Annotated in this window: 62 protein-coding genes, 1 tRNA gene and 1 pseudogene; 34 read left to right on the top strand and 30 right to left on the bottom strand. The window is 53.0% G+C overall.

The genetic code is table 11. From position 1 onward, the window contains the following. Positions 1-163 precede the first annotated feature (163 nt). The 9 genes from NQF89_RS05960 (at position 164) to NQF89_RS05920 (ending at position 9,336) form a co-directional block, all read left to right on the top strand. Entirely contained in the window at positions 164-997 is an 834-nt protein-coding gene (locus NQF89_RS05960; protein ID WP_155579585.1) for a DUF1217 domain-containing protein, read from the top strand. A gap of 104 nt (positions 998-1,101) precedes the next feature. Then, positions 1,102-2,493 carry a flagellar protein export ATPase FliI gene (fliI, locus tag NQF89_RS05955; protein ID WP_266137819.1) on the top strand — a complete coding sequence of 464 codons (1,392 nt, stop codon included), beginning with the start codon at positions 1,102-1,104 and terminating at the stop codon, positions 2,491-2,493. 38 nt (positions 2,494-2,531) lie between these two features. Beyond that, complete coding sequence (locus tag NQF89_RS05950; RefSeq protein WP_155573706.1) at positions 2,532-2,945, top strand: flagellar FliJ family protein; 414 nt, start codon at positions 2,532-2,534, stop codon at positions 2,943-2,945. A 194-nt stretch (positions 2,946-3,139) separates the two neighbouring features. Next, entirely contained in the window at positions 3,140-3,907 is a 768-nt protein-coding gene (locus NQF89_RS05945; RefSeq protein WP_155573705.1) for a hypothetical protein, read from the top strand. A 69-nt stretch (positions 3,908-3,976) separates the two neighbouring features. Next, positions 3,977-5,185, top strand: a complete 1,209-nt coding sequence (locus NQF89_RS05940) for a flagellar motor protein MotB (protein ID WP_266137765.1) — start codon at positions 3,977-3,979, stop codon at positions 5,183-5,185. Between the two features lie 69 nt (positions 5,186-5,254). Continuing rightward, a complete protein-coding gene (gene motA, locus NQF89_RS05935) occupies positions 5,255-6,115 on the top strand; it encodes a flagellar motor stator protein MotA (RefSeq protein ID WP_155573703.1) in 861 nt (286 codons plus the stop codon). Next, positions 6,115-8,127, top strand: a complete 2,013-nt coding sequence (locus NQF89_RS05930; protein ID WP_266137764.1) for a hypothetical protein — start codon at positions 6,115-6,117, stop codon at positions 8,125-8,127. Before motA ends, NQF89_RS05930 begins: the two co-directional genes overlap by 1 nt. A gap of 27 nt (positions 8,128-8,154) precedes the next feature. After that, positions 8,155-8,877, top strand: a complete 723-nt coding sequence (locus NQF89_RS05925) for a flagellar hook assembly protein FlgD (RefSeq protein WP_266137763.1) — start codon at positions 8,155-8,157, stop codon at positions 8,875-8,877. Between the two features lie 84 nt (positions 8,878-8,961). Beyond that, entirely contained in the window at positions 8,962-9,336 is a 375-nt protein-coding gene (locus tag NQF89_RS05920) for a flagellar biosynthesis regulator FlaF (protein ID WP_155573700.1), read from the top strand. A gap of 40 nt (positions 9,337-9,376) precedes the next feature. Here NQF89_RS05920 and NQF89_RS05915 read toward each other — a convergent pair whose 3' ends face one another. Continuing rightward, positions 9,377-9,787 carry a hypothetical protein gene (locus NQF89_RS05915; RefSeq protein ID WP_155573699.1) on the bottom strand — a complete coding sequence of 137 codons (411 nt, stop codon included), beginning with the start codon at positions 9,785-9,787 and terminating at the stop codon, positions 9,377-9,379. Between the two features lie 338 nt (positions 9,788-10,125). Here NQF89_RS05915 and NQF89_RS05910 point away from each other — a divergent pair, with 338 nt between their 5' ends. Together NQF89_RS05910 and NQF89_RS05905 are read left to right on the top strand one after the other, a co-directional pair. Next, positions 10,126-10,371 carry a hypothetical protein gene (locus NQF89_RS05910; RefSeq protein WP_155573698.1) on the top strand — a complete coding sequence of 82 codons (246 nt, stop codon included), beginning with the start codon at positions 10,126-10,128 and terminating at the stop codon, positions 10,369-10,371. Positions 10,372-10,659: 288 nt separating this feature from the next. After that, entirely contained in the window at positions 10,660-11,370 is a 711-nt protein-coding gene (locus NQF89_RS05905; RefSeq protein ID WP_155573697.1) for a MucR family transcriptional regulator, read from the top strand. A 100-nt stretch (positions 11,371-11,470) separates the two neighbouring features. On the opposite strand, the gene NQF89_RS05900 is transcribed toward NQF89_RS05905, so the two are convergent. The 5 genes from NQF89_RS05900 to NQF89_RS05880 form a co-directional block, all read right to left on the bottom strand. Then, entirely contained in the window at positions 11,471-13,261 is a 1,791-nt protein-coding gene (locus NQF89_RS05900; protein ID WP_266137762.1) for a flagellar hook-basal body complex protein, read from the bottom strand. A gap of 123 nt (positions 13,262-13,384) precedes the next feature. Next, positions 13,385-14,494: an EscU/YscU/HrcU family type III secretion system export apparatus switch protein gene (locus NQF89_RS05895; RefSeq protein ID WP_155573695.1), complete on the bottom strand. Its 1,110-nt coding sequence runs from the start codon at positions 14,492-14,494 to the stop codon at positions 13,385-13,387. A 6-nt stretch (positions 14,495-14,500) separates the two neighbouring features. Continuing rightward, positions 14,501-15,337, bottom strand: coding sequence for a flagellar biosynthetic protein FliR (locus NQF89_RS05890; RefSeq protein WP_155573694.1), 837 nt, complete (start codon positions 15,335-15,337; stop codon positions 14,501-14,503). Beyond that, positions 15,338-15,613 (bottom strand): EscS/YscS/HrcS family type III secretion system export apparatus protein, encoded by a 276-nt coding sequence (locus tag NQF89_RS05885; RefSeq protein ID WP_099026900.1) that lies wholly within the window; start codon positions 15,611-15,613, stop codon positions 15,338-15,340. A gap of 42 nt (positions 15,614-15,655) precedes the next feature. Then, positions 15,656-16,012 carry a flagellar hook-basal body complex protein FliE gene (locus NQF89_RS05880; RefSeq protein WP_155573693.1) on the bottom strand — a complete coding sequence of 119 codons (357 nt, stop codon included), beginning with the start codon at positions 16,010-16,012 and terminating at the stop codon, positions 15,656-15,658. 223 nt (positions 16,013-16,235) lie between these two features. Between NQF89_RS05880 and NQF89_RS05875 the strand changes: the two genes are divergently transcribed. The 17 genes from NQF89_RS05875 to NQF89_RS05795 all read left to right on the top strand — a co-directional run bounded on the left by NQF89_RS05875 (position 16,236) and on the right by NQF89_RS05795 (position 32,448). Further along, positions 16,236-16,481 carry a hypothetical protein gene (locus tag NQF89_RS05875; protein WP_155573692.1) on the top strand — a complete coding sequence of 82 codons (246 nt, stop codon included), beginning with the start codon at positions 16,236-16,238 and terminating at the stop codon, positions 16,479-16,481. A gap of 49 nt (positions 16,482-16,530) precedes the next feature. Beyond that, the gene (locus tag NQF89_RS05870; RefSeq protein ID WP_266137761.1) at positions 16,531-19,308 is read left to right on the top strand and encodes an ATP-binding protein; all 2,778 of its coding nucleotides are present in this window, start codon (positions 16,531-16,533) and stop codon (positions 19,306-19,308) included. A gap of 37 nt (positions 19,309-19,345) precedes the next feature. Beyond that, a complete protein-coding gene (locus tag NQF89_RS05865) occupies positions 19,346-19,753 on the top strand; it encodes a flagellar basal body rod protein FlgB (RefSeq protein WP_155573690.1) in 408 nt (135 codons plus the stop codon). Between the two features lie 43 nt (positions 19,754-19,796). Next, complete coding sequence (gene flgC / locus NQF89_RS05860) at positions 19,797-20,207, top strand: flagellar basal body rod protein FlgC (protein ID WP_155573689.1); 411 nt, start codon at positions 19,797-19,799, stop codon at positions 20,205-20,207. A 45-nt stretch (positions 20,208-20,252) separates the two neighbouring features. Continuing rightward, positions 20,253-21,083, top strand: coding sequence for a MotE family protein (locus NQF89_RS05855; protein ID WP_155573688.1), 831 nt, complete (start codon positions 20,253-20,255; stop codon positions 21,081-21,083). 255 nt (positions 21,084-21,338) lie between these two features. Continuing rightward, positions 21,339-22,886 carry a methyl-accepting chemotaxis protein gene (locus NQF89_RS05850; RefSeq protein WP_155573687.1) on the top strand — a complete coding sequence of 516 codons (1,548 nt, stop codon included), beginning with the start codon at positions 21,339-21,341 and terminating at the stop codon, positions 22,884-22,886. Further along, positions 22,886-23,191 carry an STAS domain-containing protein gene (locus tag NQF89_RS05845; protein WP_155573686.1) on the top strand — a complete coding sequence of 102 codons (306 nt, stop codon included), beginning with the start codon at positions 22,886-22,888 and terminating at the stop codon, positions 23,189-23,191. The genes NQF89_RS05850 and NQF89_RS05845 overlap by 1 nt, the downstream gene beginning before the upstream one ends. After that, the gene (locus tag NQF89_RS05840; RefSeq protein ID WP_155573685.1) at positions 23,181-23,564 is read left to right on the top strand and encodes a response regulator; all 384 of its coding nucleotides are present in this window, start codon (positions 23,181-23,183) and stop codon (positions 23,562-23,564) included. The genes NQF89_RS05845 and NQF89_RS05840 overlap by 11 nt, the downstream gene beginning before the upstream one ends. Before the next feature lie 12 nt (positions 23,565-23,576). Further along, positions 23,577-25,805: a chemotaxis protein CheA gene (locus tag NQF89_RS05835; protein ID WP_266137760.1), complete on the top strand. Its 2,229-nt coding sequence runs from the start codon at positions 23,577-23,579 to the stop codon at positions 25,803-25,805. A 32-nt stretch (positions 25,806-25,837) separates the two neighbouring features. After that, a complete protein-coding gene (locus NQF89_RS05830; RefSeq protein WP_266137759.1) occupies positions 25,838-26,359 on the top strand; it encodes a chemotaxis protein CheW in 522 nt (173 codons plus the stop codon). A gap of 5 nt (positions 26,360-26,364) precedes the next feature. Then, positions 26,365-27,198 (top strand): CheR family methyltransferase, encoded by an 834-nt coding sequence (locus tag NQF89_RS05825; protein WP_155579578.1) that lies wholly within the window; start codon positions 26,365-26,367, stop codon positions 27,196-27,198. A 4-nt stretch (positions 27,199-27,202) separates the two neighbouring features. Beyond that, on the top strand, positions 27,203-28,249 hold the full coding sequence (locus NQF89_RS05820) for a protein-glutamate methylesterase/protein-glutamine glutaminase (RefSeq protein ID WP_155573681.1): 1,047 nt from the start codon (positions 27,203-27,205) through the stop codon (positions 28,247-28,249). An 81-nt stretch (positions 28,250-28,330) separates the two neighbouring features. Then, positions 28,331-28,720 (top strand): response regulator, encoded by a 390-nt coding sequence (locus NQF89_RS05815; protein WP_155573680.1) that lies wholly within the window; start codon positions 28,331-28,333, stop codon positions 28,718-28,720. A 134-nt stretch (positions 28,721-28,854) separates the two neighbouring features. Further along, positions 28,855-29,178 carry a chemotaxis protein CheD gene (locus NQF89_RS05810; protein WP_230873313.1) on the top strand — a complete coding sequence of 108 codons (324 nt, stop codon included), beginning with the start codon at positions 28,855-28,857 and terminating at the stop codon, positions 29,176-29,178. A 28-nt stretch (positions 29,179-29,206) separates the two neighbouring features. Continuing rightward, positions 29,207-29,566, top strand: coding sequence for a hypothetical protein (locus NQF89_RS05805; protein WP_155579577.1), 360 nt, complete (start codon positions 29,207-29,209; stop codon positions 29,564-29,566). Positions 29,567-29,623: 57 nt separating this feature from the next. Next, a complete protein-coding gene (locus tag NQF89_RS05800; protein WP_266137758.1) occupies positions 29,624-30,490 on the top strand; it encodes a hypothetical protein in 867 nt (288 codons plus the stop codon). 131 nt (positions 30,491-30,621) lie between these two features. Continuing rightward, complete coding sequence (locus tag NQF89_RS05795; protein ID WP_230873312.1) at positions 30,622-32,448, top strand: carbohydrate porin; 1,827 nt, start codon at positions 30,622-30,624, stop codon at positions 32,446-32,448. Here NQF89_RS05795 and NQF89_RS05790 read toward each other — a convergent pair. Next, positions 32,436-32,942: a phosphate-starvation-inducible PsiE family protein gene (locus NQF89_RS05790; protein WP_155573677.1), complete on the bottom strand. Its 507-nt coding sequence runs from the start codon at positions 32,940-32,942 to the stop codon at positions 32,436-32,438. The genes NQF89_RS05795 and NQF89_RS05790 overlap by 13 nt on opposite strands. 217 nt (positions 32,943-33,159) lie before the next feature. Here NQF89_RS05790 and NQF89_RS05785 point away from each other — a divergent pair, with 217 nt between their 5' ends. After that, positions 33,160-33,540, top strand: coding sequence for a hypothetical protein (locus NQF89_RS05785; RefSeq protein ID WP_099026882.1), 381 nt, complete (start codon positions 33,160-33,162; stop codon positions 33,538-33,540). Positions 33,541-33,735: 195 nt separating this feature from the next. On the opposite strand, the gene NQF89_RS05780 is transcribed toward NQF89_RS05785, so the two are convergent. The 3 genes from NQF89_RS05780 to NQF89_RS08885 all read right to left on the bottom strand — a co-directional run bounded on the left by NQF89_RS05780 (position 33,736) and on the right by NQF89_RS08885 (position 35,256). Then, positions 33,736-33,852: transfer RNA gene (locus NQF89_RS05780), tRNA-OTHER, on the bottom strand. Positions 33,853-34,357: 505 nt separating this feature from the next. Then, positions 34,358-34,690 carry a hypothetical protein gene (locus tag NQF89_RS05775; RefSeq protein ID WP_266137757.1) on the bottom strand — a complete coding sequence of 111 codons (333 nt, stop codon included), beginning with the start codon at positions 34,688-34,690 and terminating at the stop codon, positions 34,358-34,360. A gap of 89 nt (positions 34,691-34,779) precedes the next feature. Beyond that, a complete protein-coding gene (locus NQF89_RS08885; RefSeq protein WP_407652354.1) occupies positions 34,780-35,256 on the bottom strand; it encodes a lysozyme in 477 nt (158 codons plus the stop codon). A gap of 91 nt (positions 35,257-35,347) precedes the next feature. Here NQF89_RS08885 and NQF89_RS05770 point away from each other — a divergent pair, with 91 nt between their 5' ends. The 5 genes and pseudogenes from NQF89_RS05770 (at position 35,348) to NQF89_RS05755 (ending at position 37,994) form a co-directional block, all read left to right on the top strand. Further along, positions 35,348-35,536 carry a type II toxin-antitoxin system HicA family toxin gene (locus tag NQF89_RS05770; protein ID WP_266137756.1) on the top strand — a complete coding sequence of 63 codons (189 nt, stop codon included), beginning with the start codon at positions 35,348-35,350 and terminating at the stop codon, positions 35,534-35,536. Then, positions 35,533-35,922 (top strand): type II toxin-antitoxin system HicB family antitoxin, encoded by a 390-nt coding sequence (locus tag NQF89_RS05765; protein ID WP_266137755.1) that lies wholly within the window; start codon positions 35,533-35,535, stop codon positions 35,920-35,922. Before NQF89_RS05770 ends, NQF89_RS05765 begins: the two co-directional genes overlap by 4 nt. Positions 35,923-36,121: 199 nt before the next feature. Further along, complete coding sequence (locus NQF89_RS05760; RefSeq protein WP_266137754.1) at positions 36,122-36,769, top strand: hypothetical protein; 648 nt, start codon at positions 36,122-36,124, stop codon at positions 36,767-36,769. 4 nt (positions 36,770-36,773) lie between these two features. Then, positions 36,774-36,962, top strand: a pseudogene (locus NQF89_RS08880) (helix-turn-helix transcriptional regulator); the annotation flags it as partial. 90 nt (positions 36,963-37,052) lie between these two features. Beyond that, positions 37,053-37,994, top strand: coding sequence for an ImmA/IrrE family metallo-endopeptidase (locus NQF89_RS05755; RefSeq protein WP_266137753.1), 942 nt, complete (start codon positions 37,053-37,055; stop codon positions 37,992-37,994). Between the two features lies 1 nt (position 37,995). Here NQF89_RS05755 and NQF89_RS05750 read toward each other — a convergent pair whose 3' ends face one another. The 20 genes from NQF89_RS05750 to NQF89_RS05655 form a co-directional block, all read right to left on the bottom strand. Further along, complete coding sequence (locus NQF89_RS05750) at positions 37,996-39,063, bottom strand: contractile injection system protein, VgrG/Pvc8 family (RefSeq protein ID WP_266137752.1); 1,068 nt, start codon at positions 39,061-39,063, stop codon at positions 37,996-37,998. After that, on the bottom strand, positions 39,054-39,281 hold the full coding sequence (locus NQF89_RS05745) for a tail protein X (protein WP_266137751.1): 228 nt from the start codon (positions 39,279-39,281) through the stop codon (positions 39,054-39,056). Before NQF89_RS05745 ends, NQF89_RS05750 begins: the two co-directional genes overlap by 10 nt. Continuing rightward, entirely contained in the window at positions 39,278-39,940 is a 663-nt protein-coding gene (locus NQF89_RS05740) for a phage tail protein (protein WP_266137750.1), read from the bottom strand. Before NQF89_RS05740 ends, NQF89_RS05745 begins: the two co-directional genes overlap by 4 nt. Beyond that, entirely contained in the window at positions 39,940-42,330 is a 2,391-nt protein-coding gene (locus NQF89_RS05735) for a phage tail tape measure protein (RefSeq protein WP_266137749.1), read from the bottom strand. The genes NQF89_RS05740 and NQF89_RS05735 overlap by 1 nt, the downstream gene beginning before the upstream one ends. A gap of 131 nt (positions 42,331-42,461) precedes the next feature. Next, positions 42,462-42,710, bottom strand: coding sequence for a phage tail assembly protein (locus NQF89_RS05730; RefSeq protein WP_266137748.1), 249 nt, complete (start codon positions 42,708-42,710; stop codon positions 42,462-42,464). A gap of 70 nt (positions 42,711-42,780) precedes the next feature. Continuing rightward, positions 42,781-43,287, bottom strand: a complete 507-nt coding sequence (locus NQF89_RS05725; protein WP_266137747.1) for a phage major tail tube protein — start codon at positions 43,285-43,287, stop codon at positions 42,781-42,783. Then, positions 43,287-44,735, bottom strand: coding sequence for a phage tail sheath subtilisin-like domain-containing protein (locus NQF89_RS05720; RefSeq protein ID WP_266137746.1), 1,449 nt, complete (start codon positions 44,733-44,735; stop codon positions 43,287-43,289). Before NQF89_RS05720 ends, NQF89_RS05725 begins: the two co-directional genes overlap by 1 nt. Positions 44,736-44,806: 71 nt before the next feature. Continuing rightward, positions 44,807-45,358 (bottom strand): phage baseplate assembly protein V, encoded by a 552-nt coding sequence (locus NQF89_RS05715; RefSeq protein ID WP_266137745.1) that lies wholly within the window; start codon positions 45,356-45,358, stop codon positions 44,807-44,809. Continuing rightward, positions 45,348-45,866: a hypothetical protein gene (locus tag NQF89_RS05710; RefSeq protein WP_266137744.1), complete on the bottom strand. Its 519-nt coding sequence runs from the start codon at positions 45,864-45,866 to the stop codon at positions 45,348-45,350. The genes NQF89_RS05715 and NQF89_RS05710 overlap by 11 nt, the downstream gene beginning before the upstream one ends. Next, positions 45,859-46,428 carry a hypothetical protein gene (locus tag NQF89_RS05705; protein ID WP_266137743.1) on the bottom strand — a complete coding sequence of 190 codons (570 nt, stop codon included), beginning with the start codon at positions 46,426-46,428 and terminating at the stop codon, positions 45,859-45,861. Before NQF89_RS05705 ends, NQF89_RS05710 begins: the two co-directional genes overlap by 8 nt. Before the next feature lie 6 nt (positions 46,429-46,434). Then, entirely contained in the window at positions 46,435-46,803 is a 369-nt protein-coding gene (locus NQF89_RS08905; protein ID WP_457851385.1) for a head-tail joining protein, read from the bottom strand. A 151-nt stretch (positions 46,804-46,954) separates the two neighbouring features. Then, positions 46,955-48,949 (bottom strand): phage major capsid protein, encoded by a 1,995-nt coding sequence (locus NQF89_RS05695; RefSeq protein WP_266137741.1) that lies wholly within the window; start codon positions 48,947-48,949, stop codon positions 46,955-46,957. 11 nt (positions 48,950-48,960) lie between these two features. Continuing rightward, positions 48,961-50,448, bottom strand: a complete 1,488-nt coding sequence (locus NQF89_RS05690; protein WP_266137740.1) for a phage portal protein — start codon at positions 50,446-50,448, stop codon at positions 48,961-48,963. 122 nt (positions 50,449-50,570) lie between these two features. Further along, positions 50,571-51,053, bottom strand: coding sequence for a hypothetical protein (locus tag NQF89_RS05685; protein ID WP_266137739.1), 483 nt, complete (start codon positions 51,051-51,053; stop codon positions 50,571-50,573). 126 nt (positions 51,054-51,179) lie between these two features. Further along, on the bottom strand, positions 51,180-53,162 hold the full coding sequence (locus NQF89_RS05680) for a phage terminase large subunit family protein (RefSeq protein ID WP_266137738.1): 1,983 nt from the start codon (positions 53,160-53,162) through the stop codon (positions 51,180-51,182). Then, on the bottom strand, positions 53,149-53,661 hold the full coding sequence (locus NQF89_RS05675; RefSeq protein ID WP_266137737.1) for a terminase small subunit: 513 nt from the start codon (positions 53,659-53,661) through the stop codon (positions 53,149-53,151). The genes NQF89_RS05680 and NQF89_RS05675 overlap by 14 nt, the downstream gene beginning before the upstream one ends. Before the next feature lie 86 nt (positions 53,662-53,747). Beyond that, positions 53,748-54,026 (bottom strand): hypothetical protein, encoded by a 279-nt coding sequence (locus tag NQF89_RS05670; protein ID WP_266137736.1) that lies wholly within the window; start codon positions 54,024-54,026, stop codon positions 53,748-53,750. Then, complete coding sequence (locus NQF89_RS05665; RefSeq protein ID WP_266137735.1) at positions 54,026-54,340, bottom strand: hypothetical protein; 315 nt, start codon at positions 54,338-54,340, stop codon at positions 54,026-54,028. Before NQF89_RS05665 ends, NQF89_RS05670 begins: the two co-directional genes overlap by 1 nt. A gap of 1 nt (position 54,341) precedes the next feature. Further along, positions 54,342-54,674: a hypothetical protein gene (locus tag NQF89_RS05660; protein WP_266137734.1), complete on the bottom strand. Its 333-nt coding sequence runs from the start codon at positions 54,672-54,674 to the stop codon at positions 54,342-54,344. A 63-nt stretch (positions 54,675-54,737) separates the two neighbouring features. Next, a partial coding sequence (locus NQF89_RS05655; RefSeq protein ID WP_266137733.1) for a DUF4376 domain-containing protein occupies positions 54,738-55,264 on the bottom strand: 527 nt, incomplete at its 5' end.

The following is a 55,264-nucleotide window of genomic DNA, read 5'->3' as shown; positions in this document are numbered from 1 at the left end:
ATAAAAGAGATACAGGGATTATAGGGGAAATTAGCCTTATTGTGCTGAAAATTGGCCAGAAGAAGCCTTTTGTTAAATATCTCTGGTTTATGATGGGCTCTCTTGCGAGGGTATGGCCTTTTTCGTGCCCGCTACTGATATGTTTGATGGAGGAAGGTGGCATATGGGACTTAGCGGTATTTCCCCTGTGGCTCAGTTTCTAACAGCCCGTAAGGATGAAGTTCAGGCAGCAGCCAATAACATTAAGGGCGATAACGAAGCCAAACGCATGGTGGCGGACTTCCAACAAAAGGCGTCCTCCATCACCACGACTGATGCGCTGATGAAGAATTACTCCGTTAATCAAGTGGTATTAGGGGCGTATAACCTAAGCTCTTTAAGCGGGCAGCAAGCGGTAGAACGAAAATTATTAACACAAGACCCTACATCGTCTTCGTCTCTCGCACGTACTTCGCAGAATGCGAGCTGGTTGGCCTTTGCTGATGCGTTCGCTAGCTTAGGCGCGGGGAAAGGGACAGCAGAAGCAACGCCGTTTACCTCGGATTTGATTGCCTCGACCGTAAGCTCATATGAGCAACGTCGTTATGAGACGAGTGATGCGCTTAAGCAAAATGGCGTGGGGGATGCACTGTATTTCACCCGGCGGATGCAATCCGGGCAGGTGAAAACGCTTAATGATGTGATGTCCGATGCCACATTATTGCGGGTGGTTGAGGTTGTAAGCGGGTATGACCCTGACCAGTTCGGTGTGTTGGATTTTGATCAGCAACAACGTATTTTGAGCAAGAAGGTTGATATGAGTACCTTCTCTAAGCCTGATAGTGTGCAGCGTTACGCGGAGCAATATTTGGCGCAAATTCAGATGCACCCCGATTATAATAGCGATGATAAGCCTGCCAGCATGATTGACCTTTTTGGTGGTGATGATGGTGGTGATGGGATTTTAGCCCTTTTTGGCGGGAGTGACAGCGGATCATCTAGCTCTGGGCTGTTGTAATGGCTGTGATCCTGACGAATAAGCCCGATAGTGCCGCACAATGTCAGGCTGTGCGGGCGAAAAATGCGGCTTTAACAGCGCAATTAGCGAGTCAGGAAGGGATTATGCAGGCTCTGCCCGACTTGCTTCGCCCTGCAGCGGCTGGGGTGCCTTTAGGGGAGCTTGCTGGGCGGGTTGTGGATGTGTCTGGCCTATGTGTGACCGTAGCAGGGCTGGCGGCCTTTACCGCTGTGGGGGATCATATACGGATTCGTACTCTTGATGGGCGCGATATTCTTGCCGAGATTATTGCCTTTCGTCAGAAGCAAGCCTTAGCGATGAGCTATGAAGCGATTGAGGGGATTGGTGCTGGCTGTCCTGTCTTTTTTGCTTTGTACGGCAAGGGGCAACGCCAGCAGGCCCCTTCGGCGGGGTTGGCGGTTAATGAGTCTTGGATTGGGCGGGTGGTGGACCCAATGGGTACGCCGCTTGATGGTAAGGGTGTGCTTTTACCGTCCAGCCATCGGCAAAAGCGGCGTGCCATTCCCCCTAACGCAACAGAGCGTGCCCGCCTAGGGCCACGGATTGACCTTGGCATTAAGGCGATGAATCTGTTCACCACTTGTCGGGAGGGGCAGCGTCTGGGGTTGTTTGCAGGCTCTGGCGTAGGGAAATCCACCCTTATGGGGATGTTAGCGCGGGAGACTGCGTGTGATGTCGCGGTGATTTCCCTCGTAGGGGAGCGTGGGCGTGAGGTACGCGAGTTTTTAGAGGATGACCTTGGGCCGGAAGGTTTAGCAAAGTCTGTTTTGGTCATTGCAACCTCAGATAGCTCGGCCTTAATGCGGCGTGAGGCGGCGTATAGCGCGATGGCTGTGGCAGAGTATTTTCGCGACCAAGGCAAGTCCGTTTTATTTTTGATGGATAGCGTGACGCGTTTTTGCCAAGCCTTGCGAGAGATTGGCCTTTCTGCCGGGGAAGTCCCTGCCACGCGGGGTTATCCGCCGAGTGTGTTTGCGACCCTCCCACGGCTGTTAGAGCGCGCTGGGCCGGGGACGCCACAGGGGGCGCAAAAAGCAGGCCAGATGACGGCGTTATTCTCTGTTCTGGTGGAAGGTGATGACCAAAACGAACCTGTGGCTGATACAGTACGCGGGATTTTGGATGGTCATATTGTGCTAGAACGCGCAATTGCGGAATCGGGGCGTTATCCCGCGATGAACATATTGCGCTCTCTCTCTCGTGCAGTGCCGGGCTGTAATAGTGAGCAAGAAAACGCGTTAACAACTCACGCGCGCCGTCTTTTGGCGCAATGGGAGGATGTGCGCGACCTTGTTCGTTTAGGGGCATATAAGCCGGGTAATGATATGGAGACCGACCAAGCCGTACAGCTCGGCCCGCAATTAGAGCGGTTTTTAACGCAGAAGAAGATGGAACGTGTCTCGTTAGAAGAATCCTTTGCTGGGCTTGAGGCGATTTTAGCACCTGCTGAGTATGGCGAGGAGCAGGCATTATAAAGCCAGCACGTCTAAAGGCCCTTACCGCTCTGGCCAAAATGCAAAAACGCGATACTGATGCAGCACGCACGCGGCTTGCGGCCTGCCTTGCTGAGGAGCGGCGCATTGAAGTGCAAAAAGATACGCTTATAGCCCAGATGGAGGAGAATCGTACTTTATTAGGGACGATGCGCGAAGATGTCGCTCAAGACCCAGCATTATGGAATGGCTATCGCCATTGGTTACCCCTCGCCCAAGCGGAGCTAGAGCGGTTGGATGAGGCCTTAGCGCAAGCTGAGGCGGAAAGTGCCCGTGCAAGAGCGGTGCTTATGGGGCGAGTCCGAGAGGAGGAGGGGACAAAAACGATATTAACGCATCATCAGCAGAAGCAAGCGCAGCACGCACAACGTCAAGAACAAGCGATGTTAGATGAGCGCGCACAGTATCATGCGTTAGCGTATGAGGAATTGTGACCTAAGTCTTAATAAACCACAACAAACCTTCTACAAGTTCAGCAACAAGACCTTAAAAAAACCCTATTTTTAGGCATACGCAAGGATTATGTCTTGCGAAATATCTTGAGGATTCACATTTAGCCTTGTAAAAAACAAAGTTATATAAGGCAAAATCATGGCTTAATCGTGCCGCACTTTAGAAGGAGCACAATATGCAAACAGGGACTTCACCCTCAGGGAAGATTATGCTCGCAACGCCCTGTTTTGGTGGCATGGTGACAACGGGCTATATGCTGTCGGTCATTGGTTATGCCTCTAGCGGGCAGAGCATCCCTATGACGGTTATGCATGTTGGTGATGATGCCATGATTACGCGGGCACGCAACACGCTGTTATCGAACTTCTATTTCCGCTCCGATTGTACGCATCTTTTGTTTGTGGATGCGGATATCAGTTTTCCCGCTAATGCGCCAACGCGTCTTTTTGAGGCGGGTAAGGATGTTATTGCGGGGTTGTATCCGCTGCGGGATCGTTTTTGGGATGATCAAACAAAGCATAACATTCTTGCTGGGGAGAGGCAGCAGACAGCCTCATTGCGTTATGTCGGTGAGACTGCAGCAATGCGTGAAACCTACGAGCATGGTCCGCTCTTAAAAACCGCTTATGCGGGTACGGGTTTTATGATGATTAGTCGTCATGCGGTAAGTCGTATGCTCAAAGCTTATCCAGAGTTGGAATATAAACGCATTGACGCCCCCGCAGGTGAGGATGGCCGCCGTTTTGCCCTTTTTGAGGGAAGTATTGATGCTGAAAGCGGCACATATCTGAGTGAGGATTACACATTTTGCAAACGCTGGCGGGAGATTGGCGGTGAAGTGTGGGTCGATACGGCGATTGAGCTGACCCATACGGGGACATCCTCTTTCTCCGGTGTGCCGTCTGTTCGGGTGGGTATTGCTCATAATAGGAGGTCTGCGTGATGCAAGGCGTGGCCCAGCTTGTCTCATTAGGGCGGGCGTCTTTTTGCTTGTTAAAATGGTGGGCGCGTCATGGCTGAGGGGAAGAACACGCCAACAATCATTATTAAAAGAGAAGAGATTGTCAGTGGCAGGCACCATGGTGGGGCATGGAAGGTTGCTTATGCAGACTTTATGACCGCGATGATGGCTTTCTTCTTGCTGATGTGGTTGTTGAATATCACAACAGATGAGCAGAAGCGCGGGATTGCTCTATTCTTTAACCCTATGGCGGACCGCACAGGCTCTGCAACATCGAATCAAGCTTTGTTAGAGACATCCCCGCTTTCTGCTCCGTCATCTTTGCGGATGGTGCAGAACTCTGACCAAGAGCCAGCTCCAAAGCCAGATGCGTTAGAGAGTGATCCTGAGGAGCATGCTCATGATGGCCAAGGGGATGGTAGAGGCCGTGATGGTAAGGGGCAAGAAGGCATCCTAACCAATAATGGCGTGAGTATTCTGTCATCCGGTGAAGATACACATCCTGATGAAGATGATAGTAATGCAGGTCGGCCAGAGATTATTCCCTTAGGGGGGCCGAAAACAGGTGCGGCGGAAAATGTGGGTCAAGTTGGCCAAGGTAATGCAGCAGATACCGGGCGTGCGGGTGATGGTGCTCCCGCTGGTGCTGGGGCAGAGCGAAGCCCTGCTGCAAATCCAGTGGAGCAAGCGGCTCAGGAAGATACGTATCTTCATCATGTCGTGGAGGGGTTAAAAACCACTTTCACGCATGAGGCGGGGTTGAATGATTTAAAGGACAATCTTGGTTTTAAGATGGGGACGAATGAAATTCGCATCGAGGTGCAAGATACAGCTCATAAAGCGATGTTTGATAATGGTGAGGTTGTCCCTAATAAGGATGGCCAAGCCTTATTAGAGCGGGTTGCTGCATGGTTAGGCACGTTGCCAGAGGATATCTCCATCATTGGGGAGACCGATGGTGTGCCTTACCATATGAAGGAGGTAAATCCGCACGGCTTATCAAACTGGACCTTATCGGAGATGAGAGCAGACCGTGTGCGCGAGCTGTTTGTACGCTCTGGTTATCCCGATAGACGGATTAGGAGTGTGGAAGGGCGTGCTGACCGTAGCCTAGCAGACCCCGCACACCCAGAAGCCCCTGAGAATAGGCGGATTGTTCTGCTCATTCATCGCTTCCATCCCTTGCCAGATAGTTTTGCACAAGCGGGTGATAAGCCTGCCACGCCTCAAAATGGTGCTGAGCAGGGGAAAGCGCGATGAGCAGAGGGGCGCGTAAAATAGCCCATAGAGGGGCGGTATTAGGACGAGTTTTGAGAGAGGAAGGCTAAGATGCTGTATATTGGTGGGCTGATTTTTGCACTCTTATGCGTGTTTGGCTCGTTTGCCGCCTCCGGGGGGGCTTTGGCCCCTTTGCTGGCCTCTATGCCTTTTGAGCTTTTGACAATCCTCGGTGCGGCCATTGGTGTGTTCATCATGAGCAACAGTATGGAGGCGGTGAAGTCCGTTTTTGGCTATCTGATGCTGGTCATTAAAGGGCCACGATATGGGCGGCAGAATTATTTAGATCTGCTGGCTCTGCTGTATCGGTTATTGAAGCAAGCGAATATGAAAGGCATTGCCTCTCTGGAAAATGACTTTGAAAGCCCAGAGGAAAGCAGCATCTTTGCTACAGCTCCGATGATTAAAGCTGATGAAAAGGCATGCGATTTAATCTGCGATTATTTGCGGTTAATTAGTATGAATCTTGATGAGAGCCATCAGCTTGATGAAATTATGGGGCGGGAATTAAAGAAAAATCTGCATGAGGACCTCCATATTGCTGAGTCCTTTACCTCCATTTCTGATGCGTTGCCCGCTTTGGGGATTGTGGCTGCGGTGCTAGGGGTGGTGAAAACAATGGCGGCGATTAGTAAGCCTCCCGCTGTGTTGGGGGAGATGATTGCTGGGGCCTTGGTTGGGACCTTCCTTGGTGTGTTGTTGGCTTATGGTGTGGTCAGTCCTTTAGCGTCGCGTATGCAATCAGTCGTGAAAATGGATAACCATTATTACGACATTATCCGCACGGTGTTAGTGGCCTTTGTACAAGGCCAGCCGCCACAAGTCTGCATTGAGATTGGCCGTAAGGCTATCCCAGAAGAACTCATGCCCGGCTTTGCAGAAGTCGATACTATGCTGACAGAGTTAGTCTAATGTCTTTGCCGTCTCTCACGACTATGGATTTAGCGGATATTAACCCCAGCCTTGCCTCACAGGGAGGGAGCAAGGCCACACAAGGGGGGGGGAAGCCCAATATCTCTATTCCCTCTAAAGCGGGGCGTAAACAATTTGCCGCTATATTGGCAGCGCAGGATCATGCCGCGCAAGATCCTTCTTCGCAAGAAGGGAATAAGACGAATATAGGGCAGCAGGACACTGGGGCACAAACAGAGGCGCAGGGCCAGACAGAGCAGCAAACAGCTTCAGAGCAGGGAGATACTCCCTCAGAAGGAGCACAACAGGCAGCTCAAAGGCAGGATGGGCCGGAGCAGACAGTTTATTCAGAGGATAAGCTGGTTGATAAGGGGCGGACGCACCCTTCACAAGGGGCTGTAGCGGCTAAGGATGAGACGCTCACACCGCAGGAAGCAGCGGAGGCGCGGCAGAAGGCAGAGCAAGATGATGACCCCTCCAAAGCGCATCAATCTTCATCAGCGCAGACTGCCGTAGATCTTCAAGCAGCGTTATCCATAGCGGGACTTTTTACAACGCATCATTCTACCGCAATAGAGGGGCCCTCTTCAGCGAGTGCTTCACTGGCAGGGCAGGCTTCTATAGGCGTTGCGGGGCGTGATGCGGCGTCATCCTTAGCGCGGTTTGCAGTTTTAGAGGGGCAAACGCAAAAGGAGGCCTCTGTTAAGGCCGTGGATGCGTCTATGGCCTCTGTGGGTGAGGCATCGTCCCAGCACGGTATGGCCGAGCAAGCCCCAGCCTCATTTATGACGCAGCCGATGAAGCAGACAACGCCCGTAGAGGCGGCGTTCGCCCAAGGCTTTAACATGCAGAGAGGGCTTTCTCATGCTCTTTCCGAAGGGGAGCAGGGTGCGGCCTCCGTGCGTTTATCATCTCAAGCAGTTACTGCATCACAAGGGGCGGTATCCTCGGTAGCGCAGAATGGTGCCCAAGATGGGAAACAAGCCGTTACTGCTTTGAGTTTCCAACCTGCCACTATGGCGGCGATGTCTTCCACAGTGAAGGGGCCATCCTCACCATCTTCGGTTATCCCACATGGGGCAACGCACGATGATCAGACGCATGCGGGGAGCAATACATTGTTCGACCTGCTTGTAAAATCATCGGCCCAGACGGGAGGGCAGTCTTTATCCTCAGGTGGGGAGCAAGGTGGAGCGGGACATGATGGTGCATCAGAGCATAATTTTGCAGAGCGAGCCGCGCGGACGGATATAGCCGCCGCGACACATGGGGATGATGCTGGCAAGAGCGGTTTGAATGTGGGGGAAGGCTCCTTTTTAGGGCTTGTCTCATCACATATGGAGGGCAGCAACGACGCTGCCCAGAATATGGGGGTGGAGGTGGCTTCCTCCCATAGTTTGCCGCAACATCAGGCGCAGCAGGCGGGAGGCGAGGTTAAAGCCTCTCTTATGCAGCATAATCTTGCCACGCCAAGCGTGCTTTCTGCTCGCACCTCTAACGGGCAGGCGGGGACATTAAATATAACGGTCACGACCTCTGATGATACGTCCGTGCGTGTCCAGTTGAATCGTTCGCCAGAAGGGCTTTCCTCCCTTGCATTGCAAGGTCAGGATGATGGCACAACGGATGCGTTGCAAAAAACGCACCATATCCTTGCTCGTCAGCTTGATGAGGTTGGGCTTCATGCAGGGGTGATGAAGATTGATGTTCTCCCCACTGAAGCAGGCCAAGGCGCGCACGGGGGGGAGCAGAACATGCCCCAACAGCAAAGCCCTAACCAAGGCCAACATCAGGGGCAAAACCAGCAGGGGCAAGCGACCTTTCAACAGGCAGGTGGCTTTTTGGCAGGTGGTGATGGTGGTGCGGGCCAGCAGCACACAGCGCGGCAGCCTAGGGCTATTTTGCGCGCTGCACAGAGCGAGGCATCGCCGCAAGATGACACATCATACACCCCTACCGGGACGGCAGGGGGCGCATCTGGTGGGATGGGCCGGCTGAATATTTCAGTCTAATCAGTTTTAGAGTGGAGGGAAAACGTCATGGTTAGCGCAACGTCTAATAATCTTTTAGCCTTGCAACAAGCAGCGGATAGTGCTGCGCGTAGTGGAGCATCCTCTTTGTCTGGAGCGGGGCAGAGTGGGAGCTCTAGCACCAATACGGCCGGGGCTTTTGCCTCTATGGCCAAGAATGAGAATAACTTTCTCACATTGCTGACAACACAGCTCAAACATCAGGACCCTAGCAGCCCGATGAATACCGAGAATATGGCCTCTCAGTTGGCTCAATTCTCCGCTGTGGAGCAGCAGGTCCAGACGAATAACAACCTTAACACGCTTATCTCCCTTAATGAGACAGGGCAGCTTACGCAGGATAAAGGCCTTGTGGGTCGTCAGGTGAGTGTATCTGGTTCCACCTTGCCGTTGCAATCTGGCTCGGCAGGCTTGTCCTTTAAAGCGGGTGCTGGCCAAGTGGTTGGGATTTCCATCGCGAATGCTGCGGGGCAGGTGGTACGTCATGCTGTTATGCAAGCAAATAGTGGCCAGACGTCTTGGAGCTGGGATGGTAAGGATGATAACGGCAGCAGCCTAAGCGATGGGGCTTATAGCGTTGCCGTTAAGACAGTTGATAGCCGCGGTAATACGGCTGACGTTCCCTTCACAGTAAAAGGCACGGTCACAGCAGTGAAGAAAGGTAGCTCTGGGATGAATGTCATGATGGGGGATGCAGAGGTCCCGATGACTGATATTCAAGCCGCGAGCTAAATTGTCTGATTGATGGGATTATGGGGGCTTTGCCTGCGTGGAAAAGCCCAGCCATAACTATAGAGGGGAGGCGGTTGCTCGTTTATGTATCAACATAACGCCATGAATGCTTATCGCAGTGCTGTTAGTCAGTCTCTCTCTGATAGGGAAGCTGATGCAGAATGTTTCCGCCGTTTGATAGCCGCGTTAGAGAGTGTCGCTTATGAGGGCGATGTGATTAAGCGTAATCAGGCTATTGCGAAGAATCAACGGCTTTGGTCACTGATCCAACGGGCGAATGCTGTGGAAGCAGGCATGGTGGAAACAGAAGATAGATTGCTGTTTGCCCGGATGGCTGACCAAGCACAGAAATATGGTATTCGCGCGATGTTAGACCCAACATTAAGCCTAACACCTCTTATTGAGGCGGCTTCTAATGTGTTGGAAGGTTTAAGCTCTCTTGCGGAAGATGAGGGCTAATAAGAACGGGTTCCCTCTGGAAGGAACCCGTTTTTTATGGCTAAGGGCTTGTACAATTTTGGTCCACACAGCTCCGGCTAGGAGGAGAGGGTAGGTAAGGGGCTTGGGATGTAATGTAATTGCCCCAAGGGGTGAAGGCAGGGGCATTCCAGCCATATTGAACAGAGAGTTGTGGGTCGCGGTAAGACCCCCAAAGCGGTCCTGCCCATGGGGCTGGCTGCTCGTGGGGGCGGTAGTCGTCCCGTTGCCATGTGCTGCCGAAGGAGGGCGGCGGTGGCGGTGGCGGTGGTAGATGGGTAAACTCCCTCATAGCTGGTGGCGGTGCTGGGGGTGGGCGTAGAAGATAAGCATTGCCGCCATAAAAATGCTGCGCCATGGCTGGGGTTGATGCGGTACTGGTAAGGGCTGGGAGCAGTAAAACCGCAGGGAGAATGAGCTTATATATGGACATCGCGCCTCCTTTTTACATCCCGTTAAGGGTAATAGGCCTTCCAATGGTATAGGATGAGATATAATAAGGCATATAAGATTAACTGTTAGGAAATAGGGTTCCAAATTAAGAAGAAAATGGAGATATATAAGGAATATCTTATAGAGAGATAGGTTTTTATTATCTTAAAAATTAACCGTGAGCTATATTTTTAATCATTTTTTAATGTGCCTTCTCTATATAGGCTTTGCTGGCCTTATGATGAATGGGTCAATTATTATTTTTAGGTCTTTATACCGTATAAAAGGCAATAGAGGCCAAAAGCTCGCTAGAGAGACTGTTTTGAGAAGGATTACCTGATGCAGCGTAGCGTTGTTTCGTCTTGCTCTGGAGCGGTAGGGGACCGGTTGCAGGATTTCATGACAGATATGCGCGCGCTTGCCGCAGGGGCGGCGGCTTTGTCATCGCAAGTGCAGCATGATGAGCGCGGTGAGGCACTTCGTACAGCCTCTTATAAGCGGGATAAGCTTATCTATCAGCAATCGCGAGAAATAGGGATGGGGATTGCTGCTATGGTGGCGTGCAGCATTGATAGTATGACGTGAGAGCCATGCGTTACGCTCTGGGTTATCGTGTGAGGCTTGTTGGCATCTGTCAGCAAGCCTTCTTTTTTAAAGGCTATTTCCATGAAAAAGACAAAAATAGCCATTTTTTCGTCTTTTTCGATTTGTATAGTCCTCCTCATAAAATCTTATAACGGTTCTTTTAAAAAGAGAGTTATTGACCAAATGTGAGAGCTGGTTATTAAAAGCACTTGCCGTGTGGTTTGTAACAATCTTTTAATAAGACGGGTAAGATAGGCTAAGCTAGAGTCGGACATAGGAGGGGGACAAATGACAGTGCAGACAACAAGTAATTTTATTGAGAAGGGGATTGGGCGACTTCTTGCACGCTTCCAGCAGGAGTTTTCATCATCTCAAACATTAAGTGATATTGTCGGTCAGGCAGAGCATTTGCGCGGCATGACGGAGACGCTACTAAGCCTTGCTCAACATTACCCAGAGCGGGCAAGCATCGTGCTGAATGTCCTCTCAGAGCTTGTGGATCTTGGGGTTATCCACGATATGACGAGCGCATCAGATGAGATTGTGCGTCTCGCACAGAAGATGACGGCCGTTCTGCCTACGGGGAAAAATGAAGGTAGGGACGCTTTTGCAGGTTTGGCGGCATTGGCAAGCCAGCAAGGCCGTGGGTTTACGGGCTCTCTGGGGAGCCATTTTGTACAAGGTATGTCCCCTGAGGTAAAAGAAAAGCCGGGCCAGTGGATTGCAAACCGCGATGAGCCTTATTGCGCGCCTGAAGAATCTATCTTCCGTGATGAAATTATTTGTCTGCATTGTGGTGGGGCGTTTAGCATGCTCAAACGTCATATTGAGCGGCAACATCGCCAAAGCCCCGAGGGGTATCGCCTTTATTGGGGTTTAGCAGCAGATTATCCCATGGCGTGTGAGAGTTATTCCACAATGAAGAAGCTAGAGGCTTCTCGTACCGGGCTTGGTCATTATGACCGCAAGAAGAAGAATCACCCTCACATCAAGGCCTAAAGGGTCCCTCCTCTTGAGAGTAAGATGTGCTGGCTAGCCAAGAAAAAGGGCGCGAGGTGGTAAAACACCCGCGCCCTTTTTATGGCCTATATGAGACGGTTTATTGCTTCATAGCGATTGTTTGCTGGAGCAATGTATCGGCTGTTGTGACGATTTTCGTGTTCGCACTGTAAGCTTCTTGCGCCACAATGAGGGCGGAGAGATCGCCTGTTAGGTTGGTTGTGGAGGCTTCCACAAAGCCTACAGCGAGGGAGCCTGTGCCATTCTCACCGACAAGGCCCGTTTGAGGGGTGCCAGAGCGTGATGTGGCAAGGTAAGCTTGGCCATCTACGGCTTGAAGGCCATTGACGTTGTTAAAGTTTGTCAAAGCGACTTTGCCGATAAGCTGCGTATAGCCGTTGTCAAATTGCGCCATGACAGAGCCATCGCTTTCAATCTCGGCACCGGTATAGGTGCCAGAGGTAATGCTATCATTTGTAAGAGTAGTAGCATCGCCGCCAAGGGATGTCCCAGTTGTGAGGGAGGCATTGCTGAGGTCAAGTGTGTAATTTGTACCATTGATGCTTAGAGACGTGGTAACGGGGCTGCCTTTGCTGACAGCTTGACCATCAAAGCTTTGGATGCTGCCATCTTTATTGAAGATGACAGAATGAGCCTGATCCATTTTTACAGGAGAGGTGGTGGTGGCATCATAAGGGTCCACCGCTTGGACAGACCATGTTTGTGGAGACGCTGAGGTTTGCGTCCATTTTACAGCCACAGGGACCTGCGTGGTAGTACTAGCATTAGTTTGCCCGTTTGTGCCGCCTGTGGTGGAGGCAGCTGTGCTGGCAACCATGAGGGGGGAGCTCATATAGCTTTGCATACTATCGGTTGTCGTCCCGATTGTTGTTGGGCTCATAGATAGTGTCGTGCCAGAGAGGCTAAGCGGGTTTGCTTGGTTGGTAGAGGCGGAGTTATTGGTTGTTACCATAGTGGTTCCGCTCGTTCCACCAATGGTGCCGAGGGCGAGATTGATGGTTTGTTCCACATTATTGCCGTAATGGGCCGTAATGGGGATTTCCGCCTTTGAGCCTACTGTTGATGAGCCAACCTCTTTACCTGTTTGCATATCGGTAATTGAGGCAAGAGAGCCGGAATGGTCGAATGTGACTTGATAATTATTGGGCGCGATGGTGCCTGTCCCATCTGCATCATAAGCAGAGACATTCCAAACAAGTGGGTTAGTGTCGCTTTGCTGCCATTGGATGGCTATTTTATGGGGGTTAGAGCTTGCATCATAGGTTGTGGTGGCAGCAGTTGTATAGCTTTGCGGTGTGTAGTTGGCGGGGTCCGCAGGGAGCTTACCTACCGCAGCGTTAAGGGTCATGGTTGTTGTCGCGGTTGGCTTAAAGCCAACATTGCTGACATTAAGTGGGCTGATAACATTGGTGAGCGAGCCAGTGGAATCAGTCATATAACCGTCTAAATAATAGCCGGCAGGGTTAACAAGATACCCTTTTTTATCCTGCTGGAAGTCACCATTGCGCGTATAGAACTTTTGCTCGGAGAAATTGGTAACTCCGGCATTTGCTGCGCCTGCCCCGGTGGGTTTGGAAGTTACAAACATCCCCTTACCAGAAATATCTAAAGCCATGCCATTGGTGCTGTTGGTTGCCGTTCCGGCATTATCAACATGCTGCACTGTGATGGCCTGCACTGTGTTGGATTGCGCTTGGGAAGCGGAGTTCCCTGTGATGCTCCCTGCTACGAAATCCGCAAAGGAGGTTGTGTCCGCCTTATAGCCAACGGTCTGGCTGTTGGCGATGTTGTTACTAAGGTTGGTAAAGGCATCTGACTGGGCATTGATGCCGCTGACAGCCGTTGTGAGTGCATTAAACACACCAGACATGATTCTATCCTTGGTTCTGACACATGAATTAAGGTTATTCTATGGCATAAATTAGACATGTCTTTCTATTCAAATCAAATATAACATGCTTATTTCATGAATAAGGAGTTACATAAAGGTTTTTTAAAGAGATGATGATGTCTCTGTAGGAAGCTGCGCGCGTGCGCCGGGGGTTTTAAGGCGCATCACATAGGCAATAATTGTAGCAACGGGCTTCCAAAACTCCTCGGGGATTTCACTATCAAGAGGGAGGCTGTGCAAAGAGCGTGCTAAAGGCGGGTTGGAGATAACGGGGATTCGCGCTTTGCGGGCAATATCGCGGATGCGAAAAGCCAGATCATCCATACCTTTAGCAACAATATGCGGGGCTGTGTTGCTGTTTTGGTCGTAAAGAATCGCTACGGCATAATGGGTAGGGTTGACGACAATAACGGTGGCCTCTTTCACAGCCTTCATCATCTGTCGGCGGGAGCGGCTTTGGCGTAGCTGCCTAAGGCGGGCCTTAATTTGCGGGTCCCCCTCCGTTTGTTTCATTTCATCTTTAATATCTTGCAAGCTCATCCGTAATTTGGCGAAGCGATGATAGCGCGTCCAGACCTCATCGAGCCCTGTGATGACGCATTGTATGGCCAGCACCATAAAACCCGCATAGACGAACCAAGATTTCATGGCATCAATAAGTTGATACGGCGTCCAGCGTTCTGTTTGTGGGGCTAAATCAACCGTTTGTAAGGCAACCTTGTAAAGGATAACGCCAAAGACGGCGAATTTAGCGATGGTTTTTAGCAACTCGATCAGATTATTCACACTGACGATTCGCTTGAGGCCCTTGAGCGGGGAGAGGCGGCTTATATCAGGCTGCAAACTTTGGGGGCGAAAGAGGAAACCCGTTTGTAACAACCCGCCGATTAAAATAGCACAGGCCCCTGTGCCCATAAGAGGGCCAATGAGGTGGAGGCCTGCTGTAAGAGCATGGAGGGTAAAGCCATAGAGGGCCGCGGGGTCCTGACCTACAAAGTCAAAATGAAGGAAGATGCCATTCATCTCCCGGATAAATTGCCGTGCTGCGTTAGGAATGGTCAGCGCAAAAACGAGCAAAAACGTGCCTAAGGCAACGAGGATGAGCAGCTCTTTCGATTGAGCAATATTGCCATCTTCGCGTGCTTTTTGGAGGCGTTTTTCTGTTGGGTCTTGGGTCTTTTCACCCCCGCCGCTGCCATTTTCTTCTGCCATATGATGTTAGGGGGTGGTTAGCCCAAGGCCGGGCAGGGTGGAGAGATAGAGCTGCATTTTCTCTGCCCATGTGCTGGTAAGGATTTGTATGAGTAAGGCTAGGAGCAAAATCCCCCCTAGAATCTGTGCGGGGATGGCAAGGGAATAGACTTGTATGGAGGGCATTAGCCGGTTAAGCACCCCCAGCATGGCAGGCCATAATGTCCCTATTAGAATATAAGGGGCGGCAAGTTGCATCCCGATGAGGAAGCTAACACTGACAATATGGGTTATATCTTTTGTCATATCCCCCACAAGGAGGGCGGTAAGATGCCCTGCTGGAAAGAGTGTATAAGAGCCAGAAATCGCAAAAAGAGGGAGGGCGTAGAGCCCTGTTGCAAAAAGGATGATGGGGGCCAAAGCATTGGTCATATGGCTGACGGCTGTGCTGGAAGCTCCTAATTGGCTATCAGTTTGGATGACGCTTGCCATCCCGGTAAAGACGGCGATAATTTGCCCCGCAATAGCGAGGGAAAGGCTCAGAAGCCGCGCCATCATGCCGAGGAAAAACCCACAAAGAAGTTCCCCTGCAATGAGCTTGAGCAACATAGAGGGCATACGCAACGCCTCGCCAGAGACGGCGATGAGTCGTTGCTGAATGACGGGTAAAAGGGCGATGGTTATCCCTAAGCATAGCCCTGCTCGGATACGGGCGGGGGCTCCCATTTCTCCAAGGCCAGGGGCGAGCATAACTACGGCACTAACACGGCAGAGGATGATGACAAATATGCCTGTTAGGATGGCGATAGAGCCATGAGGTGCGGCAAGGTCAGGCGAGCCAAAGAAATCGGCTAGGCTGTTCATTTAGATGCCCCCAGCCTTGATGAGTTGATCAAAAATCAGCTCTGCATAGGCATGGATGGTGGCGTGCATGAAGGAGGCTGTGAGTATCAGCGTTGCTGTTGCCGCAATGAATTTTGGTACAAAGGAGAGTGTAGCTTCGCTAATTTGTGTCATCGCTTGAAAGAGTGAGACACATAGCCCCGCTAATAGGGATGCCAATAGGGAGGGGGCCCCAAGTTTGACGGCAACAAGAAGTGTTTGACGCAGTATTTCCTGCACATCAACCGCGTGCCCCATTGGGTGCTCCCCTCGTAATTGGCTGTTATTGCCTAATAAGGCTTAAATGGACATCCGCATAACGTCTTGATAGGCGCTCACAAAGCGATCCCGTAATGTTGTGACGGTTTGCAAGGTGAGTTTTGCTTCTTCAACAGAGGCCACAACATCGGACATATTGCCTTTGCCAGAGAGGGCAAGGGCCGTTTGGCTCTCCGCTACTTTGCCTGTGTTAATGGCCCCTTTAATGGCAGTGCTTAAAACAGAGCTGAAGCTAGAGACAGCATCGCTTGTGTCGGCATCTGTCATGGGGGCAGCATTTTCTAAGCGGGTTGCTTGAGTAAGCTGTTGGGCACGACCATAGGCCTGCCCGGCATCAAAGCTTTGTGCTGTGGTGCTGGCAATGCTGGAAAGGGACATGGCCTTGGGAACACTCCTATAAATGAGAGAGGCTGCACCGTGAGGTACAAGGACTTCATGGGCTTTTGTAATGCTTGCATAAAAATAATTCCATAATTTTCTCAAAAAATAAGGCAATTTTATGGCTTGTTAAAAGTTATATGCTTAATTGGCTTTGTTTTTGGGTTTTGATTCGCTATCAAAAGCCAATAGATGTGGTTCTAAACCCTAATGTAAGGATAAAATGATGTCAGAAGCGTCACTAGCCTCTCAGTTAGCGTCTTCTATGAAGATGCATACGGTTCAACAAGCGCGTGAGGCGCGTAAGGCGGTGCGGCCGCAAAATGCGGGGCGCGTACAAATCTCCTCCCAGCGTAGCAATGGGGCGCAAGCGTCTATGCAGCTTGATGCGACAGGGCAGGTGGTTCCCAGCGCAAAAGGCGTGCGTAAAAACTCCGCTACAGCCAGCTTTGCCAGCTTGTTGGGTTAAGGGCCTGTAAGGGCCGTGCGGACCGAATCGCGGCCGGGCGGGGAGAGGAATGCGTGAGCGGAATGATATGATGAGGGATTGCAGCACGATGATGCGCGCTGTTCGTAAGGCTGTGCGGCGGCTGCCCGTATTGGGATGGCGGACAGCTTGTTATGGTGCTGTGGGTATGCTCCTCATCGGGGGGTATGACGGTGGGAGCCGGAGGGTGCTGTTGGCATCATCGGCTTTTGCTGTGCCATCGTCCCCTCATGCACATTCGGCGCGCATCACTCGTGGGGCGAAGCATCAACGCAAAGCGGCTGCATCGCACCATGCTGAAAATGTCGCTAATAGTGAAACATTAGGGCAAATGCACATTAAGCCGGGGGATCCTTTATTGGATGAATTGCCCGCTGGCTGGGGTGTGCATGTGCTTGGCGTTGGTGGTCCACAGGGAGGAAAAGCTCCTAAAGAGAGTTCTACTCATTCTGTGAAGAAAGTGGCGCGTCCACCTCATACGATACAGCCAGCGGAGGTGACTGCCACCAAACCGGAGGGTCACCCAGCTGCTGCGGGAGCGGTGGGGCTTGCCGCAGGGGTAGGGGATGCGTCTGTTCCCTCTCAGGCAGTGGGGCATATACCGGCTGCAACAGCATCTTCACGCAATCGGATTCTTATCCCTGTACCGGGGCAGATGGGGATAGCGGCGTATCAAAGTGGGGACCGTCTCATCATTTTGGTGGATGGCCGCCACCCTATGGACATAGCGGCCCTGCGTGGGGATGGCATGTTTGCACAGTTGAGTGTGACGGCTTTACCCGATGTAACGATGATTACTCTGCCTGTGCCAGATACACGGGCTTTATATCTCTCGCAGCAAAGTAATGGCTGGGTGTTAGGTGATCAACCACCGCCTGCTGTTGATTATACCGATAGGCGTGAAATTAGCCCAACATTGCGTGAGGATGGTCTTTACTTCCCTATGCGGAAGCCGGGACGTGTTTTCTCGGTTGAAGACCCCGTCTCAAATACGCCCTTATTAGTAGGGACAACGGTTTTAGATGATGGTGGGATGCTCTCTTTACGGCGGGGAGTGGATTATGACGTATGGCCCTCTCTGGAGGGGATCGTCATTGCTCAGCATGAGCCGCCACAGGTGACGATGAAGGCCGTTGCTAAAGGGGACCTCCTCCAACGTGCGGATGGTCGTCCTTTGTCGGATTTGGATCGTGCGATTTATGCCAGTGATGTAGATTTAAATTGGTTAGGGCTTAAAAATCTCACCCCAGCCCAAGCACAAGAGCGTTATCGCCATGCCTTAATCGCGGCGGCTGATTCCACACCGGGAGAGCGGTTTAAAAAACGGTTTGAGGCAGCACAAGCGGCGTTAGGGGTTGGAATCTTCCCCGAGGCACGGGCGATTATGGATGTCGCTTTGGAGGATGACCCGGAGGAAGCCTTTCGCCCGGATGTGCGCTTCTTTCTGGCAGCGACGGATTTGCTGACAGGCCAGATGAAAGGGGCCTCACAGCTCATGCAGCAATGGCCGGAGCAGGCTATACGCGCAACGAAGCTCTGGCAGGGGCTTTATGAAGCTCTAGCAGGAGGGAAGGATAGCGAGGCGGCTCATCTTCTTGCCCGCGATATGCCCCGTTTGATGAATTATCCAGAGCCGTTGCGGTCCTTCTTGCTGCCCATCGCGGCAGAAACCATCGCCCGCCATGGCGGCTCAGCAGAATGGCATGCTTTGGACCATCTGCCGGAGGGGAGTGCGTATCAATTTGCGAAGGCGGTGCGTGCGTTACGCTCTGGGCGTGAGGATGAGGCGATCCATCTCTTGGAGGATTTGTCTGTTGATAAAGACCCTATCGTGGCGGAAAAAGCGATGGAGGAAGGCATAGCCCTCAGCGTGCGTGATGGGCATATCGACTCTGAGAAAGCGGCGCGGCAATATGCTTCTCTCCTGCCTGATGCTCGCCTTGCAGGGCGTGATGGTGTGGTGAATATGTTGCGGGCTGGGGCGAATATTCGTGCAAAAAAATGGGAAGCCGCTTTGCAAGCCCTTAATCAAGTGGAGGATACACCACTTCAACAAGACCCGGCGCGTATACAGGTTCTTTTAGGCAAGGCTTTAACAGGCTTAATGCAGGACTTGCCTCATGGGGCATCGGCTGGGCAATCCCCACAGGATGAAGCGGCGTTGGTGCGTGGGGCTGCGCTCATGCGGGCTTATTTGCCAGACCTTTTGCCAAGTGACCAAAAAGGGACTTTGCAGCTTTCTTATGGCCAGCTTTTGGGGCGGTTAGGGTTAGCTGATAAAGCTGGTGAGGCCATGACAACGGCCATCCCCATGATAACTGACCCACAAAAGCGGGCAGCCGGTGGGGATATGTTGGCAGAGAATGAAATTAAGCGCGGCTTGTTTGATGAAGCCTCTGCCACATTAGCGCAAACGGCTCCTAACCCCATGCCCCCGCAGGAAGCGGCTGAGCGGAATCGCATTATGGCGCGTATGGCTGCGGCGTCTGGCAAGCCAGAAATCGCCCTTTATTTGCTTAGTGCCGACCAATCTTCTCAAGGGGCCGATATGCGGGCGCGCTTGCATGAAAATCGGGAGGAGTGGCCTGCTGCAATAGCGGATTTGCGCGGCATGGTAGAGCATGACTTGCCAGAGCAAGGGGCCTTGGACGTATCGCAGCAGCTTTTGGCCTTACGTTTTGCCTCTGATGCGTCCCGTGCGGGGGATGTGGGTATGCTGAATTGGATTAAAAACCGCGTAGGTGAACGTCCTTTTGAGGGCGATGCAGGGCGTATGTTCCAACTGCTTGTCTCGCCAGAACAAGATTAGGAATGGCCTAAAGCGGATGGGGAAAGGATAGAGCGCGATGAGTAATATGATAACAGGGCCGGGGCAGGGCACGGATCTTCTCCACCTTGCGGAGCGGCGGATGAGTTGGCTGCAAAATCGTGAATCCGTGTTGGCAGGGAATGTCGCTAATGCCAACACGCCGCATTATAGCCCTAAAGATGTTACGCCGTTTCAGGGTGTGGTGAATGCGGCACATATGGTGGCGTTAAAGCGTACACAGCCGGGGCATATGCTAGGGCCAGCAGGGGAGAGCCACGCTAAGCGAGAAGGGGGGCGTGCCTCTTTGGATGGTAACCGTGTGGTTTTGGAAGATGAGCTAGGCAAAATTGCGCAAACAAGTGACCAGCAGCGTTTCGCGACAACCGTTTATGGCCGTTATATGGGCATGTACGGCATGGCTTTGGGCAGTTCTGGCGGGCAATAAGCCTTGCTTTATGGTTTTGTTTTGAGTGTGAGAGGGATGAGAGATGGATTTTTCTGATACAATTGGTGTTTCAGCCGCTGGGATGCGGGCACAAACAGCACGTTTGCGTGTTGCGGCGGAGAATCTTGCAAATGCTGAGACGACAGGAGCATCGCCGGGAGCGGACCCGTATCGCCGTAAAATTGTAACCTTTAAAGAATCGTTGGATCGTGCCAGTGGCGTTTCCAGCGTTGCGATACGTTCGGTTGGGGAGGATCAATCCGACTTCCAAATGCGGTACGACCCGGCCCATCCTGCGGCTAATGAGCAAGGCTATGTGAAGATGCCGAATGTGAGTTCCATTGTAGAGATTATGGATAGTCATGACGCTCAACATTCATATGAGGCTAATTTGAATGCCTTGCAGGTAACACGCGCTATGTTGACGCGCGCTATTAATGTCATGCGGGATTGAGGAAGCGGTGTTGTTTGCACTGCGCCGGGTATGAGGACGGATATTATGAGAGGACGTGCTAGGGCTGTGAAAAAACCGGGCTTTTCCCTTAGTAAGATTACAAATCTTGCCTCCTGTTTGATGACGGTCCTTTTGGCGTTGAATCTTCATTCTCTCGCGGCGCAGATTAGCCAGCCTAATACGGAGAAGGAGCCCCCAAAGAATGGTGCAGAGCTGGAGAAGAAGGGGGTAATAGCAGCCCGGAGTGATGGCGAGAAAACGCCCCTTCAGCCTACAGCAACGGGTGCAGTGCCGAAAAAGACGCATCCGACTACAGTGCGCGTTTATGTCAATAAATTACAGGGATGGACGCCGCTTAATGGTTTGGCAGAAGGGGACCCGGCCTCTGGAGAGAAAGATGAGGATGCGTTGGAGCCGCGTGTTAAAACGGCAGAGCAGGGGTTAAATGAGGAAATCTTGGCTCATCGTCAGGCGATGCAAGGGCAGGCAGAGGCTTTAAAGCAGCAACAAAAAAGCCTTGAAGCTGAGCAAAAAGAACTTGATGAGAAGTTGCAAGCGTTAGGACGTAATGCTTCGGAACTATCTGCTGAGCAAGACCAACGCCGCCAAGATGTGGAGCATAGTATTGACCGGCTCGCGCGCATTTATGAGCAAATGTCCCCGCGTGATGCTGCCGCTATGTTTGATGTATTGGATATGCGCGTCATGGTCCCGGTAGCACAACATATGATACCGCGCCGTATTTCTGAAGTTATTGGAAATATGACGCCAGACCGGGCTAATGTTTTGTCACAATATTTAGCAGGTATTCGTAAATTAAGCCCTGATGCGATGAATCGTCTTAATAGTCCGGTGGATTGTAATATTGCTAAATGAGCTGTATTCTCCACAAATTAACAGGATCAAATAAAGTTAAAATGAGCTAATGGAAGGTAAATGAAATCCTATATTATGTCTATTTTTTGATAAATAGCCTTCTTTTTGCTGATATTCTGCCTTATTTAAGGTTAAATTGTGGCATGGTCATAATTCATATGGCTATAATAAGGCTTATGTCTTGTAATTTCGCAGCCCGGTGGGGGATATTGGCCATGCTGAACGGGGATCTTCTGGAGGGAAGGGAGGAGTCTGATGTTCAAATGGCTTTACAGAGATGCTTTGTTCCGCGTGCAAGTGCGTGTAGCGATGTTGGCGATTGAGTTTTATCTAGCGGTGCAGCTGCTTGTGGAGGGGGTGGGTTATCTCCAAAAGAAGCAGTTTGATAGTGTTGCATTTATTAATGTCGGTACGCTTGTTTTTGGCATGTTGCTAGTATGGGGCGTATGGCTTTTTCTTACAAAAGCTTTAACAGAGCCTGTAGAGCGTTTGATGGGTATGGGTGCCGCTTTAGATGAGGGCTACACACCAGATATTAGCCAATATGAAGGCCGTAAGAATTGTGTAGGGCGGCTTGGTAAGCTGCTTGCCTCTTTAGCGGTGAGTTTGCAGGAGCAAAAAGCGGCAGAAAAAGCGCATGGTGAAGCGGCTAATAAAGCCATGGAGGCCATGGAGGAGCTGCGTGAACGTGAGGTGCGAACTCATTCTGTTGTAGAGGAGCTAAACCGTGCTTTGCAACGATTAGCGCAAGGGGATCTCTCCATCCGCATCATGAGCGAGTTATTTAGTGGGGAGTTTGGCCCAGTGCGGGAGGCTTTTAATGGCTCTTTAGCGGGGTTAGGGGCGGCACTTTCGGCTGTGGCAGAAAGCTCCAATATGATTGCTAATGGGGCGAGCGAAATCTCCACAGCCTCTGATGACCTTGCAAAACGGACAGAGCGTCAGGCGGCGAGCCTTGGGCAGGTTACATCCTTTGTAAAATCTATCTCAGCGGGGTTTCAAACCACAGTGAGCAACTGCTCTTATGCTAGTAATGAGACTAGAGAGACGTTGCAGAAGGTTAAGACAGCCTCTACGGGGATGGAGCAGACTCGTGAGGCGATGAACTCTATCAAAACATCATCAGATGATATTGTGCAGATTACGCGCTCGGTGAGTGATATTGCGTTTAAAACCAATGTTCTTGCGTTGAATGCGAGCGTAGAGGCGGCGCGTGCTGGTGAGGCGGGCCGTGGTTTTGCAGTGGTTGCAAAAGAGGTGCAATCCCTAGCGGAGCAATCTGCCAAAGCGGCTGATATGATTCGTGATGTGTTAGAGACCGCTACAGCCCATGTGCAAGAGGGTGTACGCCTTGTTGCGCGGACAAGTGGGTTGCTTCAGGATGTTGAAGAAGGCACCGAGGCTCTGGCAGAGCGTGTTGAAGTGGTGACCCAAGCCACCGATGAGCAAGCGCGTAGTTTGGCGGAGGTTTCTGACGCGGTAAGCAGTATGGATGGCATGACCCAGCAAAATGCGGCGATGGTCGAGCAATCCACAGCGGCAAGCCATAATTTGACGACACAAGCCCTTAAATTGCGTGAAACATTAGCAACTTTCACAATCGGGGGGGGCACGGAGCATAGTGCGTTGTTAGGCCGCAGCCAGCTAAAGGCCTTGCCGCAAGAAGGAGCACCGGTCTTCTCGGCGGGGACGAAGCAAAAGGCAGCATCGCCTTTGTTGGCCAGCCGTCATGGTGAGATTCAGCAGGATGGAAAAATCTTACCAACACATTCTGATGATGAAGATGGCTGGGAACATTTCTAATGGTCGCGCTTATGGAGGGAGCTAGTCCCATAATCACCCTGCCGTCACGATTGGATACAAAAGCAGCGGATGGTTTAAAGCAGTTGCTTTTGGAGGGGCTGGCAGAGCATCAGGGGGGAGAAGCCCTCAGGCTGGATGCATCGCATGTGGAATATGTTGGCGGATTATGCGTGCGATTACTGCTCGCGAGTGGGCTGAAGGTTAGCGCGTGGTCTGACAAAGCAGAGGAAGCCTTCACGCTCTTTGGCGTCCGCGGCCAGCTTTTGGCGCATGAGGGGGCAGAGGAGGCTCATTATGGTGGATAATCAAGCTATCAGGGTGCTGACGGTTGATGATTCGCGCACTATGCAAGGCATGTTGCGGAAAGTCTTGGGGGATGCGGGGTATGATGTCATCCAAGGTGGTGATGGTGTGGAAGGGCTAGAGGCCCTCCAGCAGGCTAATCCAGCCCCACAAGCGATTATTACCGATATTAATATGCCGCGGATGGATGGTTTCCAATTTATCGAGGCGGTACGCGGGATAGAGGCATTTGCGCATCTTCCTATCATCTGCCTTACGACCGAAATTGATGAAGAAAAGAAACAGCGGGCGCGCTCCCTTGGGGCAACCGGGTGGATAGCAAAGCCGTTTAGTGCCGAGAAACTCGTTTGGGCTATAAAGCGTGTCACAGCGTAAGGGAGCATGGTTATGAGTGATGTCATGGATGATATCCTTAAAATCTTCTTTGAGGAATGTGATGAGCTCCTTCCTGAATTGGAAAGAGGCCTTAGCGAACTCTCAGAGGATGATGCTGACCCGGAGACAATTAACGCTATTTTCCGGGCGGTTCATTCCATTAAAGGCGGGGCGGCTTCATTTGGATTGGAGCGTCTTGTACGTTTTGCTCATGTTTATGAGAGCGCGTTAGATTGTTTGCGCTCCGGGCAGGTGAGGCCCGATTCTGCAACAGTGAAGACATTCTTCATAGCGATGGATGTGTTGAGCGATCTTGTTTCTGAATCAAAACAAACTGGCGAGAGAGTCGATAATCACCGTGTTGATGAGAATATCCATAAATTAGAGGAGATTATTGGGGCGCGACCAGAGGAGGAGCCTGTTGTAGAGCTGGAGGATTCTGCAGCTCCGGAAGGGTTTGTCCCCGTCACGGTAGATTTAGAGGCGTTTGATTTTGACGATCCTGCGGAGGAAGCCACCCCCCTAACAGAGACATTGCGAGTGAGTTTTCGTCCCCATGGGGAGCTGTATGAGCGCGGTGATGATGCGCGTAACTTATTATTAGGGTTAAAGAGCCTTTTGCCATCAGAGCAAGCGGCGGCTATGGTGGTGAGCTGTCAGCAACAAGATCTCCCCCCTTTAGCGGACCTTCCCGTAGATGAAGGTTGCCTTGGGTGGGAGGTGCATCTCCCTATTGGAGCTGAAGGTCCAACAGAGGCTGATGTGCATAATGTGTTCGACTGGGTGAGTGATGTATGTGACCTCACCATCAGCCGAGGAGAACAGCCTGTAGAAGATGAAATCTCTGATGAGGCTGAGTGTGTTGCGCCGATAGTCTTAGAGCCAGATTGTGCAAAGCCCCCCAAGGAGGAGCCTCATCCTGTACAGCCCGTACAAGAGGAAGGTCCTTCTGCTTCACCCTCATCCAAACAGGGGCGTAAACAAGAGCAGCATGCGTCCATCCGTGTTGATACAGGTCGGATTGGTATGTTGATGGATATGGTAGGGGAGATGGTGATTGGTCAGGCCTCCCTAGAATCCGCCTTATCACAGCAAGGTGTTACACAAGATCAAGAGCTGGTGAAGCGACTAGCAGTTTTGAAGACCCTTACGCGGGATATTCAAGAGGCTGTTATGGCGATTCGCGCCCAGCCTGTTCGGCATGTCTTTCAGCGGATGCAACGTGTTGTACGGGAGGGAAGTGGCCTCGCGGGGAAAGATGTCCGTCTGATTTTGGAGGGTGAGGAGACGGAAATTGATCGGACGTTGATCGAAAATCTCACAGATCCACTAACCCACATGCTGCGTAATGCGATTGACCATGGGATTGAAGATAAAGAGACCCGGCAGGCGGCGGGTAAGCCAGCCCAAGGGACCATTAGGCTCTCAGCCCGTCATCGCTCTGGTCGGATTTTGATAGAGATTCAAGATGATGGGGGTGGGATTAATAGCCAGCGTGTTTTGCAGACAGCGATTAAACGCGGCATTGTTTCAGCACAGGCTGTTTTGGATGAGCATGAGATTAACGAGCTTATCTTTGCCCCCGGCTTCTCTACGGCTGATGCTGTTTCGGACCTTTCCGGCCGTGGGGTGGGGATGGATGTGGTTCGCCAAGCGATTCAGACCCTAGGAGGGCGGGTGATGATTAAAAGTACACCCGGGCAGGGGACGCTATTTACTTTGAGCCTACCGCTTACCCTCGCTGTATTGGATGGGATGTTGATAGAGTGTCGTGGTGCGGTGATGGTGGTGCCAGTCTCCTCCGTGGTGGAGCTCGTCACAGTGGATGTGAAGGAGGATATTTATCATCTGCCAGATGGGAGCCATGTTGTCTCGATTAGAACACGCTGTATCCCTCTGATTTATTTGGGTGATGAACTGACTCTCCCGCAGGATTATAGCGATGTGACTGGTCCTAACCATATGGGGCGGGCTGGTGAGGGTGATCAACTCATGGTCCTTGTGGTGGAAAATGAGGCCGGGGCCCGGGCAGCTTTGGTGGTAGATGGTGTGCGTGACCAAGCGCAAGTCGTCATCAAAAGCATCGAGAAGAATTACCGCCCCATCAAGGGGGTTTCTGCAGCAACAATCCTTGGGGATGGAAGTGTGGCGTTGATTTTAGACGTATCGACCTTAATTGTTTCTGCTACGAAACGTGTTGATACGCGCGCCTTAGAAGTACTTGCTGAACATAATGCGTGAAGAATGACGCATCGGAAGAAAGGTGGAGAAAGATGCCCGTAACGACTAATAGACAAGCCCCCTCAAAAGAGACCGGGGTTGTGGCGCATGCTCCTACGGGAAAAGAGCAGATGATTATCTTCACTGTGGGGGAGCAGCGTTATTGTATTCCTATCCTCCGCATTCGCGAGATAAGGGAGTTTGAAGCCGCAACGTATTTGCCGCATTGCCCTGCTTATGTAGAGGGGGCCATTAATATCCGCGGGAATATCGTAACTGTTGTTAATCTCGCTCGTTATTTAGGGACAGAGATGCAAGAGGGGAATGAGCGGCGGGTTGTTATCATTATTGAGGATAGTACAAGCCGAACGACCTGCGGGCTGTTGGTTGATAGTGTAATTGGCATTACAGATATTATCTTAGATGAGATACAGCCCATCTCTGTTGATGGTGGTGCTGCGGAATTAAGCGGTCTTGTGAGTATTGATGAGCGTGTCATCCGTATTCTGCAATTAGATACATTATTAGCGCGCTTATTGGGGGCTAATCTTATCCATACAGATGGGGTGTCATAAGCGTCATGGACGTTCCAGATAGCTTTGCGTACTCCGCAACGGACTTTCACCGTGTGCAGGAGATTGCGCGTTTGGAGGCGGGGATTCATCTTCCTCATTCTAAGCGGAGCCTTGTGTTCTCCCGTGTGTCCCGCCGCATCCGTGCCACTGGCGGGGAGTCATTTCGCGATTATCTGGACTATGTGACCTCCCAAGCGGGTCGGGCAGAGCTACAAGAGTTAATCTGTGTTCTTACAACAAATGTGACGCAGTTCTTCCGGGAGAAGGCTCATTTTGAGCATCTGGAAACAGAGCTTTTGCCAAAATTAGGGGCTTCTTTACGCCAAGGGGGGCGGGGGCGGTTGTGGTCTGCGGCCTGCTCTACCGGGCAAGAGCCTTGGAGCATGGCTATGTCGGTCATGGCGCGTGTCCCTGATGCACCACGTTGGGATATGCGGATTCTTGCAACAGATATTAATCATGCTGTTGTGGAGACAGGACGTAAGGGAGAATACAGGGCAGAGGACCTCCAAGCTGTACCACAGCGTTGGCGGGAGACCTATATGCAGCAAGCCGGGGATGACACCTTCACTATGGGGGCAGATATTCGCCGGCTTGTGACGTTTCGGTCGCTTAATTTGAATCGAGCTTGGCCGTTTCATGGTCAGTTTGATGCTATTTTCTGCCGAAATGTAGTGATTTATTTTGATGACGAAACGCGCAATGCGCTTTGGAAACGTCTTGCCGAGCGGCTTGTTCCCGGTGGCTTTCTTTATGTGGGTCATTCCGAGCGGGTGGATTGTACAACCGCATGTCAGTTGGATGTTGTAGCCCCAACCATCTATAGAAAGAGGAATTAAGAGCATGAAGGAGCGCATCAAGGTCCTTATTGTTGATGATTCGCGGACCGCACGGGAGCTGATAAAACGCTCTTTTCTCAAATATCCAGAAATTGAGGTCATCGGCCTTGCGTCTAATCCGCTTGAGGCACGGGATATGATTATTGAGAATCAACCCGATGTTATTACGCTAGATATTGAAATGCCGGGGATGAATGGCCTTCAATTTTTAGAAAAGATTATGCGTCTGCGGCCTATTCCTGTTGTTATGGTCTCTAGCATGACGACAAAAGGGGCGAATACAGCGATTACGGCGTTACAAATGGGCGCGTTTGAATGTTTCCCCAAGCAAGATTGTGCTGGGGAGTCCTTTGCGGGGCTGGGGCAAATTGTTTTAGAGGCTGCACAGTCTCGCCCCGGTTTGTGGCATCAACGGGCTGAGAATCCTCTCTCGGCAAAACCGAGCATGGTAAAAATGCCGTTGCCTAAGGCGTGGCGTTTAAGCTTTGGCCTTGTGGGGATTGGTTCTTCCACCGGTGGGGTGGAAGCGGTGGAGGAGGTGTTAAAAGACCTCCCCGCGCATAGTCCGCCGCTTGTGGTATGCCAGCATATGCCGTCTCTTTACACAGCAAGCTTTGCCCAACGCTTAGATAGCATCATTCCTCAGCTCTCTATTGCAGAGGCGAAAGATGGCGAAGCCTTAACGCCAGGGATGGTGCGTATTGCCCCCGGTGGGAGCAAGCATCTCATTGTGGGGAAGGAAGGTACTCAATATGTAACGCGCTTAAGAGATGGTGCGCCGGTGGGCGGGCATCGTCCAGCGGTGGATAGTTTGTTTCATTCCATAGCGCAGGTTGTGGGGAAGAAAGCCTTGGGGATTATCCTTACAGGGATGGGGCGTGATGGGGCTGATGGCCTTTTAGCTATGCGTAAAGCGGGGGCTAGGACAATAGGGCAGGATAAGGCATCTTCTGTCGTTTATGGCATGCCGCGTGTTGCGGCAGAGTTGGGAGCTGTAGAGCATGAAGTGGCTTTGGGAGAGATTGCACGCTTTGCGATGGGGTTACAGTGAGGCTGTAAACCGGGCACGCTAAGGCATAATGCTATAGTTGTTTTTATGATTGATGATTTAATGGGCAGAAAGGGTTAGAAAATGCCGTCCGCATCTCAGATTCGAGCTTTAATTGTAGATGATCAAGCCTCTATTCGGCAGGTATTGGCCAGCCATATGGCAGAGATTGGCTTTAAAGGTGTTGTGCAACGTAAAGATGGCAAAGAAGCCTTAGAGTATTTAGAGGGCCACCCGGTTCATCTTGTTATTTCTGATTTTAACATGCCGGGTATGGATGGTTTAGCCTTATTAGAGGCTGTGCGCGCTAACCCGAAGACGTCCAAATTAGCTTTTATTATCCTTACAGGGGAGGCTAATGCGGGCCTAGTACAAAAGGCTGTGTCGGCAGGGGTCAATAACTTTCTAGCAAAGCCTTATACATTGGCAAAGCTGAAGGAAACGTTGGAAAAAGTCTTTGGGCCTATCAGGTGATATCGCCACTGAATATCATGACCTTGATACAAGGGGAGCTAGCGGTTTCGGATGATTCATCTGTCGTGTTTAGCACCTTGCTTGGTTCATGTATTTCGGTGTGCATGTATGACCCATATGCGGGGGTAGGAGGGATGAATCATTTTCTCTTACCGGGGGAGGATTGTGTCGGGTCAAGCTCTAGCACAGCGTATCTTTATGGGGTTAATGCCATGAATCACCTTATAGAGCGTCTGATAAAAGCGGGCTGTGTAAGAGAACGTCTTGAATGTAAGGCGTTTGGTGGGGCGTCGGTTTTGTCCGTAGCCAGTGATATCGGGCAAAAGAATGTTGATTTCTTATGGGATTATGTAAAGCGGACGCATCTGCACTGCGTTGCTTATAGTCTTGGCGGGCATAAAGTACGCCGTATCCGGTTTTGGCCTACAACGGGAAAAGTATTGCAGCATAAATGCTGATGTAAAATGAGTATATGGAGGCACGAGCATGAGCAAAGGGACTATCATACAGGCAGCTGCCTTAGTGCAACGTCTAGCCATGGTGTTGGATGATAGTTGTCATAAACTATCTGATGTACAAGAGGCGGTCGCTCGTTACATTGCAACTGGGAACTTAAATGCAGAGCAAATGGAACGCCTGCAAGAACTTGACGCGTTAACGCAAGAGATAGAAGCCGTACGCTCTGTATTAAAGCGCATGGGATGTTCGATGGCTAATTTAGATAATTTAAATTATTCATCTGATTCTATTCTTAAAGATGTTCACCTCTCGCAGGTAAGACATATTTTAAATCATGGTAAAGATTTGAATGATAAGGAAATTCATGGTGATGTTACACTCTTTTAACGATATTTTATAGCATTATGTTTTAGGTGGGTACAGTATGTGTTTATGAAGAGATGAATGGGTCGAGGATTTCCTTCATCATTTCTCCTTAAAGCCGTTTGGTTGGGAGGGGATAGAGAGAGTGACGTGATTGGCATCATTGTAGCAACAGCTGATGGGGCTGTGTTTCAACAACAAGGCTATATGAGTGATGAGGCTGCGCGCTTTTTAGTGGGGTATCGCGAGGCTGCGGCGTTAGTAGGGTTTGGGGTGCGGATGCTGCCTGTTATTCTTACAGGGGTTTGGTCTTTCCCGGGGACAGAGCAGTTAGGGGAGGAGAAGCGATGCCTTGTAGGGCTGCATGATGGGAGCGGTAATGATGATATTTACCGGTCTGTGTTGCAGTATTACCCTATGGCATTGGATAGTGATGATGAGGTGGTTGTTTCCTTCATCGCGGTGGATAATTTTCAGCATTGCCCGGTAGAAGAAGCTTTTGATACAGGGCGATTGGCTGCGTGTTTTGATATTGCTGCATGGGCTGTTGATTCATTACCATACCGTCCAAGTACTGGTATTTATGATCTAACAAAGCATGATGTTAAAGCATTGTCACTTGGTGTTTGGGTTAATATTTTAGCGACATGGTTATCGCGTATAGGTATTTTCTCTAATGAGTTTTTAGAGAAAATACGTTTGGTTATTTGCAGATTTGTTATTGAGAAACTTGCTTGTATAAAAAAAGGGGCCACAGCTAATGTGGAAGCCTATATAAAAGAGCAGCCGGGTATTATGGCGCGATTGGTTGATATGATGGGACATTGTTCGGATGAGCGATTATCTTATTTGCCGATGGACCCAGAGGCATTATGCCGAGCTATTCTGGTGCGTTCGTTACGGTTTTTCCAAGCGGAGGGGGAGGAAAACGGTAAGGAAGGGCAGTAGTTTTTCCCACACTGTGACAAAGTAGTGACAAGTTATTCTTGATTATCTGCTCATATAGACGTGATTAATATTCTTTCATAAAATGCGCCTATCTTTTTAATGAGGCTGGCCGATAGGGAAGCGTTGACTATATGAGCGTATCTTTCTCAGCGTTATATCGTTGTTTTACTGCGACTTTTTGCTTCTGTGCGACTGCTTCGCCTTTATGGGCTGCGGGGGAGCCAGCAGCGTATGAGCATGCGCTTTCTTACTCTGCTCCCAAAGGTGTGTCGCCCGTGATGAAGGTAGCAGGTAAAACCATTCAGCCTGAGACAAAAGCGGGGCAAATGGAATATCTCTTTAAAAAAGGCGGTCAACATACCTCTCCGCCCTTGCATACAGCTCCCCCTCTGGCATCGGCTCAAGCACAGCGGGAAACGGCAGAGCATACAGCGCAGATTTTTATGCGTCATATGGGGATGAAGACGCAGCCTTATTCCAATTACCCTAAGGAGGAGTTTGGGGTTTTTGGGGAAAATGGAAAAGAATTGCTAGAGCGGGTGAATATCCCGTTGCATGAAGGTGACCCGGAGAGCAAATCTGGCCCACCTTTGCCCCACCCAGAGGCCTTGCTACCACAGATGAAGTGGAACCATTGGCTGCGGGATCGTGGCGTTGCTATTATGGTTGATACAACGAACGAGTTTGCCGGGGCGATTACCAGCCCGACTAAAGGATTGGGCTTAAAGCAGGGTTCCTCCAATGCGGGGCAATATAGTTTTGAAAATGATATTGATTGGTACAAATTAGCCGGTATTCGTGGCTTTGAGACGCATATTATTGGCGTGGGCCGTTATGGCATTTCCGCAAGTAAGATGTTTGGGGATAATACAAACCCCAGTCAGGAAATCTATGGCGGTGGCGGTAATGTCGTGTTCCATCTTGTCCATTTTTATGGGGAGGAAACATTATGGGGTGGGCGTCTGAATATTGCTATGGGGCGGATGTCTAGCAATACAGACTTTGCCAATAGCCCACTTTACTGTAACTTTATGAATAATGCCTTCTGCGGTAACCCGAAGGCTGTGACGGATAACTATGTGCGTTCCTCTTATCCGGGGACAAACTGGGCGGCGCGTATTCGGGCACGGCCAACAAATAGTACTTATATTCAGGTTGGTGTGTATTTCCCAGAGCGCGGCATTTACGGTGTGCAGGAGAACCGAACCGGTTTTAAGTTCAATGGCGCGATGATTAGTGGTGTCTTGACGCCTATTGAGTTCGGTTGGGAGCCAGAGTTCGGTAAAGCGCATTTATCTGGCCATTATAAAGTTGGTTTTGCGCCTGATACATCAGACCATTATCTCGGTGTGTATAATCCCCCTAACCGCCGTAATGCTGGACAAACGATGATGAGAATCCCGAATTGCCCGACCTGCAATGGCGTTGGGGATGCGGTGCCGGGGACAGGGATTCGCCGTAACTTCAACTGGGGTATGTGGTTCTTGGCCGACCAGATGATTATCCGCCATCCTACCAAAGATACGGTGGAAGGGGGTTTGATTGCCTTCTTTGATGCGTATTGGAACAAGCCAGATGTTGCCATGCGCGGTAAATTATACGCTTTTGGGTTGGTTGATACTGGCTTTTGGCGTGCGCGCCCGCTTGATACCGTGGGTGTATCTTTCTCTTATACAGGTTCTAGCCATTCCACACGGGCGGCGCAGCGTTTCCAGGTGGAGCATGGCATGGCTCCAGCGGCGGGCAGCCCTTATTATTCCTCTGGCGGGGCCCCGCTTATGTGGGGGTCTTATGGGGTGCAGCGTTGGGGGAGTACGCTGGAGGCCACATACCGTATCCATGTCATGCGGGGTGTGACCTTCGCGCCGGACTTCCAATATTACTTTAACCCCGGCATGCAGCGCGTTTTAAAAGACGCGGCGATGCTTGGCTTTAAATCACACGTTCAGTTCTTCTGAGGTTGCGTGTCTTGGCTTGTCTGTGAGGGTGGAGGGGTTGTGGCATCAACACGTGCCATCGCCTTACCCCGGACAAGCCAATAAGCTGCAGAAAGTGATAAAACAGCAGCGGAGAGGGCGAGCAGTTCGCGGACATTGACACCGTTAAGGTCCAGCACGATGAACTTACGTACCGCGGCCATCATGCCGATGAGCAAGACCGAACGCATACGAATCATTCCTTGGGATTCTGAACCCGGCAAGACGAGGATGGAGTGGCGGAACTCCAAAGCGATTAGCACTGTGAAAAAGAGGCCGAAGACTTCCTGCAATATAGCGGGGTCTGTAGGTTGTAAGCCTGCATGAAGCACCAGCTTTACAACGGCCACTACGACATGCAGCAACCCTAAGCAGGCGACAATGGTGATGCAGAGGGAGAGGATGAGCATAGCTCCCCCCTCAAAGAGATCAAATAAACGGGCAAGCCCGATGAAACCGGGGAAGGTGTTTTTCATGAAACGGCAAAAGCCTTTAATCTGTGTAGGGATGACGCCTATATTGGGCGATTATGTCATGTCATAACCATCATATTATGGCGAGGAAAGGCTTTATATCACAAGCAGAGGGAGCAAAATATGTTGGTTTGCTCTTTATTGCTGCTTTTAGAAAGAGCTAGATAGTGTGCGTGAAATAACGTAACGCTTATCGGGTATGTTTTTGGAGGTTAAGAGAATGAAACGTCTTTTACTATGTGCCACTCTGCTTCTGCCTTTATCTGCCCCGGTAGCGGCACATGCTGCGGATGCACAGCAGGTGGATATACAACATGCTGAAACGCAGCATCTTGTTGTGGGTATTGGTCTGAAACATTGTAAGTTCCACTTAAACAGCAAAGACCCTATGGCAAAGCCTTTGGTGTATAGCTGGGTGCAGGGTGCAATAACTGGCATTGATAACGCTATGGCCGCTGCAACGGGGAAAGAGCTGCTTATCAATAAGGTGACATCTAGCGATGTTATTATCTCTGTGTTTGATAGCGTCTGTCGCTCTAATCCCACAATGACGATTGAGGCCGCAGCGAATGAGACATATGGCAAATTGCTAAAGCGGTAACAGCATTAGTACAGCACAAACGGCACCTGCCTCCCCTATTTTTAAGGGGGGAGGCAGGTGCCAAGCGACTCTGATAAAATTGGCTTCTCGAAAAGTATGTTGGCTTTTATCCGGCCTTAGATGCGCTTTATACGTTCCATAGGTCCTACGCGCTTAGCGCGATGCCATAAAAACCAGCAGAATGGCGGGGAATCATGGTGCCGGATGAGAGATTCGAACTCCCGGCCTTCGGTTTACAAAACCGTGATGCAGTTAGTAAAAAATGGCTGTATCACGGTATTTTCTTGCATCTACAAAATAGAGGTATCCGGCTTTTGTGCCGGGGTGTTAATCCCTAGCCTTTTCATGCTCAATAGCCCGGCATTCTGCGCGTTCATTTCCATAGTCTCGTAGGAATACCGGAACCTCTTTAAGGTCAGGATGATTGCGGAGCTCAAGCGCTAGGTTTTTCTCTTCTGTTTGACTGTAATTTGTTAAGGGGGGGCAGATTAAACGCGGGGTTGGATATGAGCATCCACTTACGAATGATAGGGCGACAGCGACTAGCAGTGCGAATCCGACCAGATATAGTATCGAATGACCACTCTCCATCAAAAGTCTCCTTTATCTAGCGCCTCACTCAATTCGTTCTCATCACGGATTCCATTAGTGCGTGCGTTTAAGGCGCGTTGAGAAGCGGTAGCTTCAGTATTAGACGCTGCTACCGCTTCTGCTTCAGACCGCACACGAGCTGCATTACGCCCGGAGCGGAACGCAAACCACGTTCCGCTTACCAATGCGCAGATAACTAACGCACCAAATCCTGCTAGTGCGTATATCAAGCCGTGACGTCCGTATGCCCGGCGGCCAAGGTCTGCTTTTTGTTTCCTTTCAAGACGCCATAGATGGCCACCATACCGCGCTCTGCTTGTTGGCTACCTACAAGAACATCTTGCAGACCGTTATTTAGGGCCTGTACATCCAACTTGTCTTTCAAGGCGGTTTCCACCTCATCTGTAACGACACCAAGAACTTCGCTAGCAATGCTGAGAACGTGAGCAAAGGTAGGGCTAGTATGGGTGCCAGCCGCTTGTTGGATTAGAGCGGACAGGTTTTCCGCAACGCTGCTTCCGGTGGCTTGTGCGGCTTGATTCTGATTTTGTTCTGGCATATTATTTTCCTTTCCAATCGGCAGTGGGGAACGGCATCTCCGCCATGTTATTAGCCCCAACGCCATTAACAGTAGGACGTCCGGCCAGCTCACAGCGCGTCCGGCTTGCCCAGGAACATCGCGCGTTCAGCTTCTCGGCGTTTTAAAAGTCCGGGGCTTTCTACCACGACACCAGAAGCTAAGTGCATCTTGTCCCAGTGTAGGAACTCGTCCGCGGCCCCTTGCGTGTCTCCTAGTAGGAACTTGCGCAGCAGGGTGGAAGAACGCAGCCCCGCCACCCCCACGTTGTAGGAGAATGAGACTAAAGCAGCCATCTGGTAGGGCGTGACAGTATGCCCTACCGTCCATGCGGTAATTGTCGCACATAGAGACTGAATGCTATCCGCCAAAAGCGCAGTTGCTTCATTTGTTGTCAGTGGCGAGGTATTCTCCGTAACAGGTGCACCGTCCCGAAGGTGGGTAGCCCCGTAACCGATGCTCCACCTCCCGGCTGGGCAACGGTATGGTGCCAGGCGGCAGCCCTCAAAATGGCTGATGAGAATGAAGGCAAGGCGTGATGTGTCCATGCCTGCAAGATAGTTTGGTGGCCGTTTGGTTTTTATGCCGAGATAGGACAGGCTCCTTGACTAGGGATAAATAAATGTGTATTGAATACACATGAAGAGCCGTGAAGCAATCAAGAAATTGCATGATGATGGATGGTACCATGTCAAGACGACTGGGGATCACTGGCATTTCAAGCATCCAACAAAACCGGGGAAGGTAACTGTGACACACCCGAAGAAGGACCTAAGTCGTCTTGTCATGAAGTCCATAGAAAAACAGGCAGGAATCAAACTAACATGACCCGTTACATCGCCATTATGAGCAAGGACCAAGATAGTGATTATGGGGTTCATTTTCCCGATTTCCCTGGATGCGTCACGGCAGGCTCCACGGTGGAGGAAGCCAAGCGCATGGCCGTGGAGGCCCTGGCCGGTCATATCGCCTTGATGCGGGAAGATGGCGAAACAATCCCGGAACCGTCCTCCTATGATGAGGTGATGAAGGATCCGGACAATCACGGAACCTTTGCCTTTGAGGTCTCCCCGGAGGATTACGATCCATCTGTACGGGTGAATGTGACCCTGCCCCGCTCCGTGCTGGAGGCTATCGGCAAGCGCCGCAATCGCTCGGCCTTTCTGGCAGAAGCTGCCCGGGAGAAGCTGGCACAGCAAAAGCACCCGGCCTGAAACGCCCTCATCATGCTGGCTCGCCCTGGAAGGCAGGTCAGCATCTGTGGAAGATAACGGATGAAGAACGCTGTTTTTGACGTAAGGGGGTATTTTTTACTTTTAAGCGAAACATTTTGAGAATATTGTTACGTTATGCGAAACCTGCATCTGGAAGGCATAGGATGATGCTGAACAGGGAAAATGAACAAGGAAAATTATGATGTTGTTTAACAAAGAAGATGGTACCCTTGTGCGGGATGTTCTAAGAGAGCAGCTACCGCAAGAATTCCTCCTTGATGTGCGGGAGGCCTTCAAAGCAGCGGCTGAAGAAAGTCATACGACGATCGGGAAAAAACGGTACCGTCCGGAAGATAAAGCTTCGGCATTGGGCCACGAACGGCACTTTCAAACTGCACGGTATTTTGAGGATGTGCTTAGAAAGCATGGTGCGGTTGAGAAGATACCTGCCGCTGACCGCATTGTTACCGGTCGTGTTAACGACGTATTGTTAACCTTCTTAAACTTAAAGGGTAGCAGGAACCAGAAGTCACGTGTTAGCACGCAAAGAATTGCCCTAGCCCAATACAACAAACCGCTTGCTCTTTGGAATCAATGTGACTTTTTTGAAACATCACCTACCATAGAACGCCTTACAGTTTGGTTTGAGGTGAGATATGAGAGCGACGGTTCGTATCCTAGTGGTATACAGGTGATCGTTCCCCACTCAGATGGCAGGGGAAATCTATTTAAGAGCGGGCTGGAAGAGCTGCTGAGCAAATATGAAGCTGGCCATGCTCCGCAGCCGGACAATGCGCTGCCTCGGTTGAAAGAAGCTGTCGCAAGACAGCAGAGACAAAGTGAGTGAGATAATGTCACGCAATGGTTTACAGGGGTTTCAGGCAGAGCGGTTGCGGCAGGTGCTCCGCGTCCGCAGGCTGACACAGTTGCAGCTGGCTACCCTCGCCAATGTAAGCAAAGCGACCATCAGTAAATGGTATAATGGCAAACAGTTGCCCAGTCTGGAAACTGTCGAGAGGCTGTCTGATCTTCTTAACGTGCGGCCTGAGATATTTCTGACGGAATATAAGACGGGACTTAGCAAGGCCTGTTTCAGGAGCAACGCAAGTGCGCTCAAGCGTGGCCGTGAGATGCTTCAGGGTCGCTTGGAATGGGCGGAAGAGGTGGCTGAGCAGCTTCAGGACCATCTGGACTTTCCTGAGGTGAACATCCCCCAGTTGCGGTTCTCCAGCCCGGCGGAGATTACGGATGATGATATCGAAGAAGCCGCTGCGCAATGCCGCTCCATGTGGAAGCTGGGCAAAGGCCCGATTCAGGACCTCGCACTGGCCGCAGAAGGTGCAGGCATCATCCTCCTGCGGGAAGAAACAGGCATAGCGAATATTGAGGGACTTTCCAGCTGGAGTTACCGCCTGGAGCGTCCGCTGGTTTTCCTGTCATCTGATAAGGCGAACGGGTATCGCAGCCGTTTTGATCTGGCCCATGAGATAGGCCATCTGTGTCTGCATCGGTGTGTGTCAGCAGAGGTACATGATGAGTGTTATGCGCTGGGAGAGGAACAGGCGGATAAGTTCGCTGGTGCGTTGCTGCTGCCAGCCGAGAGCCTAGCCCGGGAGGTTTCCATCTGCCCGACATGGGATGAACTTCTGCTGCTAAAAAGGAAGTGGGGCGTGTCTGCTGCGGCCATACTGATGCGGCTGAAGGCTCTTGAGATTGTCAGTGAGGACAGGGTGAGCCAACTCTTCCGACAGCGTTCAGTACGCTGGGGACGGCGTGCCGAGCCGGGTGATGGTGCGCTTGCTCCGGAACGGCCCCGCCTGCTGCGACGGTCCATTGAGCTACTCGTGCGTGAGAATGTCATGCCGCTGTCAGGGATACAGAAGGCTTTCGGGTTTGGCGTCAACGATCTTGAGGGGATATTGGGATTGGAAGAGGGATATCTTTCACAAGATGAGCATGGTTCCAATATTGTGGATCTTGCTTCATTGCGTGGGACCAAGGGAAAGGGAAAGGCCAAGACTCCCGTAGGGGAGGATGGCAATGTGGTAGAGGTCGCTTTTGGGAAGAAATAACCTATAATTCGTCCACCTTCACGGGCCCATTCATCAGCCCCTGCACCGTGGTGTCATCATTCGGGCGTTCGCAGCTCAATTCCGTGACGAATCCTTCGCCTTTGTCTAGCCGGTGGATGCCGCGCTTCACGATCCACCGGCCTGCCACGCCTTCATCAAAACTGTCATCGAGGAGAAGGGCGCTCCCGGCATTGAGTGAGGCATCCCCGGGCAGCGTAAGGGAGAGATCCATGCTGCCCCGCGCCCGGCGTCCCATCTCGGCCTGCGCGGCCGACCTTGCATCATCAACCGTGCGGAATTTGCGCTTTATCCTGCGTACAGGTTCTCCGGAGCCAATCGACACTGCATAATTCTTTGCCTGCCGCGTGGCATGGTAGAGGGCCACCACGGTGCCCGGCGCGATATGCCGGTCCTCCGACCAGCTCCATTCCGATACCTGTGTGGTTGTCAGGCTGACAGGCGGAATCTCTTTTCCGCTGGCGGATTCAGCATCCCCCCGATTCAGAAAGAGCAGCTTCCCGCCGGACGGCTTCGCCACGGCGTCATAGGACTTGGCGACCTTCTGCAGAAAGGAAATATCGCTCTCATCCGTCTGGTCAAAATGCTGGAGATGGATCCCGGCCAGTGCAGCAGATACCCCAGCCGTCATCCCGTGATCGGCAGCCATTTTCTGCACCATCGCCCCGATGGTTGTGCCTTTGCGCCATGAGCGGGTTTTCTGCGTCTGGAAACCGGATACCCCGTCGGGAGTCTCGCTATAGGGCACGGACCTAGCGCGAATCTCCATCACGCGGCCCTGTCCCTTACCGCCGCGTCCCGAAAGGGACGACACGACGAATGATCCCATCCTATGCAGATCGCCTTCATAGCCCAGAGCCAGCGTCAGCACGGCACCCACGGGAGGCTTCTTCAATGGGTAGTTTGGATCTGTATTCCACAGGGCCAGCGACAGTTCATCTGATTGGTGTTCCGTCTCTGTGGTAAGGGTGAGGCTTGACAGTCGGTCTGCTACAGTACCAGTCACGTCTTTACTGTTAGCTGTCAGGATAAAAGCAGGGTTCAATCCCACAGTGTGATTCCCTTGCTTTGCAGGTCATTCTTGTCACTCTCCTGCACGCTGTCCGGCAGGTTTATACCGATCCCAACGGGAAGGATAGGCCCTTCATCTGCCAGCCCCGGGTTAGCCTCCAGAACGGACCGCAACTGACTGTCCGTACACTGACCGTATGCGGAATGGATGATGGCATCCAGAACATCTCCATCCTTCGTTTTGTAAACCTGCGTCACAGCTTCAGTTCCTTGCTGATCGGGTCAAGAACGGATCCAACAGCATCACCTACAGCTCCCTCCACAGATCCAATTGCACTTGAGACATCGCCCTCCAGCGTCCCAACAAATCGTCCCACACTACCAAACATGCCCTGGCTTTTTCGGGCCGAGGCCTTCTGGCCTGCTGTCTCCGCATAGCGTTGGAGCGTGAGGGTAAAACTGTATTTCCTAGGGTCGCCACTTGCCTTGTATAGACTCTGTTCTTCAGTAACAGACCGAACGATAAACAAACCGATTACGTCACCATTAGCTCCCATTAGGAAATACACCCCACCAGAGCGTGCCATCATCCGCAGCGTATCTATTACGTCTTCGGAACCCTTCCAGTCAGGGTAAAGATCGCACGGGATTGTCCACGTATCCGCTCCCGGCCCTGTATATTGCAGGCTATTTAGATGACCTATGCGTGGGATCTCGGCCCATGTTGATTCTGTGTTGCGGCTGACCTGTTGTAGTGCTGCGGTGTTCAGGGAGAATTGTACGTCTCCCAAAGAGAGCAAAACGGGTGCATTGCCTGCGTTTAGCCCCAGAAGGCCAGTCACCTGCTCAAAGGTGGAGAGCGTACCCGCCCCCAATAATCGATTCTCCAGAAACCCGCTACCCGGTAATCCCAGCATTATCGAATCACTCCGTCAGGCCCATCAGCCAGGGCAGGCGCGCCGCGGCTGTTCTGCTGGCTCAGCCGGTTGACATGCTGGGCCAGCTCCATGGCGGACTGCCCGGGCTGCTGGGTGATGTTGTAGGTATGATTATGCGTCACGTCCCCGCCCTGTACGGATGCTCCCTGCGCCCTGAAATTGGGCAGGTCCGTATAGGCCGGCTGCTGTCCTCCGCCGCCAAAAAAGTGCTCAAGGGCCGTTACGGGATGGGCCAGCACATTGCCCACAGTGCCAATCCCGCTGATGAGGGCACCGATCTTGTCAACAACCCACTGGATGATGCCGCCCACCGTCCTCCCGAACCGCACACCGGCTTCCGTGGCCCCCCTGAACCCTGCCCCGGTATCCTGAACAGGGGTCAGAAGGTTCTCGAACCATGTCACCACTGGCTTGATCCACGCTACCAGCTGAGTGAACAGGGGGCGGGCAGGCCGGAATGCCTCTGACAGACCTTGACCAAATCCTGTCAGGAAGGCCGCAATGGGCCGCCAGTATTTCCAGACCAGGAAGCCGCCCACGACCAGAGCCCCCACAACCAGCCCCACGGGCGACATCAGGAAGGCCAGCGCACCGCCCACGGCCCGGATTGCTCCCACCCCGACCGTGCGGAATAGACGAAACGGATTGAGCAGCCCCAAAATTGCCTGCGCACGTCCTGCGCTGGCCAGATTGGCCCCTGCCTGTGCCTCGGTCTCCATGATCGTGGCAGCCGTGGCCTTCACCTGTGCGGCTTCCAGCAGGGCCGTGCGCCGGGCTGCGATGGCCGTCAGGTTGCCATAGGCACTCAGGGCCGTTCCTGCCACCAGTAGGACAGGCACAGCCGCGGCAAGCGCGCCTGTTGTGGCAAGTATCCCTACCGTGGCAGCTCGGGTGAGGCGGGGATGGGCTCGTACAAACCCGTTGAACTTGTCCAGCACCACATTAGCTTTCTGGAGAAGGGAGACATAGGTGGGCAGGAGGGTCACACCCAGATTAAGCCGCAGATTGGTCAGCTGCGCATGTAGCCCAATCTCTTGCCCACGTGCCGTTCCCTGCGCGGCACGTACTGAACCTTCAACACCCTGCGACCGGCTGGCATTTAGGCTGTCACGGGAAATCTGGGAGAGGGACGTGGCAATCGTGCTGAGCAACTTGCCCGTGTTGGTGTTGCCCAGCTTGCCGATCTCGGTATTGAGGAGCTGCTTTTCCGTGTCGTTCAGGGTGCCCGCCAGGGCGTGACCATAGGTGTCCCGGCTGATGATTCCCTTTGCCACGAAAGCGGGCAGCAGCACACTTTTAACCCATTCTGTGGGGTCGCGGGAGAAAACATCACTTCCCTTCAGGGCCCCCGGGTTGAACTGTGCAGCCTGCCCGCTCTTGTCAAAGCGGACCTTGGACGGGTCTCCGATCAATCCATCATTCATCAGGTTGATGGCCGCCCGTTTGCTGGTATGGCCCTGGATCAGGCTGTTATAAGAGGTCTGCAAGGCCGTCCCCAGCTGGTCGCCCTTCATCTCCTGAATCAGGGGCAGCAACTTGTAATAAATAGATTCATTGCTCATTCCCTTGACTGCCGTGCCACCGTGGCTCACCAGCTTGAAAAACTCGCTACCGTTGACCATGCCTTTTGAGGCAATCATGGCCTGCTGGATGAACCCGGCCTGCCGCTGAAACTCGGCCGCATTGCTGGCACCCCCGCGTAGGTCGATAACGCGCAGCATGTCCTTCAGCTGCCGTTCCGATTCCTCATTGGATGTGCCGAACAGGGCCCCATTGGCGAATTTCATCTTGGCCATGAGGGGGGCAGCCACGGCGGCCTCGTGCATGTTGCCAAATACGGCCAGACCATCGTTGTAGGCTTCCACATTCTCCCGGATGGTCGTGCCGAAGGTTTTCAGGGACTGCCCGGCGGCAAGGGCCTGCTTCTTGGCCTCATCCGGTACGCCCATCACCTGCAACCGGGCATTTTCTGTCTGGAAGGCGCTGCTCTCGCCCAGCAGGTTCCGCAGGACCAGTCCCCCGGCCAGCGCACCGGCTCCCGCGCGCCCGGCCATGAAGCGGGACTGCTCGGCGGCTCCGTTCAGGCGGTTACGGGTGGCCTCAGCCCGCCGCAAGGCAGTCTGTGCCTGTTCAGCCCGCTTTATGGCCCCGGTCAGGCCATCATAGCGCGCCTTCATCCCCGTGATGGACTCGCCAGCCTCCCGCATGCGGTCCATCTCGACCCGCATATCCCGCTGGTACCGGCTGACCTGCTTTATCGTGCTACCGAGCTGTGAAAACCCGCTCTTTGTATCTGTCAGAACCGTCTTGAACGAACTGTCAATCAATCCGCCAATGATTAGCGAGGCTTTTAGCTTCTTTTCAGCCACGGTGAATCACTCCTTGGGCAGGCGGTCAAGACATGTGAGAAATTCAGAGGTCGAGAGATCCAAACAATCAGATAGGGACCAATGACACGCTTGCCCCAGTGCCATGGCCCCCTTCAATACGTCTCCCGGCCTCAGTCTGTGAAAAAACTGAAAGCGACTTCGAGGCGTTGGTAGTCCCGTAGTGCTAAATTTCCCAGAAAGTCTGGCGGGAGGCCGTCTGCCAGATTAGCCAGCATCTTTTCCTCTAGCGCACCCAACTGTGCGGGGCTGGCCTTGTCCGAGGTGGGAGCGAACTGCCGCTGCTCCCGCGCGGTAGGCTCCCGCAATGTGATGGTATTGCGGGTATTGCCAGCTTCGTCATAATCCCGGGACAGGGTCACAGTAATAGAATGGTCCTCATTGACCTTCAGCCAGGTCGGTATCTCTTTCTCGCTCATGTCTTTTCCTTTCTCACATGCCCAGCGCGCTGCGGATATCGGCCAGCGCGTCCTTGCCATTTGTCAGGTAAGTCATGTTCATCACATCCACTTCCGTGACCATTTCGCCTCCGATCTCCTCGGAGTAGTAATCCAGCGTCATGCTGATCTTCACCTGCGCTTCACCGCCCGGCTTCATGGAGCCGCGATCCATCTCCGTGACCTTGCCGCGCATGATGACCACCATGGGAGATACAGTGCCGTCCCAGTCCTCCAATGCTCCGCGCATGATGAAGGACTGATCCGCGCCCTCCCGCGGGCTGGCAGACCCCAGCAGGAGCGGGCTGAACTCCTTGACGCTGAAATCCGTGGTCAGCTTCTCCATTCCTTGCGTGATATCCACAGGGGCATCCATGCCGCCGCCGCGGAACTCCTCGGTCTTCACCTTTAGTTTGGGAAGATTAACTTCTACAACCTCACCCGCGAAGCTGTTCCCTGCAAAGAACAGATTGACGTTCTTTAATACCCGGCGCAATGCCATTAGCTGTTGCTCCCCGTGAAGATGGTCGAGACATACCCGTCATTGATCGTGCTGCGGAAGGTGATCCTCTCCGCCGGGTAAACAGGCCCGATATCGAAATCAAAATAAACCTGCCCGTTCGTTACGGCACTGGCCGTGTTCAGGCTGGTATCCGCCCAGCACTTCCCGCCTGTGATTGCCCCCTTGCTGATGAGCTGTCGTAGATATGAATTGACGAAGGCCACCACCTCGGTAACGAAGTTTTTCGTGATACCCATGTCCACGAACTGCATCGTGGCCAGAAGGAGGGCATCGCTAATCTCATCAATCGTACGGGTCACACATAGGAAGGATCCGTCCAGTGCCCGGTTTCCCCAGCTCACATACCCCGTTCCGGCCCGGCGGATGATAGTCGTGATGCTGTTCGCATTGAGGATATTGGCCGCGCTGTTTTCGTCTCCCATGACGAAATCCACGGGCCGGGCCAGCCCGATTACCCCGTGCAGTTCCTGGTTCGACAGGGAACGCCAGAAGCCATTCTGCATATCGCTATAGGCCTGCAACGCCGCGAACTTGGCAGAGGGAGGTATTACAGCAGAAACGCCATCCGTCTCCCTGACGATCCACGGATCAATCATCATGACCCGGCTTCCGCCCTCATTGGCGGCATTGATTGCAGCTGTAGCGTTGGTGTTCGGCCCATCAACAAAAGCAACCGCGCGTAGCCGGTCGGCAATTACCTTCAGCTCGGCAGTCACTGCGTTGTCCAGATCGGCGACCTCTGCAGAAAATTTGGCCCCACTCCCATTGCCCACGGCAGAAGGTAGTGAGAAAGACGGGCTTTTGCTGTATCCGCTGCCGCTGGCCGTCATCTCCACATTGATGAAAGTGCCATCAGATCCCACTACGGCATGAGCCTGAGCCCCTGTTCCAGAAGTATCGGTGATAGTAAGCGGGTAAGTGCCCGGTGTGTATCCAGACCCTGCCGCTGCGATGCTGACTCCGGCCAAGGCCCCCTTGCTGCGCTGGCTGGTATAGCCCGGCGCACAGAGCAGGCGAGGACGGTATCCCGTCACACTTTCCGCCGCGAGGAAGGCATGCACCCCATGGTAGGCTCCGGCACTGTCAATGCCGCCCACAATGGCCGGGATGGTTCCGGGGTCGTAGCTGTTCGTGCCGGAGACACGCACAATGACCATGAGCGGAGAGCATTCGTCTAGCATAGAGGACACAGCCACCGGGAGGGTGCCAATATCAGCCGCCCCGGCAGGGGCAGTGGCTGTTAGGGCCCCGATGGTCTGCGTGTCGCTGCCCGACACCAATACCGGCGTGTCCAAAGGGAACACGGCAGGGTCAGCGTAGGGGGCAATTCCGATCACTCCGATGGTGGACATGTTCACATCCACTGCAGGCTGCGTGACAGGCGTGTTCTTTACCTCAACGCCATGCAAAAAATCTTTTTGGGCCATTCCTCACTCCGTCTTTCTGCCGCGGATTTTAGAGGAACAATTCTGGCCGTTTTATAACGGAATGGGACAGATTATTGCGGCTTCCCCGTAGGTGCTCCCACAGCCTGCACCTGATGCACATGCCCTTGCAGACTCACACTGCCAGCCGTCACATCACCATCAGCCTTCACGCTGCCAGTGCAATGTACCTCCGGCACGTCCAGCGTGGCAGCATGTGCTTTTATTGTAACTGACGAACACACCACCGTCACAGGAGATTGCCAAGCTGCTACTGTCAGAGCATGGCTTTCCGGGTCATAGGTCAGCACCGTTCCGTCTCGGAACCTTTTCCCCCATGCTGCCCCCGCAGCCGGGGACCGGTGAGCATCCTGCGCCACGGCCCCGAGGATGACGCCCTGGGAGGGGTCGCCCCACAGCATCAGTACGACCACCTGTTCCCCAATAGAGGGCTGCCACCAGTCATAATCCTCTGCCGCCCGGCGCAGCATGAAGGGAAGCAAATCCGTTTCGGTCGCGCCGATCTTCACCCTGGCCCGGTCGTCCTGTACCTCGGAGATGACACCTAGTCGGGCTGTATTGGCAAGCTGGTTGTCGTGGTCTCCTAGCACAGCTCTATGAGGCATTGATCTGTTCTCCGTTCACAATGATGGATTTTGGGGAAGGCCCGGCGGCATCCGCCTGGTCCCAGCTATTCACGCCAAAAATGGCCTGCTCATGGTGCCATTCCACCCGCCAGATAGCATAACGGTCGGTCAGGTCGGGCCGGAAAAAGTCAGTTCCGCAGGAAAGGACGCGGGCAGGGAACACCCGTCCTCCGAAGCGGTTTTTATTGATAAATGCCGCAACGTCCGAGGCCGCCAGACGAACATTCAGCAGCCCGTCAGGCCCGCCCTCCCGGCTGAACACAAGCCGGGCCGAAAAGCGTAGCGACACCATGATCTGATCCGTCCCCAAGTCTTCCTCATGATATTCCATCTCCTCCAGCTCCAGCAGGCATGCCGGAGTCGGCAGATCTTCGCTTTCCTCATCCCGGTAGAACTCAACCACCTTGAAGGCCGGGAACCGGGAAGCCACGGCATCACGGATGCGCTGGTGGAGGTCGCGCAGGTCTGTTTTCAGACTGTCATTCATTTCCCACTGTCCGCCATTTGATCTCATGCTCCAGTCTCCGGAAATAATCTCGCTGGAAATCTGGATGGTTGATCTGTTGGGTCAGCCAAAGCAGGCAGGGATCGTAGATATCTACCCGCGGCACGGTGACAGGCAGCCTTGCCTTCCCGGTCCGCTTGAACACGGCCAGCAGACGCTTCCCCGTGCGCCGGCGCGTGATGAAAGCGCCTTCCTCATAATAGCTGCCGTCCTGAGTCTTGACCCCGCGCCCGCTTTCCACGGGCCGCAACTGGATGAAGGGCACCCCGTCTAGCCCCATCCAGAACTTGCCTTCACGGATCCGCGTACGTGTCTGGAATGATTTGAATCTATGATAAATTGCCGCCCTGGGCATGCCCAGCTTTTCCGTCAACTCCCGCGCTGCCTTCGCCCGGATCATTCTGGAAATGCGGACGTTGGTAGAACTCAGGGCCCGACACAGCATATCTTCTGTCGGCAGGAACTGATCTATGCGTCTTTGGAAGCGTTCCCATCCCTCAGTAGAAAAGGCGCTGAAGGTGAGACTTTCTTCCATGTCCGACATTCCGCTTTATCCCTGCCACTTCTCTTCTGTTCCCGGGGCGGGCTGGGCAAACTTCTCGGCATTCCCGTCCACCAATCTAGAGCGGGAGATAGGGGCCGTGGCCATGCCTGTGCCATCGGGTTCCGGGTCATCCGTCAGCCAGTAGTCCACGCCCGCCACGGTGATACGATGACGTTTCTTCAGCCCGGCAAGGTCTTTCTCCCTAGCCACAACCGTGGGCTGGGCAGTCGTCATGACAAACCCGCCCATGGCCTCGCGCTGGTAATCCTCGTCAATGATGACCGGGAACGTCCTGCCCCCCGCGACCATCGCCAGAAAAGCGAAATCGTCAGTGTCCAAGAACTCTCCCAGATTCTCCCACGCTAGAGCAGGCATCAGTGCCGCCGAGCCTTGCGGGACTCGGCATCCTCTACTTTCAAATCAGCCTCGAAGAGACGCCCCATTGTGGGGCAAAGGCTGACCTTATCTCCGATGCGATAAAGTCTCCCCTTCATCCAGAAGCTTTTCAGAACGATATATTCTCGCATCAGGAGCCACTCTTGCCTGTGCTTCCGCTAGAGGCTGCCGGTGCACCGCCCTTAGCATAAACAAAGCTTTCCGTCCGGCGGAACTGCCAGTCGATGTCTTGGAACGTGGTCAGCACGACGTTCCCGGCGGTGGAGCGGGTATAGGGATCCACGATCAGCTCAAGGCCACCCCACATGCCCATCAGCACATCACCGAAGTTGCCGAAGAACAGGTCACCCGTGGCAACTTGGTTAGTCACGTCAACCGGGTACCCGTTCACCGTGCCGCCATCTTCCCAAATGATCTGGCTGCCGTTGACATTGAACTTGAGCGCCGTCTTGGCATAGCCGCGGAAGGCGGGCCGGGCCTTGAAGCGCATGGAGTCCACATCGGCGTTCTTCTCGGCGATCATGGTTTCCAGCTCGACCAGCTCTTGCCATGTCGGCTGCGGCCCGGCGAAGGTTACGCCTCCGATGCCCAGCATGTTGGCCAGCCCCAGCGGCTGCTTGTCACCACCGTGCCCGTAATAGCCTGAATAGTCGATGACCAACGCCATTTGCTTGGCTAGGTCGGCGCGCACCAGCATCTCCACGTCCATGCTGGATTGTTCCAGCAGGCGGCGGGTGATTACGGTGTTGGCTGCTGCGGTTTTTGGTTTCAATTCAACCGCGCCGAAATCCATGGCGGAGAAGGTGGCATCATCCCCTTCACCCAGCCAGTATCCCTGCGTTGCTGCCGTCTGGCGCGGGATGGAGATATTCCCCACCAGGCCGCCCAGCATGCGCGCCCCGCGGGCGAACACTGCCTTGTTGCGAAGGATATCGATATAGCTGCCCGCCAGAACGGAGGTCTGGACGGTCGCACCGCCCGTGCTACCGGCACCGGTCTGCCCGTTGGATGCCGTGTTCATTGTCCCAGAGCCGTCACGCAGTAGACTGAAATCATCTGACAGGTTGTGACGTAAAACGTCCGAAGGAATGATTATCCCGTCCGCATTGCGCTGGTTCTGCCGCTTTGCGGCCTCCTGAGACACCTCAAACTCGAATCCTGCGGCTTCACGAGTACGACGATCCTGCGCCGTCATCGCCCTTACTGCTCGTAGGACAGAGAAATTACGTAAGTCCCGCTTTGTCATGCCGATATCTGTGGAGGGGGCAGGAACAGCAAATGTCTTGCCAGTTCGCTCTAGCAGGGCACGGGACAGGCCTTCAACAGTGCCCTGTGGGTTGGCAGCGAACTCGGCAGCAAGATCACTTGCCCCGTACTGACGTCCTAAGTCGAGAATGTTCTTCACGCGCTCCTGCTCGGCCCGCATGGCTGCGCGCTTTTCGCTCTCATAATCCCGCGTCGGTTGTGCCCCCAAAGCAGTCGTATCCGGATTTGGCTTCTGCCCTTCGTTAGCTGCCCCTGCGCTCATTCTGTTCTCTCCGTTGTATTGTGAAGGCGTACCCGTATTTTTGCCCTGATTATCGACGATTCCCTCCGGCGGTTTTATATCGGGATGGGACAGTCCCCGCCCGATACCCACGCCATGGTCCGCCGGGACGGAAACCATGCTGATCTCTGTCGGCTCCCAGTCTGTTACCCGGTAAACAGGACCGTTCTCTTCATCATCGGAGATTAGCTGCATGCCGCGCACGGCATATCCGACAGAGACGTGCCGGCGAATACCATCTTGCACGTCCCGGAAAATCTCGTCAGCCCTGGGTGACTTCCCAAAGCGGACTGTAGCCCGCCCCACGCCGTCGCCATCAATGCGGGCATTTTCCACAACGCCGATTTGGTCTGTCCAGTCATGATCCATAAGCAGGGGGCCACCATCATTGATACGGTCCAGTCGAACTTCTCCGGCTTTATGCCCGAGAATTTCCGTACCGAACCACCTGGACACCTGCGCAGATTCGGAGGAAAAGGCCAGGGATACTGTCCTGTTCCCAGCGTCAATATTCTCCACATTGGCAACGCGCTTTCCTCCCTCCGCCTTTGCTTTGCGAAGTATTTCATTAATCTCCATCAGTCTGTCCCCTATTCATCGTCATTGTCCGGCTCATCTGTGACCGCCGTTTTCACCTGCTCTCCAAAGGCCACCTGCATCAGCTCCTTGGGGATGCCGCGCGCTTCGCATGCCTTGGCCCAGCTGGCCCAGTCGTCCAGCACATCTTCCGGGTTTTGCCCTCGCTCGCGGATGACCTGCTGCGGGGACTTGATGAGCGCATCCATGGCCTTCTGATTGGCCACCACATCGCTTTTTGGGTCCACCCAGTCCCACCGGCGCGGGTGGAAGCTGCTTGCCCGCAAGATGGATTCAAGCTTTGTAGGAGGCACCACATATCCTGTGCCATCCGTCACTTTCCCGCTCAGCAGGGCCAGCCGGATGAATCGGTCAAAAATCGGCTCTATCAACTGCTCTATCACGAGGTGCTGCTCCTCTTTCCACAGCTCCCGTTCGTCAAGCATACCGGCCCGTATTGATGAGAAGTTAACTCCTTCTAGGTCGTTGGCTAGGCTGTTGTAGCCAACTCCCATTCCGGCAGCAGCTGCGCGCAGCCCGCTCTTTATGAATGGCCCAAACGCCTGGTCAGGGAATGCGGGATCCCATTTTTCCAGATTGGCCCCGGTCGGCAGCTCAAGGAATGTTCCGGCTTCAGAAGTAAAATGAATGGCGCGGTCATCATCAGGACGCTCTGGCCCAGCGTCATCATCCCACGTCACGAGGCCCATTTTCGCAGCCCCGACACGGGCGTTAAGGGCGGCATTGTCCTCGAATTCTTTCAGGTTTTTCAGCCGATACAGGGCAGATGTAGCCCAGGGGAAACCGCGCTTCTGCCCAGCCTGCTCCTGGCGGTAGACGTGGCAGATATTTTCCGCGGGCACGCGTATATAGGACTGTCCCTCCAGTCCATAATAGGAGCCGTGGGAATCATCGCTGAGGAAATAATAGGCTATCACCCGATCGGAACGATCGTACTCAATCCCTGCCCGGATATAGGTGCCTTTATTTTCATCCACATCATAATCATGAGGGCAGCGTACCGCATCGATATGTTGAAGCTGGATACCATAGGGGCCATCCTGCACGATATGCACAAACGCTTCCCCGTCCACGGCCAGGGAGGATGTCACCGTCAGGCAGAGCCGCACGAATCCTTCTCGCCCCGTCACGTCGCAGTTTTTCGCCTTGCACCAGTCCACCCACGATGCCACCACGGCCCCATTCAGGCGGCCATCCTCCTTGCCATTTGCCTTCTTGGCCAGACAACGCAGCTTCACGCCGTGGCCAATAATATTAGCCCGGCATTTACGCACGAAACCGCGCATGTAAGGATCGTTGATCGCCATATCCCGGGAGCGGGCAATAAGGATGCGCCCGTAAATGCGGATCTGTTCATCCGGCGTGGTGGGAGTGCCTACCCAGGAAGAACCAAACCTGTCCACGCGGCCCGCTTCAATTTGCCCTACTAACCGGGGTGTGGCCCATGCGGCATGACTGTTGAAGGGCATATTTCCGGACACGGGGAACGACCTTCCCGCCCGCACATTGGGTCCCATCCTTGGACGAGCCCAGTCTGCTACAGGCGCGGCAGGGGCGGTGTTGCCGCCCAACGCCCGCTTCAGCCCATTCCAGATTCCCGCCATCAGAAGCGCACCTTATGCTCGACAAACCCGGCGCGTCCATTTTCCTGAGCAACGAAACTGCCAAACACAGCCCTCAGCTTGAGCAGGTCGGAGATAGGCAACCGCTTCAGCTCGCGGTTTCCTATCTTGTATTCCTGCTGGTCTCGGCTGGCCCGGTTCTCGATAACAGCGCAGATTGCATCATAGGTTCGCCGGTTCTGGCTACGGGTATCCGCCCCAGCGGGCAGGCTGGAAATATCGGGGAGAATCAGCATGGAACCGCTGGAAATCTCAGAAATATCGCCGTTTTTCTCGGTTTTTCGTAGAGAATATGCCACATTCCCGGGGAGCCATTCCTTGGTTACGGCAGCACTGGCCAGGACGATACCATCCCCATCGGCCGACAGGTCCGCCGTACAGGCCCCCCGCAGGATCAGCACGGTCCCCGTACCAGCCCGCAGGCGCAGCGTCGTTCCTGCCGTAAATGTCTCCGGTATCCTCATGCGCCTTTGAACCTCCCTGTTGCTGGCGATGAGGATACCGGTCATGCGCCCGGTTTTTTATAACGGGATGGGACAGGATCAGCCCATTCCTAAGAGCCTCGTTAACCCTCTGGTCCGTAGGACAGCTCACCGCCCCGGCGGTCGCCAGACCCTCCGTTTTTTCATCTTGGGTGGGGGTGTCACTTCCTGCACAGACTGGCCCCCCTGTTTCTGCTCCCGCTGCCCCATCGGTGCTTCCATCTGGTCGGGGCGGCTAGGGGCTTCCTGTGGAGCCTCTGCCTTCAGGACTGGCTTCATGATCTGCAAGGCAGCATAGGCATATACACGGCAGTCCAGGGCCTCGTTGCGGGCCTTGGACGACTTAACCCATTCGCGCCGATTCACATTGCCCTTGCGGGTGACCAGTGATTCCGCGGTCAATTGATTGAACCATTCTTCTTCCCGGGTATCGGGGACGTGCATGTACCCTGGACCGCCAGGCGTGGTTGCTCCTACGGTCTGGCTGATGCGCCGATAGATGACCACCTTGGCCTCATCCACGGCCACGGGGAAGATGTCCACCTTGCGTCGCGCCCGCCCAGAACGCCTGCGTTGGGGCCCGGGCACAATGGGGTTACCCCATGAGGGGGAATAGCCCTTTACACCAAAGATGCGTCGCCCCGTCTTGCCTTTCAACCAGTCATAGGCCGCCTGTGGGTATCCTGTCGTGCCACCCGTATCAAGGCAGGAGGCCGATATGCCCAGCTCCGTTCCGTCCCGCAGGGTGAAACGCCGTGTCTTGATGATCTGTCCCAGGTCAAAGAAGACCTGCCCTGCCAATGGGTCGCCCCACAGTACCCCATATTCTAGGCTCCACGTTTCGCCATGCATGCCCCAGCCAACGATCTCATATTCCAGCCGGTCCATCTGCATATCCGCGCCCAGCGTGACATAAAGCACACCATCCGGGCAGTGGTCAGGCCATGCCTCCCGCTTGGCATAGAGGCTCTCCGGATCGCACCGGTCTCCCTTGATCTCATAGGTGCGGGATAGCGATACATTGGCGAATGATTGCAGGTCATCCAGCTTCAGCTTGTCCAGGTAATCCTGCACGATGTCTTCCAGCCGCCGAAAGGTGCTGTACGCCTCCCAAGCGTGGTAGGAGGCATGCCCCTTGAATGGCTTTGTCGCAATCCATCCCGCGCCCTGTTCCTCTGCGCTTCGGAGGGCCTGCACTCTCTGCCCGTCATTCCACAGCGTTCCGCAATGTTCGCAGCAATAAGCTGCGGTGGCAGGGTCATGCTCGTCATGCAGGTCTTTTGCAGCATCATGCAGCTCCGTGGATCTCCGGCCCGCCCAGGAAACGCGTCCCCATGTGAGTATCTGCATCTCCCCGCAATCAGGGCAGCACACATGGAAATGCCGCTGGTCCCCGGCCTCAAATGCCTGCTCGATATAGCTGGCTTCTTTCAGGGTAGGGGTGGAAATCTCCACAAGAAAACGGTCATCCCCGAATGTCGCAGCGCGCTGCCAGATCAGGGAAACCGGGCTGCCCTCATCGGTGGTGTTGTAACCATCCACCTCATCGCACACGATAAATGGGGCAGATCGCCCACGCATGGTCTTTGTAGATCCTGCCCAGGCGAACATGATGAAACCACCCGGATAACTTTTCATTCCCTGATTGTTCACACCCTCACGTCCCCTGGGCTTGGCTATGAGCCGCCCAATGCTCTCGCTGGCCTCTGTGAGTGGATTGAACTTGGTTTCAAGCCATGTCTTTAGGTCGCCTTGTGACGGCTGCATCATCATCTGGGATCTCGGGCGTTGGGCAATCGCAAACCCCTGCATCCCCAGCGCACAGGTGGTTTTCCCGATCTGTGCACCCCACATCAGCGTCACCCGACGGCATTCAGGATTCACGAACTGGTCCATAGGTTCCCTCTGGATGGGAGCATTCATCACCCGGTAGAACCCCGGAATCCTATTTCCTTCTGGTATCTTCAGGTTTCGTTCTGCCCATTCAGAGGGTCTTAGGTTGTCCGGCGGCCTCAACATGCGCAGGGCAGAGCGCAGGATGGATGCACAGCCACGCCAGTTATTAAACTCCTCCATGTCAATTTGAGTCATCAATGCTCTCATCAAGGCTGTTCGTATCGAAATCTGCCAATCCTGCTAGTGATCGGTCGATCTCCTCCATCAGTACCGCCACCATCTTGCGCTCATTCGTTTCTCCAAGAATGAGCGACGACACCCTGCCTGGTACGTTGCGCAGGTTGGTACGGATCTCTGCGAATACGATAGCGAGTCTTCTTTCCATCTGGTCCATTGGCACGACTAGAGCCTTGGCATGTGCTAACTTCAGCTTTTCTTGCTCCAGTTTGACCCTGGCTGTTTCTTTCTCGATGGCTTCAAGGCTGGCTAGCTTTTTGTTGGAGGCTTCTTCAGCCTGTCTGATACGCCACTCCACCACAGCAGCAGTATCGAACTGCCATTCCCTGCCTTTTCCGCCCTTCTGGAGGTAGGGAACTTTACTTCTGACCCACGCATCTATAGTGGGTAGGGAGACCCCGAAAAACTCTGCTAGGCCCTGCCTGTTGACTATTTTTCCACCAGAAGCCCCAGCCACAAATTCATCCAATTCGATATAAACAAAAAGTCAGTTTTGAAATGCCTCGCACAAGGGAAAAACCGGGAGGTTGGCCCCACCGCCTCTTAAAACTTCTGGGAAGGACCCATTTTTTTATCAAGTAATGACTTAACCCGCTTTGCCAAACGAAGTTCTTGATAGATTACCGTTACAGCAACAACGGGCAGGACTGCTTCTGGGCAGGGCAGATGCCACGGCGCAGGCAAACAGATCGCTCCTGCCTCGATTGCTGTTAAAAAGAACAGTAACTTCCCAATTATTCCAATCGACTTGCCGAACAACAAATGCGCTAACGCCCAAACCATAATGGCGGCTGACGCGACCTTGTATAGATCCCAGACCATCAATCGCCTCCCTTTTTGAACAGGCCAATTAAAATATCTTGCAATCGTAATGATCTAACTAATTCAATCACCTTGGCAATCACACTCCCGGCAAAGGATCCGCAGAGGAATCCACTAGCTGAGATGTTAATTCCAAAGTGATCGGTGATGACAGGGGATAGATAAATTGCTGAGACAACGCCCGTTAAAATATAAAAAGCGGCTTGCTCAATAGCTTGAAATCGCATTGATGGAATTGCTGATGCACTCCCAAAGAGACCCGCAACTCCTAATGTTAATGCGCTTCTCCATTCTGGAGGAATTGGATTGTTCATGTCAGCACCAATGACGATAAAGAAAACTACGGGGGGTTTTAGTTTCCGCTGCGATGCGAGCGATAGGGATAGTTGGGTCTGTGAGCATTTTTAACGCCCGTTGCTTGCGCTCCCAATTGTCTGGGTCTCCCAAGCTGATCTGGCAACCTGCCAGGGAAGAGTGCAGTTTTTTTACACTTCCCTCACTAATTACCTTTGCGTAACGAGCCGCATTCTTAATCCGCACAGGAACATATAGAACACGACGCCCGGAGATTACCGGGCACGATCGTGCCAGCTTGAGTGCCTCTTCTTTCCCAATGAGATCGACTAATTCAGCAATATTATCTGCCATTTATGCCCCCTATTGGGGTAGCTATCAGAAAGCAGCCTATTTTTTTATTACAAGATGAGACAATTATCGGTTGCCCGGCCATCCTGCTGTAAGGTCGGTATTTAAATCATTCTCTAGCTGTTTGCTCAGAGCGGCAGCGTGGGTCTGACAAGCCCCGCGATATTTCGCTAGTTTTTTGAACAGTCCGGTGACATCATCACTACTCATCGGTACCGAGCTGCCATCTGCCAGCGTCCATGCCGTGCCGTCAGTCCACGCGCCTAGCTGAGCAACCTGCGCCTGCTGCAGGGCGTTGGCGTATGACGTATCATCAGAGGGGAATAGCACGGCGGAAGAGGTGGCTGAGGGCTGGAAATAAACGCCCAACGCCTTTTTTTGGTTCGTTAGGCCAGACAAAACAGCCCGTTGCCCGTCTAATGTCTTTGGAGTAACATATGGAACAATCTTGCCATCTTTTACCGCCTGCCCGCACGGCAATCGGTTCTTCCACTGTTCTGGTGTGAGAGGGAGTAGCTCTGAGGCAGGGGGGAATCCGTCTAGGGAGTTGTAAAATCCCATATCAAACCAGCCCGTAACAGGGGTCGGCTGGG

This window comes from Bombella pollinis, assembly GCF_026385485.1.
Classification (GTDB): Bacteria; Pseudomonadota; Alphaproteobacteria; order Acetobacterales; family Acetobacteraceae; genus Bombella; species Bombella pollinis.
The sequence above is the reverse complement of the archived record's forward strand: the minus strand, read 5'-3'. Positions and strand labels throughout refer to the sequence as shown.

What these genes read in the sequence shown, in the direction of transcription:
- NQF89_RS05710 (WP_266137744.1), bottom strand. Translation starts at nt 45,866, where the DNA reads ATGAATGACAGTCTGAAAACAGACCTGCGCGACCTCCACCAGCGCATC.
- NQF89_RS05680 (WP_266137738.1), bottom strand. Translation starts at nt 53,162, where the DNA reads ATGACTCAAATTGACATGGAGGAGTTTAATAACTGGCGTGGCTGTGCA.
- NQF89_RS05775 (WP_266137757.1), bottom strand. Translation starts at nt 34,690, where the DNA reads ATGCCAGAACAAAATCAGAATCAAGCCGCACAAGCCACCGGAAGCAGC.
- NQF89_RS05695 (WP_266137741.1), bottom strand. Translation starts at nt 48,949, where the DNA reads ATGGAGATTAATGAAATACTTCGCAAAGCAAAGGCGGAGGGAGGAAAG.
- fliI (WP_266137819.1), top strand. Translation starts at nt 1,102, where the DNA reads ATGCAGGCTCTGCCCGACTTGCTTCGCCCTGCAGCGGCTGGGGTGCCT.
- NQF89_RS05830 (WP_266137759.1), top strand. Translation starts at nt 25,838, where the DNA reads ATGCCCGTAACGACTAATAGACAAGCCCCCTCAAAAGAGACCGGGGTT.
- NQF89_RS05880 (WP_155573693.1), bottom strand. Translation starts at nt 16,012, where the DNA reads ATGTCCCTTTCCAGCATTGCCAGCACCACAGCACAAAGCTTTGATGCC.
- NQF89_RS05800 (WP_266137758.1), top strand. Translation starts at nt 29,624, where the DNA reads ATGGGTCGAGGATTTCCTTCATCATTTCTCCTTAAAGCCGTTTGGTTG.
- NQF89_RS05885 (WP_099026900.1), bottom strand. Translation starts at nt 15,613, where the DNA reads ATGGGGCACGCGGTTGATGTGCAGGAAATACTGCGTCAAACACTTCTT.
- NQF89_RS05850 (WP_155573687.1), top strand. Translation starts at nt 21,339, where the DNA reads ATGTTCAAATGGCTTTACAGAGATGCTTTGTTCCGCGTGCAAGTGCGT.
- NQF89_RS05950 (WP_155573706.1), top strand. Translation starts at nt 2,532, where the DNA reads ATGCAAAAACGCGATACTGATGCAGCACGCACGCGGCTTGCGGCCTGC.
- NQF89_RS05915 (WP_155573699.1), bottom strand. Translation starts at nt 9,787, where the DNA reads ATGTCCATATATAAGCTCATTCTCCCTGCGGTTTTACTGCTCCCAGCC.
- NQF89_RS05855 (WP_155573688.1), top strand. Translation starts at nt 20,253, where the DNA reads ATGAGAGGACGTGCTAGGGCTGTGAAAAAACCGGGCTTTTCCCTTAGT.
- NQF89_RS05685 (WP_266137739.1), bottom strand. Translation starts at nt 51,053, where the DNA reads ATGAGGATACCGGAGACATTTACGGCAGGAACGACGCTGCGCCTGCGG.
- NQF89_RS05940 (WP_266137765.1), top strand. Translation starts at nt 3,977, where the DNA reads ATGGCTGAGGGGAAGAACACGCCAACAATCATTATTAAAAGAGAAGAG.
- NQF89_RS05845 (WP_155573686.1), top strand. Translation starts at nt 22,886, where the DNA reads ATGGTCGCGCTTATGGAGGGAGCTAGTCCCATAATCACCCTGCCGTCA.
- motA (WP_155573703.1), top strand. Translation starts at nt 5,255, where the DNA reads ATGCTGTATATTGGTGGGCTGATTTTTGCACTCTTATGCGTGTTTGGC.
- NQF89_RS05820 (WP_155573681.1), top strand. Translation starts at nt 27,203, where the DNA reads ATGAAGGAGCGCATCAAGGTCCTTATTGTTGATGATTCGCGGACCGCA.
- NQF89_RS05865 (WP_155573690.1), top strand. Translation starts at nt 19,346, where the DNA reads ATGAGTAATATGATAACAGGGCCGGGGCAGGGCACGGATCTTCTCCAC.
- NQF89_RS05840 (WP_155573685.1), top strand. Translation starts at nt 23,181, where the DNA reads ATGGTGGATAATCAAGCTATCAGGGTGCTGACGGTTGATGATTCGCGC.
- NQF89_RS05705 (WP_266137743.1), bottom strand. Translation starts at nt 46,428, where the DNA reads ATGTCGGACATGGAAGAAAGTCTCACCTTCAGCGCCTTTTCTACTGAG.
- NQF89_RS05930 (WP_266137764.1), top strand. Translation starts at nt 6,115, where the DNA reads ATGTCTTTGCCGTCTCTCACGACTATGGATTTAGCGGATATTAACCCC.
- NQF89_RS05790 (WP_155573677.1), bottom strand. Translation starts at nt 32,942, where the DNA reads ATGAAAAACACCTTCCCCGGTTTCATCGGGCTTGCCCGTTTATTTGAT.
- NQF89_RS05895 (WP_155573695.1), bottom strand. Translation starts at nt 14,494, where the DNA reads ATGGCAGAAGAAAATGGCAGCGGCGGGGGTGAAAAGACCCAAGACCCA.
- NQF89_RS05920 (WP_155573700.1), top strand. Translation starts at nt 8,962, where the DNA reads ATGTATCAACATAACGCCATGAATGCTTATCGCAGTGCTGTTAGTCAG.
- NQF89_RS05910 (WP_155573698.1), top strand. Translation starts at nt 10,126, where the DNA reads ATGCAGCGTAGCGTTGTTTCGTCTTGCTCTGGAGCGGTAGGGGACCGG.
- NQF89_RS05785 (WP_099026882.1), top strand. Translation starts at nt 33,160, where the DNA reads ATGAAACGTCTTTTACTATGTGCCACTCTGCTTCTGCCTTTATCTGCC.
- NQF89_RS05720 (WP_266137746.1), bottom strand. Translation starts at nt 44,735, where the DNA reads ATGGCCCAAAAAGATTTTTTGCATGGCGTTGAGGTAAAGAACACGCCT.
- NQF89_RS05755 (WP_266137753.1), top strand. Translation starts at nt 37,053, where the DNA reads ATGCTTCAGGGTCGCTTGGAATGGGCGGAAGAGGTGGCTGAGCAGCTT.
- NQF89_RS05960 (WP_155579585.1), top strand. Translation starts at nt 164, where the DNA reads ATGGGACTTAGCGGTATTTCCCCTGTGGCTCAGTTTCTAACAGCCCGT.
- NQF89_RS05740 (WP_266137750.1), bottom strand. Translation starts at nt 39,940, where the DNA reads ATGCTGGGATTACCGGGTAGCGGGTTTCTGGAGAATCGATTATTGGGG.
- NQF89_RS08905 (WP_457851385.1), bottom strand. Translation starts at nt 46,803, where the DNA reads ATGCCTGCTCTAGCGTGGGAGAATCTGGGAGAGTTCTTGGACACTGAC.
- NQF89_RS05760 (WP_266137754.1), top strand. Translation starts at nt 36,122, where the DNA reads ATGATGTTGTTTAACAAAGAAGATGGTACCCTTGTGCGGGATGTTCTA.
- NQF89_RS05660 (WP_266137734.1), bottom strand. Translation starts at nt 54,674, where the DNA reads ATGGCAGATAATATTGCTGAATTAGTCGATCTCATTGGGAAAGAAGAG.
- NQF89_RS05905 (WP_155573697.1), top strand. Translation starts at nt 10,660, where the DNA reads ATGACAGTGCAGACAACAAGTAATTTTATTGAGAAGGGGATTGGGCGA.
- NQF89_RS05925 (WP_266137763.1), top strand. Translation starts at nt 8,155, where the DNA reads ATGGTTAGCGCAACGTCTAATAATCTTTTAGCCTTGCAACAAGCAGCG.
- NQF89_RS05770 (WP_266137756.1), top strand. Translation starts at nt 35,348, where the DNA reads ATGAAGAGCCGTGAAGCAATCAAGAAATTGCATGATGATGGATGGTAC.
- NQF89_RS08885 (WP_407652354.1), bottom strand. Translation starts at nt 35,256, where the DNA reads ATGGACACATCACGCCTTGCCTTCATTCTCATCAGCCATTTTGAGGGC.
- NQF89_RS05870 (WP_266137761.1), top strand. Translation starts at nt 16,531, where the DNA reads ATGCGTGAGCGGAATGATATGATGAGGGATTGCAGCACGATGATGCGC.
- NQF89_RS05900 (WP_266137762.1), bottom strand. Translation starts at nt 13,261, where the DNA reads ATGTCTGGTGTGTTTAATGCACTCACAACGGCTGTCAGCGGCATCAAT.
- NQF89_RS05815 (WP_155573680.1), top strand. Translation starts at nt 28,331, where the DNA reads ATGCCGTCCGCATCTCAGATTCGAGCTTTAATTGTAGATGATCAAGCC.
- NQF89_RS05875 (WP_155573692.1), top strand. Translation starts at nt 16,236, where the DNA reads ATGATGTCAGAAGCGTCACTAGCCTCTCAGTTAGCGTCTTCTATGAAG.
- NQF89_RS05810 (WP_230873313.1), top strand. Translation starts at nt 28,855, where the DNA reads ATGAATCATTTTCTCTTACCGGGGGAGGATTGTGTCGGGTCAAGCTCT.
- NQF89_RS05765 (WP_266137755.1), top strand. Translation starts at nt 35,533, where the DNA reads ATGACCCGTTACATCGCCATTATGAGCAAGGACCAAGATAGTGATTAT.
- NQF89_RS05795 (WP_230873312.1), top strand. Translation starts at nt 30,622, where the DNA reads ATGAGCGTATCTTTCTCAGCGTTATATCGTTGTTTTACTGCGACTTTT.
- NQF89_RS05805 (WP_155579577.1), top strand. Translation starts at nt 29,207, where the DNA reads ATGAGCAAAGGGACTATCATACAGGCAGCTGCCTTAGTGCAACGTCTA.
- NQF89_RS05670 (WP_266137736.1), bottom strand. Translation starts at nt 54,026, where the DNA reads ATGGTCTGGGATCTATACAAGGTCGCGTCAGCCGCCATTATGGTTTGG.
- NQF89_RS05715 (WP_266137745.1), bottom strand. Translation starts at nt 45,358, where the DNA reads ATGCCTCATAGAGCTGTGCTAGGAGACCACGACAACCAGCTTGCCAAT.
- NQF89_RS05725 (WP_266137747.1), bottom strand. Translation starts at nt 43,287, where the DNA reads ATGGCATTGCGCCGGGTATTAAAGAACGTCAATCTGTTCTTTGCAGGG.
- NQF89_RS05890 (WP_155573694.1), bottom strand. Translation starts at nt 15,337, where the DNA reads ATGAACAGCCTAGCCGATTTCTTTGGCTCGCCTGACCTTGCCGCACCT.
- NQF89_RS05835 (WP_266137760.1), top strand. Translation starts at nt 23,577, where the DNA reads ATGAGTGATGTCATGGATGATATCCTTAAAATCTTCTTTGAGGAATGT.
- NQF89_RS05825 (WP_155579578.1), top strand. Translation starts at nt 26,365, where the DNA reads ATGGACGTTCCAGATAGCTTTGCGTACTCCGCAACGGACTTTCACCGT.
- flgC (WP_155573689.1), top strand. Translation starts at nt 19,797, where the DNA reads ATGGATTTTTCTGATACAATTGGTGTTTCAGCCGCTGGGATGCGGGCA.
- NQF89_RS05945 (WP_155573705.1), top strand. Translation starts at nt 3,140, where the DNA reads ATGCAAACAGGGACTTCACCCTCAGGGAAGATTATGCTCGCAACGCCC.
- NQF89_RS05665 (WP_266137735.1), bottom strand. Translation starts at nt 54,340, where the DNA reads ATGAACAATCCAATTCCTCCAGAATGGAGAAGCGCATTAACATTAGGA.